This window comes from Mesorhizobium sp. B2-3-12, assembly GCF_006442205.1.
GTDB lineage: Bacteria > Pseudomonadota > Alphaproteobacteria > Rhizobiales > Rhizobiaceae > Mesorhizobium.
Map to the genome: position 1 here is coordinate 111963 of NZ_VFVR01000009.1, position 54367 is coordinate 166329.

Sequence of the window (54367 nt, forward strand, 5' to 3'; positions counted from 1 at the left end):
TGGCCGGTGAGATTGGCCGCCATCAGATTGACGTTGTCCGTCAGGTCCTTCCAGGTGCCGCCAACGCCACGGACTTCTGCCTGGCCGCCGAGCTTGCCCTCGGTGCCGACTTCGCGCGCGACGCGCGTCACCTCCGAGGCGAAGGAATTCAGCTGATCCACCATCGTGTTGATGGTGTTCTTGAGCTCCAGAATCTCGCCTTTCACGTCGACCGTGATCTTCTTGGACAGATCGCCCAGAGCCACCGCGGTGGTGACTTCGGCGATGTTGCGCACCTGGCCGGTCAGGTTGGCGGCCATTGAATTGACGTTGTCGGTCAGATCCTTCCAGGTTCCGGCGACACCCCGCACCTGCGCCTGGCCACCGAGCTTTCCCTCCGTGCCGACCTCGCGCGCCACGCGCGTCACTTCGCCGGCAAAGGAGTTGAGCTGGTCGACCATCGTGTTGATCGTCGATTTCAGCTCCAGAATCTCCCCCTTCACGTCGACGGTGATCTTCTTCGACAGGTCGCCGAGCGCCACGGCGGTGGTCACATCGGCGATATTGCGGACCTGGCCGGTCAAATTGGCGGCCATCAGGTTCACGCTGTCCGTCAAATCCTTCCAGGTGCCACCGACGCCCTCGACGCGGGCTTGGCCGCCGAGCTTCCCCTCGGTCCCGACTTCGCGCGCGACGCGCGTCACCTCGCCGGCAAAGGAATTGAGCTGGTCGACCATGGTGTTGATGGTCGATTTCAGCTCCAGGATCTCGCCCTTGACGTCGACGGTGATCTTCTTTGACAAGTCTCCCGAAGCGACGGCCGTGGTCACCTCCGCGATGTTGCGCACCTGGCTCGTCAGGTTGGTCGCCATCGCGTTCACATTGTCGGTCAGGTCCTTCCAGGTGCCCGCCACACCCTTGACCCGCGCCTGGCCGCCAAGCTTGCCCTCGGTGCCGACCTCGCGCGCCACGCGAGTCACTTCCGAGGTGAACGAGGCGAGCTGCTCGACCATTGTGTTGACGATCTTGCCGATCCGCAGGAATTCGCCACGCAGCGGCCTGCCGTCGATCTCCACCATCATGGTCTGGGACAGATCCCCCTTGGCGACGGCGCCGATGACCCTGGCGACCTCGGCGGTCGGCTGCACCATGTCCTCGATCAGGTCGTTGACCGAACGGACACTGGATTCCCAGCTGCCTTTGGCGTTCCTGACATGGCCGCGCTCGCTGATGCGCCCATCTTTGCCAACCACCCGGCTCAGCCGCGCGAACTCGCGCGTCACCTGATCATTGAGTTCGACAATTTGATTGAACGTGTCCGCGATCTCGCCACTCAACCCATCATAGACGTTTTCGATGCGAACGGAGAAATCGCCGTTTCGAAAGGCTTTGAGAGCGTTGAGGATTTGCCGAGAGTCCAGTTGTTCCTTTGGTAACCGAGATACGGCCAAAAACCCCTCCACGCGAACCCCAAGCCCAGATCAAGCCGAAGCCCCTAACGCGTGGCCGTTTATTTTGTTCCATATAGCTTGCGAGCGCTGAAGATGACGACGCGCTTTGCTGCCATCCCTAAGAGCACGAAGGAGGCCGGTTGGCCCATGGCGGTTCCGGCTCTGTGTACCGCTATGCAACAGCGACCCCTCAATGCCGCTTGAAATACTGCACCTCCCGTTCATGCTTCTCCGCGGCCTCGCGGTTATCGAACGTGCCCAAATTCCGGCGCTTGCCCGTCTTCTCGTCCTTCTTGCGCGAATAAAGCCGGTATTTTCCGTCCTTCAATTTCCTGATCATTTTTCGCTCCCTTGGAAGGACGAAGGGCCCGGTCGGGCCCTTCTCGCTTTCAGTCCTGATGCTCGGGCATTTGTTTCAGCTGGTCCTTGGTCCAGCTGGTCACGGCGTGGATGTCGCCGTCCTCGTCGCGCATGAAATCGAGTTCGCTGGCCAGCACGGCCACCGGCTTGGCGCCGATGCCGAGGAAGCCGCCGACATCGATGACGACCTGGCTGCCGTGCACATGGTCGACCGAGCCGATCTTCTCGTCATCGGGGCCGTAGATGGTGGCGCCTTCGAGCTCGTCCTGGGTCAGTTCGGCGTCGGTCAGCCTGACGTGATTGCTGTGGTCCATGGTTCCGCATCTCCTGTCCTGTGGTTGGGGAAGGAGGAACCTGCGAGCGGGGCAAGGGTTCCGACATTGTCTGGGATCACGGGGGCAGATGACCAGGGATAGCGCTCTACGGCGGCAGGCATACGTCCGGGCTGGCCAGCTCGATGAATCATCTTCTCATCGAGCTGCGCCAACGCATGTTCCGAAAGGCTTACGCGATCAGCGCCCGCGCTTCGCCTTGAGCCCGCGCGCGGCGTCCTCGATCGCGGCGCGGTCGGTGCCCAGGCGGTCGATCAGCTGCTGCGCCTCGTCGCCCGATATGCCGGTGCGCATGGCAATATCCTCGACCGTCAGCACGTCGGTGCTGGCGATCTCGCCTGTCGGGGAGAGCCTTGTTTGCGGCAGCGCGTCGTCCGCCGTCAGCGGCAGGGCGGCCTCCCGGTCGATCTCCATCTCAGCCTGGTGCCAGTGCCGGTCATGGTCGCCATGGCCGCCGCCCTCGCGCTGCCAGATCTCGTAGGCGCGGTCGCGGATCTTGTCGTCGCGGTCGTCGTTCATGTCAGTTCTCCCTTTTGTGAGGGAGGAACGCCGCGCCGGTGCGAACGATCCAAAAAATCTGCGTGATCGTCGGGAGCACGAGATGCGCCCTCAGACGCGCCACGGCGCTACTCGCACTGGCGCCTGGGTCCGCCGGAATAGGGCTGGTAGCTGTTGTCTTCAGGCCGGTAGGAGCGATAGCGGCTGAAGCAGGACTCGACATGGTCGGCGGAGAGCCCCGTCGCGGCGACCAGCGGCGCATCGCCGCCTTGGACATAGCTGACCTCGGTCGAAGGCGGCGCGGCCTGGTCGGCGGCACCGGCGTCGAGATAGGGCGAGACGCATGGGCGCTGCTGGCCGCTATAGGACATGTAGCTGTTGTCGTCCGGATTGTAGGAGCGGTAGCGGTTCGCGCACCATTTGACGTGGGAAGCCGGCAATTCGGCAGACGGCAGCCCGGCCTGCTCGTCACCGGCCGAGGGCGGCACCGCGCCGGTCACGGTCGGGTCCGGGGCTCCTTGCGCCCTGGCGGCGGCATCGGGTGCCGCAGTCTGCAATGCCGGTACGCGTTCCAGCGTCTGCGCCGCCTTGTCCACCGGCCGGGCGCTCCTGGTCCACAATTCCGCGACGCTGGCCGTGGGCCTGATTTCATGCGCGGGCTTGGCGGCTATCAGCCAGGCCGCGAAGACCAGCCCGCTGGCGAAGACCGCAAGGGTCAGCACGAAACCGCCGACCAGTCCCAATACCGCTTTCATGTCACGCTCCTTGAGTCCCCACTAATAGAATGCGGAGCATCAAGGCTGGTTCCAGGCGAGCGAGCGCTAACCGGAGGCAAGGTCGCGGCCGCTTCAAACCGGCAGCCTCACGGCAAACTGGTTCTCGACCGCCAGCAGCGCCGCCACCATCTCCTTGTCGCGCCGGCGCTGCAGCAAATAGCCGGCCAACAGCCAGTCCAGCGAGAACCTGCCCGCACCCGCGGCAGCCAGCACGAACATGCCGCCGGCAATGGCGAAATCCTTTTCGAAATGCAGCAATTCGTTCTGGCTGGCGAAGTTGGTGTGAAACAGCATGGCCGTCGCCAGGCAGAACAGGCCGAGCCCGACGGCGCCGGGTCGCGTCAGCAGGCCTGTCGCGATGGAAAGCCCTGCCCCCAATTGCAGTGCCACGGTGGCGATGAACAGCGGCAGGCCGACGCCAAGAGCCGCCATCGCCTTGGCCGCGGCGTCGAAATGGGCGGCGAGCGTGACGCCTTCATGCAGGAAGATGAGGGCAAGCAGCAGCCGGCCGGCGAGCAGGGCGGCGTCCCTGAGGTACAGTCTGGTGGCGAGGCCGGTGAGCTTCGCGGCACGTTCGTTCAGGGTCATAGTCGGGCTCCAATTTCTTGACACCGTGCAGGCGCCGTCCGGCGCGCGGGGATCGCGCGCGAGAATGTGAGAGGCTTGAAAAGGCCGGAGCCGGCTCGAGGGAGAGCGCCGGCTCCGGCAATGGGCGCCAGCCACGAGCGCCCGAACTTTGGTGACGGGGATGGGTTAGCGCCAAGGCCCCCTCATCCGACCGCTTCGCGGCCACCTTCTCCCCGCCGGGGAGAAGAGGCAGAGGCAGACTCGGTGCCCTCCTCTCCCCTCGGGGAGAGGTCGGATTGCCCCGAATTGCTCTTTGCAATTCGGCCTCGGCAATCCGGGTGAGGGGGAACTTGCGCCCCGCCCTACTGCGTCACCTTGGTGTCGATGGCCTTCTGCAAATCGGCAAGCTCGTCGCAGCCGGCGGGGCACAGTTTTTGCAGCGATGCCAGTTGCTCCCGCGCCTTGGCCATGTCGCCGGTCTCGACATAGAGCTCGCCCAGATATTCGCGGGCGGCCTTGTGGTCGGGTTTCAGCTCCAGCGCCTTGTTGTAGTAGGTCAGCGCGGTAGCGAAATCGCCGGTCTTGCGCAGCGTGAAGCCGAGCAGATTGTAGACGTCGGCCTGCTGGTTGTCCTGCGCGAGATCACGCAAATCCGCCAGCGCGCCCTGATAATCCTTGGCGTCGATCTTGGCCTTGACGGCGCTGAGGTCGGGCGCGTCGGCACCCTCTATGTCGTCGACCGCATAGGCCGGCAGGACCGTGGCGACGGGAATGACGGTCAGCACGGCGATGGCGCCGAGCAGGCCGAACAGGGCGTTTCTGCCCATGAAAAGCTGTTTCATTGTCTGTCTCGCTTGTCTGGATTGGGAGCTGCCGCTCAAATCGATACCGGTGTGAAGCCATAGGCGCTGCCGTCTTTGACAAAGACGCCGGTGCCCGGGAACGGGAAGTGCGAACCGGAAATGCGGATGTTGTCGGCGATCACCCGGTCGATGATCCTGTGGCGCGTGGCGATGGCCGTCGGCCCATCCTGGTCGTAGCTGCCCTGCCATTCCGGATGCGGCGCCAGCAAAGCCGGCACATACATGGTGTCGGCCGAGATCATCAGCTGCTCCTTGCCGGAGTTTGCGAGATACACCGAATGGCCCGGCGTATGGCCGGGTGCGGCGATGATCTGGATGCCGGGCGCGACCTCGGCGCCATCCTCGACCAGCTTCCAGTTCTTCCATTTCGGAAAATTCTCGGCGATCCGCTTGCCCGCCGGCTTGCGGCCTTCGGGCAGCTTCGCCAACCGGCTCGGGTCGGTCCACCAATTGTATTCCGTGGCGTTGACGATCAGCTCGGCATTGGGGAACACCGGCGTGTTGGTGCCCTTTTCCATCAGGCCCCAGACATGGTCGGGGTGGAAATGCGAGATCATGATGGTGTCGATCGCCTTGTAGTCGATGCCGGCGGCGGCCATGTTGGCCGGCAGATGCGTGGCGTTGGCCTGCCACTGGCCGACGCCCGAACCCGCATCCATCATGATCAGCCTGCCGCCCATCTTCAGCACCACGACGGTAAGCGGGATCGGCATGAAGTCGGTGGTCAGGCCCGCCTTGGCGAGCGCGGCCTTGGTGTCGTCGATGGAAACGTCCTTGATGAAGGCCGGGTCGTGCGGCTTCTTCCAGATGCCGTCATAGATGGCGGTCACCTCGATGTCGCCGACCGTGTACCTGTAGAAGCCGACGGCGGGTTCCACCGGCGTCTGCGCGAAAGCGGGGCGGGTGAATTCGAGCTTGCCGGCCAGGCCGAAGGCGGCGGCGGCAGTGGCGGTTCCGAGCAGTGTGCGGCGTGTCATGCTGAACATGGGTATTCTCCCTGTGAGGTTGCGTGGCGGAGAGGTGACGGAGAGCCACGCCACATGGCTCCCCGTCCTAATTGCGGGTGGGGTCCGGACCTCGAGGTGGTCCGGCCCCTGAACTCAGTTGCCCCAGATGCCCTGGCCGGGTTCGTCCGCATCGGATTTCGTCGTTGCCCGCACGCCGTGCCGGGCCATGTCCGGCTTGGCGGTCGAGGCGGTATGAGTGTTGTCGATGGTGGCGGCCGCCGGGTTGACGGTGCGGTCGCCAAAATGGTCGCTACCGGCAAAGGCGGAACTCGAGGCAAGCACCATCGCGGCCACGCTGAGAGCGAGCTTGGTCATTTCAGTAAATCGTTGTTTTGTTTCTTCGCGTCGCGGGCCGGATTGGCCCCGCTGATGACAAGACCCGGCAGGGACGTGCTTTATTCCCGGGCACTCGAAGAATTTTTGAAAAAGAAACCAGGGCGGCGGCGGCGTTACTCGCCACCAGAACTGCCCGCGCTCTTGACTCGCCAGGGCGATTGCCTAGCAATCGGCACCGGGTTGGGATTTCTCGAATGATTGCAAGAGCAGCTTCATTGGCCGCGCTCGCGCTTGTGGCGGCCACGATCGATGCCGCCGGGGGCGACTATCTGCACCCCTCACCGCATCCCGAATGGGACAGCCGCGTCCAGACGATTTATGACGCCGCGACCCGGTCGGTTTCGCGAAAGACGGTAAGCGTCTGGGACCCGAGCCCGGAAAAAGGCCTCGACTTCGTCTGGGAACCGGACCCGAAACTGGCCGATGGCGGCCTCTCCGCCGAAGGACTGCCCTCCGGATCCGGACGGCTGCAATGGCGCATCGGCGGCTCGCCTTCCTACGATCCGTCCGCTGTCTTCGCCACCTATGTCGGCTCGCTCTCTCGGGGCAAACCGTCGGGACATGGCCGGCTGGAACTGCGCACGGGCGAATATCTCGACGGCGACTGGCTGGATGGCGCCCCCGACGGCACCGTCCTGTGGGTGGACGAAGCCGGCAACCGCTATGAGGGCCTGATGCGGCATGGCGTTGCCGACGGCCCGGCCCGCTATGTCTCGACCAATGGCGAAATCTTCACCGGCACGTTTCGCGATGGTGTCCGCGACGGCACGGCAACGACACAACTGCCCGGCGGCACGACCTACCAATCGGTCTGGCAAGGCGGCCGCGAGGTCGGCGGCAAACGCCCGGATCTCTTCGCCGATGCAAGGATGGGCGGCCTGCTGAAAGCCGGAACCAAAGCGGGCCAGGCGGCCGGGTTCTCCATCTCGGCGGCGATCGACGAACGCATCAATTTGGAGTCAGAGGAGGCGCTTCAGTACGAAACAGCCGCGTCAGGCGACAACACACAGTTCTACCCCAGATCAAACTACCTGATGAAATTCTGGAAGAGTGGAACCAATATAGACGTTCAAGACCATGTCCTCAGCATGACGTCCTGGGACCAGGTCTTTGCCTTCGTCAAAGTGGACCTGTCTTCGGAAAACAGCCGGAAAGGCAAGATTGCCAGCATGTCGCTGGAGTTTTCCGAGAGCCAGGCCTTCAACAAGCCGATGCTCTCCCTCTACCCCGACGTCGGCTGCCTTGGGTTCAGTCCGCAATTCGCCATCATAAACCAGGGCTGGGGCAAGGTCCTGGAACCGGAATTTCATTTCGTATTTTCCGACGATAAGGGCAACACCTCCACGCCGTTGGACATAGAAGGCATCGATGATTTCGATTCATCGGGAAATATCGACGTGCTGAACTCGATCCGGCAGGCCGGGGCCGACGTGAATGCCCTGGCGACGCGGCATTTCAAATGCGCATCGATCGAAGGGCTGGAAGCGTGTTCGCAGCAGTTCCTGGCCGCCACCGACCTCGGCGTGATCGGAAAGTCGATATACAGGAACGAAGGCGTGATGCTGACCAATCTGGTCGGCAAGATGAAATACAAGTGGAAAGACCCGGCAAACAAAATTCATACCGAAGAACAGCCCTTCACCGTTCCGGTATCCCTCGCCGCGCTGGAAGTGCCCGAATCCGTCGCTGAATGCGGCTCCGGCATGAGTGGCTCACCCGAGGCGGCGCAGTATCAGGATATCCATCTGCCGCTCAACAGAAAGAATTACAGCATCAGCGTGCCGATGCGGGGCAATCGTGACATTTCGCGCCTTGTCGCCCGGTTCAAGTTTCACGCCGATCGCTCGTCCATCCACAAGTTCCGAGTTAAGGCCACATTCGCGGATGGAAGCGAGCGGCAAAGCAAACCGCTGGAACTGCTTTGGTTCAGGCCTCGCCCGGATAATTTCGAATACTACGACGCTGGTCGCAAATGCGACCCGGGCATCCAGTATAATGTCTGTCACTGACCAGGCTGGCTTCGAACAGCCCTTCATCGCGGGCCGCGATGCCCGCCACTGTTACATGAGATAGCCGCAAACTTGCCGCCCCGCTTCGGCGAAAAAGGCCAGTTACGGCCATGCCCACGGCCGCCTAGACACAATCCAGAAACATAATTCAACAGTTCGGAAAAACTGCTGAAAAGATCGGATGGCATAACCCTCCCTCAACGGCCGGGAATCGGCCGTCGCACAGGCGCACGGGTATGGGCAATGCAACGAGGTTCGAACAGATGGACGGGTGCCCGGCACGGCGCTCGCCGCCGGTCGTGCCGAGGCGATGCGCCCGCCGCGCGCCATGCTCCCGAACATGTGAAGACGGAGCGGCCTGTTCCGTGATAACCGCGCGGCCAAAGAGCGGTCGGTTATCGCCGGTCCCGATCGCGGAAGCTTCCGTTTTGGAAGCTTCGGTCATTCCACCTCCATCAACACGGATCAAATTGCAGCGGCGCCACAGCCGACGATGCCTGCCCGCGGCGGCATGATCGGCGATTTCATTAGGACGAGAAAGTTTTGAAAATGGATCACGGTATCGATATTGCCGAACTGGACAGGGAAACGGCACGATCGGGCGGCGAGCCCGAGGCGCGCGCCGACATCGTCGGTTCGCTTGCAAGAATTGCCTCCACGACGACGGCGCGCGGCCAGGTCCTGACCGGCGCGGACTTCGCGCGGGCGGGCCAGCCGGACGAGCGGCTCGACAAGGTGTTCGAGCAGCTCGCCGAAACATTCGCCACCTTGCCGGCGGTGATCTCCGAGGGCCGCGTCTGGACCTATCGGGAGCTGGACAGCCGCGCCAACCAGTTCGCCCGCCTGCTGGTCAAGCGCGGCGTGCGACCGGGCGACCGCGTCGGGCTCATTCTCGACCGCTCGGCGGAAACCTATGTCGCCCTGCTCGCCGTGGCGAAGGCGGGCGCCGCCTTCGTGCCGCTGGCCACCGCCTTCCCGCAGGAGCGCATGGCGCTCATCATCGAGGACGCCGGCGTCAGCCTGGTCGTCACCATCGCCACCTATGCATCGCGGGCCGGGGAGCTGCCGGTTCCGCATCTGTTGATCGACAGCGCGGCGGGCGAAATATCGGCCCAGTCCGGGGCGCCGCTGAGGACGCACAAGGCGCCGGCCGCCGCTGCGAGCGACGACATCTGCTATATCCTCTATACGTCGGGCACGACCGGCAGGCCCAAGGGCGTGGCCATCCGCCACCAGAGCTTCGTCAACTTCATCCGCGTCGCCGCCGCGTCCTACGGCTACAAGCCGGGCGACCGCGTCTACCAGGGCATGACCATCGCCTTCGACTTTTCCTCCGAGGAGATCTGGGTGCCCTTCATCGCCGGCGCGACCGTCGTGCCGGCACCCGGCCAGATGCCGCTGGTCGGCGAGGAGCTCGCCGATTTCCTGCGCCATCACGAGATCACCTGCATGGCCTGCAGCCCGACGCTTCTGTCGTCCATCACTTCAGATGTGCCCAGCCTGCGCACGCTGCTGGTCGGCGGCGAAGCCTGTCCGCACAATCTGGTGGTACGCTGGTCGAAGCCCGGCCGGCAGATCCTCAACACCTATGGCCCGACCGAGGCGACCGTCACGGCAACCATGGGTGCGCTGACGCCCGACCGGCCGGTGACGATCGGCGCGCCGCTGCCCACCTATTCGATCGCCATTCTCGATCCCGTGTCGCCACAGCTGGCCGACCCCGGTGAACTGGGCGAGATCGGCATCGCCGGCATCGGCCTCGCCGTCGGCTATCTCAACCGGCCGGACCTCACCGAACAGAAATTCATCGCCGATTTCCTCGGCCTGCCGAACAACCCGTCGAAGCGCATCTACCGCACCGGCGACCTTGGCCGGATCAACGATGCCGGCGAGATCGAATATGCCGGGCGCATCGACACACAGGTGAAGATCCGCGGCTATCGCATTGAACTGGGCGAGATCGAGGCCGTGCTGCTCGACCAGCCGGAGATCGCGCAGGCCGCCGTCACCACCTGGGAGATCGAGCCCGGCCGCGTCGAGCTCGTTGCCTATTACGCGCCCAAGGCCGGCCAGCCGGCGCTCTCGCGCGCCGACCTTGCCCAGACGATGAAGCGGCGGCTGCCGGACTACATGGTGCCCTCCTATCTGGAGGAACTGCCTGTCATCCCGATGACGGTCTCCAACAAGGTCGACCTTCGCCAGCTGCCCAAGCCGACCAGCGTCCGGCTCTCGGCCGACCGCGCCATGGTTGCGCCCGCCAATGACGACGAGCGTTTCCTGGCCGAGGCGCTATGCGCCGTGCTGAAGTTCGACGACGTGTCGGTCGAGGACAATTTCTTCGACGATCTCGGCGCCAACTCGCTGCTGATGGCGCATTTCTGCGCCCGCGTGCGCACCCGCAAGGAATGGGCGACGACGTCCATGCGCGACATCTATCTCTATCCCACCGTGGCGCGCCTGGCCAAGCACCTTAGCGTATCGGAAGAGATGACGACGGCGATCAATGAGCCCGTTCTCACCCGCCGGGCCTCCAACCTCGTCTACTGGACCTGCGGCGCGGCGCAGCTCTTGTTCTACGCGCTCTACAGTTATGTGGCGCTGTGGGCGATCAATGGCGGCCTCAACTGGGTCTATGACGCGCTCGACGAGCCGCTGCAGCTCTACATCAGGTGCGTGGTGCTCTCGGGCGGCGTGTTCTTCGGCATGTCGGGCTTTGCCGTCGTCGCCAAATGGGTGCTTGTCGGCCGCTGGAAGGCGGAAGCGTTCCCGATCTGGGGGCTGCGCTACTATCGCTTCTGGGTGGTCAAGACCTTGATCCGCTCCGCGCCGGTCGTCCTGTTCCGGGGCAGCCCGCTCTACAGCCTGTACCTGCAGCTGCTTGGCACCAGGATCGGCAAGAACGTGGTCATCGAATCCCGCGCCGTGCCCGTGTGCACGGACCTGATTTCGATCGGCGACCGAACCATCCTGCGCAAGGAATCGCTGATCCTCGGCTATCGCGCCCAGGCGGGCTATATCCACACCGGGCCGTTGACAATCGGCAGCGATGCCTTCGTCGGCGTCGGCTCCACGCTCGACATCGACACCGCGATCGGCGATGGCGGCCAGCTCGGCCATTCCTCCTCGCTGCAGCGTGAACAAAGCATCCCGGACGGCGAACACTGGCATGGATCGCCGGCGGTGCCGACCACGGCGGACTATTGCAAGGTGCGCAATGTCAACCCTCCCCGTATCAGGCGCTTCCTCTACGAGGCCGTGCAGCTGATCGGGCTGTTTGCCATCGTCACCCCGCTGCCGCTCCTGTTCCACAGCTATTGGGAGAATGTCGGCGACGACTATCAGGAGACGATCGGCATTGTGGCGATCGGCACGACGGTCACGCTTCTCGGCTATATCGCCCTGGCCTTCCTCGCCGCCACGGTGGTGCCGCGCCTGTTCAGCCTGATCCTGAAGCCCGGCCGCACCTACACGCTTTACGGCTTCCGCTACTGGCTACAGACGGTTGCCGAATTCTCGAGCAATTCGCGCGTGCTGGGGCTGCTGTTCGGCGACAGCTCGGCCATCGTCCATTATATGAGCGCGATCGGCTGGAACCTCAACAAGGTGGTGCAGACCGGCTCCAATTTCGGCTCCAACCAGCAGCATGAAAACCCGCTTCTGTGCGAAATCGGCACCGAGACCATGGTGTCGGACGGGCTGTTCATGATCAACATGCACAAATCCGCTTCCGCGTTCCGACTGGAACCGACCCGGATCGGCGAGCGCAACTATCTCGGCAACAACATCTACTATCCGCCGGATGGGCGCACGGGCGACAACGTCCTGCTCGGCACCAAGGTGATGGTCCCGATCGACGGGCCCTTGCGCGAGAATGTCGGCCTTCTCGGCTCGCCGTCCTTCGAGATCCCGCGCATGGTGGCCCGCGACAAGGAACTCATCGCCGGCATCAACGAGGACGACCGGCAAAAGCGCATCCCGGCCAAGAACCGGCACAATCTGGTGACGATCCTGCTGTTCGTGGCGACGCAATGGGTCATGCTGTTCGTCACGCTGGCGATCTGGGACCGGGCGCTGAACTACTACACCGAATGGGCCGAGATCGCGCTCTTCGTGGCGGTGCTTTTGACCTCGGCGATCACCATTCCGTTCTACATCTTCGTCGAGCGGGCAAGCCTTGGCTTTCGCAAGCTGAAGCCGCGGATGACGACAATCTACGACGTCACCTTCTGGCGCCACGAACGCCACTGGAAGCTCGCGGACTCGCCCATCGTGCGCCTGTTCGCCGGCACGCCGTTCCGGCCGATGATCCTGCGCATGCTGGGCGTCAAGGTGGGCAGCAGGGTCTATGACGGCGGCGCCAATTTGACCGAGCGTTCGCTGGTCGAGATCGGCGACGACGTCACGCTCAACGAGGGATCGGTGATCCAGGCCCATTCGCTGGAAGAAGGCGCGTTCAAGTCCGACTTCATCCGCATCGGCGATGGCTGCACGCTCGGGCCGTCCGCCTTCGTCCATTACGGCGTCGTGATGGGCAAGGGATCGATGGTCGATGCCGATTCCTTCGTGATGAAGGGCGAGGAGCTGGAGCCCAACTCCATCTGGCGCGGCAACCCGGCCAAGCTGCATCGTTTCGTCGAGCCGGTCAGCGAGGCCGCCGGGGCAACGGCGTCTTGACGGACCGCGCGCCCGGCAGCGTGGACATCCATATCGTCCCGGTGACCAAGGCCAATCGCGCCTTGGTCACGGCCCTGCGACTGGCTCCGGAGCAGGTGGATTTCGTCGCTGGGAATGCGGACTCGCTTCGCGAAGCCAGATCCGACCCGGACGCGCGGCCCCGCGCCGTGATGGCCGGAGACCAGATCGTCGGCTTCCTCATGTACGACGCCCCGAAGGACGATGACGAGGCCCGCATCTACCGCTTCATGATCGACCGCGCCTGGCAAGGCCGGGGCTATGGCAAGGCCGCGCTGCGGGCGGTGCTGGAGGAAATCCAGGGGCTCGGCCACGTCAGGCACGTGTCGATCTGCTACGAAACGCGGAACGAGGCGGCACGGCAGCTCTATCGCGGCGCCGGTTTCGTCGAGGAAGGGCTCGACGAGGACGGCGAAATGATCGCCGATCTCATCCTTGCGGCCGCCGCTCGATGACGCCATCAGCCGGTCCGTCTTTCCCAGATTTGCCGGAGGAAATCGCCTTGGCGCGCGCCGTCGCTGCCATGGCTCCAGCCGGAGTGCGCACGGGATGCCGGCTCATCCGCGAAGGCGACGAGGCCTATCTGTTGCCGGCGGAGGCGGGCTCCATCCCCGCCCGCCAGCCGGCCATGCGGCGGGCCAGCGGCGCGGCGCGATTGCTCGCGCACCGGCTGCTGGCGGATGCCGGCTTCGACGGTTTCGCCCTCTTGCGCACGCCCTCTGGCGCACCTGCCTGGCCGGACGGGATAACCGGCTCGCTCGCGCATGACGACGACATGGCCGTGGTGGCGGTCGCGCCTGTCGGCCACATCGTCTCCCTCGGCATCGATGTCGAGCCGGCGCTGCCCCTGCCCGACGAGATTTCCGCCCTTGTTGCCATGCCCGCCGACCGGACGGGTACCGCCGACCGGCAGCTTGCCGGCCGCATCCTCTTCGCCGCCAAGGAAGCGGTCTACAAGGCCGCCTATCCGCTGGACCGCCAGGTGCTGGGCTATGAAGACATCGCGGTAAACCTCGAGACCGGCCACGCGACGACGAGCACGGGCCGCGAAGTCAGCCTCATCTACTGCGTCGCCCCGCGTGTGGTCGTGTTGGCGTTTGTCGACGGTGACGGGGTTTAGGGTCGGCTCGACTATCCCTGCTCCACGCCTGAAGCCAGCAATCTCCGGCGTTGGCGCCGCCCCTCACTGTCCTGCCGGACATCTCTCCCCGTAAACGGGGCGAGAGGGCTGGCTGCAACGCCGGCGTCTTCTTGCAACGCTGGAGATTGGCGAAATCGCTCCCCGTCACTATACGGGGAGAGGATGCCGGCAGGCAGGTGAGGGGCGGCGCGGACGCTGCGCCATTATGACCAGTTGCCATGACGCTAGCAGGGGTAACATCCCAGCGTCATGAGCCTTCAGCCGGATTCTTCGAGGGCTGTTCTTCCCGAACGTCCACGATCTCCCGGTAGTCCCTCACCTCCCCATCCAGCCCGCGTATCCGCCAGCTCTGATCGTCCTGTCCCTCGATAGGACATGGTCCGAGCAGCACCTTCCCTCCCCCCTCCGGCAGGTCGATGACGTAGACCGGATTGCAGATCCCCGACAGACGCGCGCGCAACGCTTCCACCAGCGCCTGGCCTTCGGCGATCGTGGTGCGCCGGTGGGCCATGCCGCGCGCGAGATCGCCATGGTGCAGGTAATAGGGTTTTATCCCGAGCCGGTACATCAGCTCGCGGCAGAGCTCCTCCAGCACCTCGACCGTATCGTTGACGCCCTTCAGCAGAACGCTCTGGTTGAGCAGTACGAAGCCGGCTTGTCGCAAGGTGCGGCACGCCGCTTCCGTGGCGTCGGTGATCTCGCGGGCGTGGTTGAAGTGGGTCACCACCGTCACCATCGGCCGGCCCTGCAGGGCTTCCACCAGCCCTGGCGTGATGCGCGAAGGCAGCGCCACCGGCACGCGGGTGTGGATGCGCAACAGCCGCACATGGGCAATAGTCTCGATGCGGGCGCGGATTTCGGAGAGTGCGTTATCCGGCAGCGACAGCGGATCGCCGCCGGTAAGGATCACCTCGCGGATTTCGGGGTGGCCCGCTATATAGGCCAGCGCCGGCTCCAGCGCCTCGCGCGTATAGCCACGGCCGATCGAGGTCAGCGATTCCTTGCGGAAACAGAACCGGCAATAGACCGCGCATTGATAGGTCGGGAACAACAGCACCCGGTCGGCATGACGATGCGTCAGGCGCGGCACCGGGCTGAATTCATGGTCGGCGATCGGATCGCCAAGCTCGCCCTCGGCCTCTTCCAGTTCTTGCGGCGACGGGATCACCTGCGCCCGGATCGGGTCGGCGGGATCGTTCCAGTCGATCAGGTCGAGATAGGTTTTCGGCGCGCGCACCTTGTGCAGCGTGGCGGCGGCTTGCGCGGCTTCGCGTTCGGCCGGCGACAGCGGCAGGGAAGCGAGGTCGCGCACATGGCGCACGCCGGCGCGGACATCGTCCTGCCAGGCGGTGTCGGGGGCGGTCGCGCGGGTGGCGTCTTTGAGATCGGTCATCGGGGTCTCGGGTTTTTGCCGCGGACCTATCGGCCGGATGGGCTGTCGGGTCAACCACTGGGCAAGCCAACCACGCCCGCCGCACTCTACGGCGCCCCCTCTGAGGGGGGAGATCGGATGTTGCGACGGCCTTCGCCAATCTCCAAAGTTAAATAGGGAATGCCGGCGCCCAAACTGCCAATCTCCCCACTTGAGGGGGAGATGTCCGGCAGGACAGAGGGGGGCGCCGTAGAGCGCCGCCCTTGCCTTCACACCCTCCGCCCACCCGCGCCGGCCATCGCCGCAAGAGCGCTTTCAATCGTCTCGAACCTCAGCTCCGGATAAAGCACGCCCGCCTCCGGCGTGGCGGTCTCCAGAGCCGTCTCGCCACGGATCCAGAATGCCCGCAGCAGTCCCAGCCCCGGAACCGCCGCGATCAGCGCCTCCAACTCCTCGGCGCTCATCTGCTTGACGCGCGGCGAGCGACCGCTCACCTTGCGCCAAAGTTCGATCATCGCGCTTTGCGTGATCCTGTTTCGCGCAATACGGATTTCGCTGCGCACCGCATTGGGGTCCTCCAGCGCGCGCATCGTGACAGCCGCGATATCCTTCTCGCTGACAAACGTCGCCGGCACATTGCCTTCGCCATAGAGCGTCACCTCGTCGGGCGGCAGTGGCGACGAGCCGAAACGCGTCAGGTCGCCAAGCGTCGCCACCCAGGTCGAGAAGAAGCCGTTGGTGTAGATCACCGTATAGGGCAGATCGGCCTGCCTGACGGCGTCGAAGACGGCCCGCTTGATGTCGAGCGGTTCGATCGAGCCGGGTGCGGCGGCGGCAAAGTCGAGGCCGAAACCGGCGGACGGCACATAACGCGAGACGCCGGCATCCCTGACCGCGCGCACCAGCGTCATCTCGCTGGCCGAACCGACATGCACCGAACTGATGACGCGGTCGACCGAGCCGAGCGCGCGCACAAGGCTGCCATAGTCGTCGAGATCGCCAAGATGGATGGTGGCGCCCAATTCCTTGAGCGGGCGCACCCGCTCCTCATTGGCCGCCGTTGCCGGCCGCATTAGCACATGAAGGCTGTCGCCATTGCGCACGCTGGCCTTCGCCATCTCGCTGCCCAGAAGTCCCGTCGCGCCGATGATCAGGGTGCTGGTCATATCGCCCTCCCATTGCCCAAAATTCCGTTGGCAAGAATGGAACCGTCCCAGTCGCGTTCGAGGCCGATGTCATGCAAACGGCGGTCGGAGAGCCTGGAAACCTGGCGCAGTGTGCGGCGGCGCTCGAAGGCTGCCGCGCTCCTCATGGCAAGGCCGTTCATCGCGCTGCCGATGGGTCGAAGGGTCAAGGTCATTGTCCGTCTCCTATTTCATTGGGCGCAAGCCTGCCGACGTCGCCCACCGGGCGAGCATGACGATTGCTCACACTTCTCTGGTCAGTTCAGCGCATCGATGAACCGAAAGTCCGGCATGGATGCTTGCTACGCCAGAATATTGGGTGGTTTCGGACTGGACGACAAACGACTCTTTGTGCAGGATTTGTGAGCAACACTCACAGGTCGAACCATGCCTCGCAGATTGCCGCCCCTCACCGCTCTGCCCGCCTTCGACGCGGCCGCCAGACATTTGAGCTTCTCCAAGGCCGCCGAAGAACTCAACCTCACCCACGGCGCGGTCAGCCGCGCCATCCGCAACATCGAGGACAGGCTGGGCATCCAGCTCTTCGATCGCGGCACACGCTCCGTGCGCCTGACCGCTGTCGGCGCGGCCTATGCGGTCGAGGTCGGCAAGGCGCTCGACCAGATCGCCGCCGCCACCATCGCCGCCACACCCGACCGCTCGACCCGCATCCTCAGCGTCAGCACGTCGGACGGTTTCGCCGGCCGCTGGCTGGTGCCGAGACTGCATCGCTTCCATCGCGCCAATCCCGACGTCGACGTGCGGCTGGCGACTTCGGGCGTGCTGGCCGACTTCGTCAGCGACGGCATCGACATATCCATCCGCTACGGGCGCGGTGGCTATACCGGGGTGACAGCGGAATTCCTCGCCGACGAGGAGGTCTTCCCCGTCTGCAGCCCGGAACTGCTGCAAGGCGAGCACCCGCTGCGGCAGCCCGGGGATCTGCGGCATCACAAGCTGATCCACGACGCCTTCCGCATCGACTGGGCGACATGGCTCGAACAGGCCGGCGCCGAAGGCATCGACCCCAAACGCGGCGTGCGTTTCGATTCCGCCACTTTCGCCGTCGAGGCGGCCGTGCATGGCGAAGGCGTGCTGCTCGGCCGCAGCGCGCTGGTCTCGGCCGACCTCGCTTCCGGGCGGCTGGTGCGGCCCTTCGACCTCGCGCTGAAATCAGCCGCCAGCTACTATGTCGTCTATCCGGAAGGCGCGTTGCGCCAGAAAAAAATCAAGGCGTTCCGCGACTGGCTGTTCGCCGAGATCGCGACCGATTGGGTCGGCGTGTCCAGGAGCCAGGCGCCCGAAGCCAGCTGAGCGCATCCGGTTCCATCGATTGAACAGGCGTCGGCGACGGACGAGACAGGTGGACAGCCCAAAGCTGCCCACCCGGCCCCCGCCGCTCATGCATGTCGCCCCAAAAGGGGGCATCGGTATTTTCGGAAGCCGCCATGCATTGACGGCGCCAGATTGGACGCTGGCGCTCGCGGCGACCAGTCGTCATATGACGGTAGCGTGCGTCACGAGGCCGGCTTCGGCCTACTCCCTGGCGCGAAAAGCTTCCGGCACGATGAACACCTCGTCGGCACGGCCATAGCCGCCGTCTGCGATTTCCTCCACCAGCACCATCGTGGTGGGCCGCACGCCTTCGCCGAAAAAGTCGACGAACATGGCTGTCGTGCGGTGGATGAGGTCTTCCTTCTGCGCCTTGGAGAGAGCGGCCTGCGGCATCTTGAAATTGGCGAATGGCATGGTCTTTTCCTGTTTCTGGAGGTTGGATTTCTGGGAGTTGGTTTCAGGTTTTGGGATGGAACGGGTCGGCGGTCGGCGGCGGCCGCCTCCTCAGATCACGCCGCCATTGGCGCGGATGATTTGCCCGTTGATCCAGCCACTGTCCGGCCCGGCCAGGAACGAGACCACGCCGGCAATGTCGTCGGGCTGGCCGAGCCTGCCGAGCGGGACCATTTTTCCGATGGCCTCGATCTGCGCCGCGCTCTTGCCATCCGTGAACAACGCCGTTTCGACCGGCCCGGGCGCCACGGCGTTGACGGTGATCCCGCGCGCGCCAAGCTCCTTGGCCAGGATGTGCGTCATCGCCTCGACCGCCGCCTTGGTGGCGGCATAGACGCCGTAGCCCGGCTGGTAGAGGCCGACGACGCTGCTCGAGAAATTGACGATGCGGCCGCCGTCGCGCAGCCGCCGCGCGCCTTCGCGCATGCCACGGAAGACGCCGCCGAGATTGATCGCGATTTGGGTGTCGAAGAAGGCGTCGTCGGCCTGCGCGATCGGCGAAAGCTTCATGATGCCGGCATTGTTGACGAGGATATCGATGCCGCCGAAGGCCCTTTCGCCGGCGTCGAAAAGGCTGGCGATCCCGACCGGATCGGCGATGTCGGCCCGCACGGCGATCGCCTTGCCGCCATCGGCTTCGATGGCGCGCACCACGTCCTCGGCCTCCGCCTGTCCCCGCGCATAGTTGACGACGACGGCGATGCCGTCACGCGCAAGCCGCCGCGCGATCGCAGCGCCGATGCCCTTGGAGGCGCCGGTCACGATCGCCGTTCTGGCTTGATCCGTATTTCGTTGGCCTGAAGTCATGGAAGTCTCTCCTTATCGTTGGCGAGACGGATATAGGCCAGTGCACTTTCCGGATAATCGGCCCTCAATTGACATCACCATTCGGGAAATGCGAACAAACCGCATGGATCGGGTTGACACGATGCGGCTCTTCGTCCGCGTGCTGGAGCGGCGCAGCTTCACCGCCGCCGCCGCCGATCTCGGCCTGCCGCGCTCGACCGCGACGGAAGCCATCCGACGACTGGAAGAGCATCTCGGTGCGCGGCTGCTGGAGCGCACGACGCGGCAGGTGAACGCCACCCAGGACGGCGAGGCCTATTACCGGCGCTGCCTGTCGATCCTGGCCGAGATCGAGGATGCCGAGGCTGCCTTCCGCGACGCCGAACCGTTCGGCCTGCTGCGCATCGATGCCAGCACGCTGCTCACCCGCACCTTCCTGCTGCCGCGCCTGCCGGAATTCCTCGAAAATTATCCCCGCATCGACCTGCAGATCGGCCAGAGCGACCGGCTGGTCGATCTCGTGCGCGAGGGCGTCGACTGCGTCATCCGCGTCGGCGAACCGCCCGACAGCGGCATGATCATGCGCCGCCTTGGCATGATCCGCGAGATGACTTGCGCCAGCCCCGCCTATCTCGCGCGCCACGGCACGCCAGCCTCCCCCGACGCGCTGGAGGGCCATCAGGCGATCGGCTTCGTCTCCTCGCGCACCGGCGAGGTGCTGCCCTTCGAATTCACCGTCGCCGGCAGGACGCGCGAGGTCAGGCTGCCCGGCCGCGTCGCCGCCAACAATTCCGACACTGCCGCCGATCTCGCGCGGCTCGGCCTCGGCCTCATCCAGGCGCCGCGCTATCGCTTCGAGAAGGATTTGGCCGAGGGCGCGCTGGTCGAGGTGTTGGCCGAGTATCCGCCTTCGCCGACGCCGCTGTCGGCGCTCTACCCGCAGAACCGCCAGCTCTCGCCGCGCCTGCGCGTCTTCCTCGACTGGGCGGCGCGCATCTTCGCCGAGGCGAACCTGTAAAAACCGGAGGCGTCGTTGCCCATCGGCGCGATCTGATGGCATTGTCGCCGCGACAGCGCGCCATGGGGAGAGATAGCGCACCGCCAGGGAGGATTTCCATGACCACGACACAAGGCGGCTTGCCGCGCTATGAGGACGCTGTTTCGGGCTTCCGCATCGAGGATGAGATCGCCAGGCTCGACGGCGACCCGTCGACCGGCATCAACGCCTATGTCGAATGCTGCGGCCGCCACACCGGCCAGAACCGGTTGGCGCTACGGGCGATCTCCGCGAGTGGCGAGCTCAACGAATTCAGCTTCGAGTATCTCGACGCTATGTCCGGCCGCGTCGGCAATCTGCTGAAGGAGTTGGGCGTCGGTCCGGGCGATGTCGTGGCCGCCATGCTTCCGCGCATCCCAGCGTTGGTGGCGCTGATCCTCGGCGCCTGGCGCGTCGGCGCCGTCTACCAGCCGCTGTTCACCGCCTTCGGCCCGAAGGCCATCGAGCATCGCCTCGGCTATAGCGGTGCAAAATTGGTGGTGACCAATCCGGCCAATCGCGCCAAGCTCGACGAGGTCGCCAACCCTGCGCGAACCGCCACCATCCTCGACGCGGGCGAGACGTTGCCTGCGGGCGACATCGATTTCCGCGCCGCCCTTGCCGCTGCTTCGCCGGCCTGCGAGCCGGTGATGCGCCGGGGCGAGGACCTGTTCATGATGATGTCGACCTCAGGCACCACAGGCCTGCCCAAGGGCGTGCCGGTGCCGCTCAGCGCTCTGCTGGCCTTCGGCGCCTATATGCGCGATGCGATCGGGCTGCGCCCTGACGATGTCTTCTGGAACATCGCCGATCCCGGTTGGGCCTACGGCCTCTATTACGCCATCACGGGCCCCCTGCTGCTCGGCATCGCCACCACCTTCAATGAGGGCGCCTTCACCGCCAAGAGCACCTATGACGTCATCGAGCGGCTTGGCGTCACCAGCCTTGCCGGCTCGCCCACCGCCTTCCGCCTGCTGCTCGCCGAAGGCCCCGAGGCCGCCGCGCACGCAAAAGGCCGGCTGCGCGTGGTGAGCAGCGCCGGCGAGCCGCTCAACCCGGAGGTGATCCGCTGGTTCGACGCCCATCTCGATGCGCCGATCCACGACCATTACGGCCAGACCGAGAACGGCATGATGGTCAACAACCATCACGGGCTTTCGCATCCTGTCCGCGCGGGCTCGGCCGGATTTGCCATGCCGGGCTACCGGATGGTGGTGCTGGATGAAGCCGGCAGCGAGCTCGGCCCCAACCATCCCGGCATCCTTGCCGTAGACATCGCCAACTCGCCGCTGCGCTGGTTCGGCGGCTACCACCAGGCCGAAACCCCGGCCATTTCAGGTGGCTACTACCGCACCGGCGACACGGTGGAATACGAGCCCGACGGCTCGGTCTCCTTCATCGGCCGCGCCGACGACGTCATCACCTCGTCAGGCTACCGCATCGGCCCCTTCGACGTCGAAAGCGCGCTGATCGAACACCCCGCCGTCACCGAGGCAGCCGTGGTCGGCGTGCCCGACCCGCAACGCACCGAAATCGTCAAGGCCTTCGTCATCCTGGCGCCGGCCTTCAACGGCAGCCCGGAACTCGCCGAGGAACTCGCCCAGCATGTCAGAAAGCGCCTCTCGGCCCACGCCTATCCCCGCGAGATCGACTTCGTGAGCGAGCTGCCGAAGACGCCGAGCGGGAAGATCCAGAGGTTTCTGCTCAGGAAGGCGGAGGTGGAGAAGCGGAAGGGGTGATGGGCGTGACGCCGCTTCTCGGCCCCAACAGTGAGGGCACTTCATGACGAAGCATCGAATCTATTCCACAAGCTTCGCCAGCGTCTATCCGCACTATGTCGCCAAGGCGCAAAGGAAAGGACGCACCAGAGCCGAGGTCGATGAGATCATCCGCTGGCTAACGGGTTACACCGAGAAGGAACTCGACGCCGAACTGGAGAAGAAAACCAGCTTCGAGGATTTCTTTGGTCAGGCCTCTCGACTGAATCCTTTGCGGAATTTGATTACAGGCGTGGTCTGCGGCGTGCGCGTGGAAGACATTGAGGATCCGCTGATGAAGGAAATTCGCTACCTAGATAAGCTGATCGACGAGCTTGCGAAGGGGAAAGCGATGGAGAAGATACTCCGGAAATAAGGCGAGAGGTCGAGCGCGCGATATCATTGACCGAGCGCATGAGCGCACGCGCTGATCGCGCGCCCTCACCCCACCATCTGCAGCGTCCCCTGGCGCCGCACCTCGGCTTCTATCTCCTTCACCAGCGTCTCCAGCGCGGGGTTGCGGGCGTTGCGGGCGCGGCGGATGACGTAGGCTAGGTCAGGAGGCTTGGGGAAATTCTTGTCGGCGATCTCCATGCCGGGCTGCAGATGGCGCTGGCTGAGCAGCGCGACGCCGAGGCCGGAGGTCACGCCGGCGATGATGCCGGCGGCACTCGAACATTCGAACACGATCTCGAACACCGTTCCCTCGTCCTGGCCGAGATCGAGGCCCCAGCGGCGATAGAAGCAGTTCTCGTCGAAGGACAGGAACGGCACCGGGTCGCCTTTCGCCAGGATCAGTTCGGGCGACTTCACCCAATGCAGGCTCTCGCGAAAGAGCAGGACGTCGGTCGGGCGGACCTCGTGCTGGAACACCTGGATGATGGCCGCGTCGAGCGCGCCTTCGCCCAGCAGCTTCTGCAAGGCGAGGCTCATGCGCACTTGCGTGCGCACGCTCACTTCGGGGTAGAGCCGGCGAAACCGGCCAAGGATGCGCGACAGGTCGGTGCAGGTCGTGTCCTCGGTCATCCCCAGCGCGATCTTGCCCTGCAGCGTGCTTTTCGACAGGCTCAGGATCGCCTCGTCATGGATGCCCAGGATGCGCCTTGCATAGCCCAAGAGATCCTGCCCTGAGCTGGTGAACATCGGCGCATTGGCCTTGCGGCTGAGGATTTCGCAGTCGAGGCTCGTCTCCAGCCGCCGGATCTTGTGGCTGACGGCCGACTGCGACAGGCCCAGCATCTCGGCCGCGCGGGTGACGCCGCCATGTTTCTCGATCGCCACCATCGCCCGCAAGGCATCGACATCCAGGCGGCGGCTCATCACTCCAGCCATGACAATCCTCGTTCGAAAAGACGTGCTGGTCCAGTTCCTTAAGCGGAACCGGCTCCAAGGCAAATTCATATGTCAGCTTTCGTGGCTATTTCATGAGTTCATCGAAATTTGTCATGTGCAAAAACAGGCCTGCCGCCATAAATCCTCAGCTCGGATCGGCCACGATCCGCCTAGCGCGGATCGGCGCCGCTGCAACGAAGAGACCGCATGATGCACCCTCTACCCCATCGCCTGGTCTGGCCACTGCTGGCGACCGCGCTGGTCGTCAGCTGGAGTTCCGGCTTTGTCGGCATCCGCTACGCCAGCGAGAACGCTGACGTCATGCTGGTGCTGTTCTGGCGGACCTTGATGTCGGGACTGGTCCTGCTGCCCTTCGCGCTCATGGTCGGGCCGCGCATCGGCGCAGGCGCCCTGGTGCAACAGATGGCGTTCGGCGTGGCGATGATGTTCCTCTATCTCGGCGGCTTCGCGCTTGCCGTCGGCCAGCGCGTGCCGACCGGCCTCGTCGCACTGATCTCCGACCTCGTCCCGCTCGCCATTGCGGCACTGTCGCAGCCCGTTCTCGGCCACCGACTGACATCGAGGCAATGGACCGGAACGGCGCTCGGGGTGGCCGGCGTGCTGATCGTCTCGCTGAACAGCCTCAGCCTCGGCAGCGCGCCCGCCTGGGCCTACATGGTGACCATCGCTTCGATGATGGTTTTCGCGCTCGCGACCGTACTGCAGAAGCGGATGGGGACGATCGACATGCCCATCCACCAAAGCCTGTGCATCCAATGCCTGACAGCGTCGATCTTCTTTGCCGCCTGCGCCGGGTGGAATGGCGGGCTAATGCCGCCGCTCGATGGCCGTTTCGAGTTCGGCATCGCCTGGCTGGTGCTGTTTTCGACCTTCTTCTGCTACGGCGTCTACTATGTCAGCCTGCGCCTCCATAGCGCAGCGCAGGTCAGCAGCGTCATCTATCTCAGCCCGCCGGTGACGATGCTGTGGGCCTGGCTGCTGTTCGGCGAGCCGCTTTCATGGGCGATGGTCCTCGGCCTCGCGGTGACGCTGTTCGGCGTCTGGCTGACATCCTCGCGCGGCACTGCATCCAGGGGCGAGGCAGGTTTGCGGCCGGTCGGGCAACCGGCCGATTGATCGCGATCCGCGCAAACACCACCCCAAAGGAGTGATTCCATGAAGCTGACTGATTTCAAGGCCCTGACCTTCGACTGCTACGGCACGCTGATCGATTGGGAATCCGGCATGATCGAAGCCCTGAAGCCGCTGACCCAGCGGGTTGGCGGCGCCTTGAGCCGCGACGAGGTCCTGCAGGCGCATGCAAGGCATGAATCCAGCCAGCAGAACTGGACGCCGCAAAAACGCTACAGCGACCTTCTGGCTGTCGTCTACAAGCGGCTGGCCGAGGAATGGGGCGTCGTGGCCACGCCGGAAGAGTGCATCGCCTATGGCCAGAGCGTGAAGGACTGGCCGGCCTTTGCCGACACCGCCGCCGCCCTGCAATATCTGAAGCAGCACTACAAGCTCGCCATCCTCTCCAATGTCGACAATACAAGCTTCTCCTTCAGCAACAGGAAGCTCGGCGTCGATTTCGACGCGGTCTACACGGCCGAGGATATCGGCTCCTACAAGCCGTCGCCCCGGAATTTCGACTATATGCTGGAAAAGCTGGCGACGCTCGGAATCAGCGGCAAGGAGGTCCTGCACACGGCCGAAAGCCTGTTCCACGATCATGCCGTCACCAATGGCCTCGGCCTTAAATCATGCTGGATCCAGCGCCGGCACGCCGATCAGGGTTTTGGCGCCACCATGCATCCCGGCGACATGCCGAAGGTGGACTTCCGCTTCGACAGCATGGCCGACCTGGTGGAGGCGCACAGGGCAGAGGTGCGCGCCTGATTGACCATCCGCAGCGGGGACGTCAGTCCTTTTTGTGGGCGCGATCGAGCGGCTTTCCGGCCGAGGCGCCGGAACCCCACAAGGCGCGGCCGAGCAAGCCCCTGCGTTTGCGCGGGGCGAGATCGATATCGCTGACCAGCTTGGCGCCGCCCTTGCGCCGCTCGAGCGTGATCTTGCGGCTGTGAAAAGCCTCCAGCTCGGCCCGGTGCGCCACGCTGACGATGGTGACATCGGGCAATTCATGGATGATGGTCTCCATCATCTTTTCCTGGCTCTTCTCGTCGAGCGCCGCCGTCGCCTCATCCAGCACGATGATGTCGGGCGCGTGCAGGAGGAGCCGCGCGAAGGCCAGCCGCTGCTTCTCGCCGCCCGACAGGGTCTGGTCCCATGGCGCGTCTTCGTCGATCCTGTCGCCGAGATGACCGAGCCCGACCTTGTCGAGGGCAGCCTTGATCTGCGCGACCGTCCAGTCGTCGGCCGCACCGGGATAGGCCGCCGCCCGGCGCAGCGTGCCCGCGGGAATGTAGGGACGCTGCGGCAGCATGAACATGCGCTTTCCCGGGTGGAAATCGACGCTGCCGCCGCCCCACGGCCACAGGCCCGCTATCGCCCGCACCAGCGTGCTCTTGCCCGAGCCGGATTCGCCCGCCACCAGCAGCCGCTCGCCCGGCTGGATCACGACCTCTGTCTCCTTGACCACGGCGGTGCCGTCATCGAGCGACACCGAGAGGTTGTTGAGGCTCAACATCGTATTGTCCTTGGTCTCGCCGCGATTGATGCGGCCGAGCGCGTCGCTCTCTTCGGCGCGTTCGAGCCCGTCGAGCGACATCATCAGCGAGGCGATGCGCCGTGCCGAGGCGTTCCAGTCGGCGAGCCGCGGATAATTGTCGACCAGCCATCCGAACGCCCCCTGCACTATGGCAAAGGCGGACGCCGCCTGCATGACCTGGCCCAGCGACATCGAGCCGTCGAGGAATTTCGGCGCACACAACAGCACCGGCACGACGGGCGCGAACAGGCTCGACCCCTGCGACACCAGCGCCGTGCGCATGTGCTGGCCGGCAAGCTTCGCCCACCGCCCCAGCACGCCGGCGAAGGTCCTGTCGATACCGCTGCGCTCTTCCTCCTCGCCGCCGAGCAAGGCGATGCTCTCGCCGTTTTCGCGCACGCGTGTCAGCGTGTAGCGGAATTCCGCTTCCGCCTGGTTCTTCTGCTCGGAGAGTTCGACGAAATGCCGGCCGATGACCACCATCGAGGTGGAGGTGATGGCGGCATAGATGACCGCGGTGATGACGAGGAAACCTGGAATGGTGACGGTCGAGCCGCCGATCGTCAGCGTCAGCGCGCCGCCGATCGTCCACAGCACGACGATGAAGGTCGATGCCGCCAGGAAGGCGTTGAGGACGCCGGAAACGAAATCGACCGGCGATTCGGTGGCGATCCGCAGATCTTCGGCGATTCGGGCTTCGGGATTCTGGTGATCGCCGCCGACGAGATTGAGCTGGTAGTAGCGGCCGTTGGTGAGCCAGCGGCCGATGACGGACGTGGTGAGCCAGGAGCGCCAGCGGCGTTGGATCGTCATGCGCAGATAGACCTGCGCGACGACCAGACTGGCGCTGCCGAGCACCAGCGGCACGAACACGGCGCTCAGGAAATAGACGTTCGGCGCATTGCGCTGCTCGATGGCGTCGAAGATCGAGCGGTTCCAGACATTGATCCCGTACTGGAAGCCGACATTGACACAGATCAGGATCAGGAGCGCGATCGTGCACGGCCAGGCGAGCTTGTCGCCGCGCCGGCTCCAATAGCCGCGCGCGCTGATCCAGAACCGCTTCAAGAGGTATTTCTTGCGCGCCTGCTCTGCCTGTTCGGGGCTCAGCTGCGGATCGGGTTCGACGGCCTCCGGCGGGGGCGCGTCCTCGCCGACGACCTCTGACGCGGCCTCGACATCAGGTGCCTTCTCCCGGCGGGGCTTCCTGGCACCGTTTGGTTTGGCGCCGCCGACCGGCTTCGGTTTGGATTTGATGTCTGCCACAACCGCCATAACGGCCTGGATATCGGAAGGTTTCATTGTGACGGCTCGCCACCGTGCCAAAGCTGTCCTGGTGCCTCGATATCCGACCGCCTCGGCCCGCCTTCACCGCCGCACAATCGCCACCAAGCCACGCGAAGAGCTTGTAAAAACGGAGGTTCGACGATGCGTCTGGTCTGGACTTTGGCGTTCGCGCTGGCGAGCGGTGCGGCCTGTGCCGCTTCACCGGAGGACGAGTACATCGCCGCGCGCGACAAGGCGATATCAGCCATAGCCGCGATGGAAAGCGCCAACGCTCCCGTCGAAACGCTCGATGCGGCCAATGAAAAGGCCCGCGCCGATCTCGAACAGCGCCTTTCGGCGCTTCTGGGGCCTTTCACGGTCAAGGGTTTTCCGGCGGCCGGCACGATCAACATCGAAAGCCTCAGTTCCTCCGATGTCGGCTTCGGCATGCTGGACGGGCTGCGTCACGGCACCGAGGACGGCCCCAGCATCGTGGCCTCGACACGCGGGCTGGTCGAACGCTGGCTGCAATCGCGCGCCGCCGAGACCGACGCCGATCTCAAACTGCCGACCAGCTTTGACGCAGCGCTGAAGCTCGACGCCTTCTACACCCAGGCCATCGGCAGCGACGCTGCGTTCACCGGCACGCTAGACTTCAAGCTGAAGACGCCCGACGGCGCCGACATGACGATCGCCCGCCTCGGCGGCTGGGCCCAGGATGTCGGCCCGAATTACGACCAGGAAATCGTCGTCACCCTGGTCAAGGGCGACAGCGTCATGATCGCCGAGGCGCCCGCGACGGTCCCCAAGATCGCCGCCTGCGACGCGGTCTGGACCGCCGCAGACGCCGCCGCCCAGAAACTGGTCAAGCAGGCCACCGACGACAGCGAAGACAACACATCCGATGCCGCCGACGCCGCCTGGGCAAAAGGCGACAGCGACTTCCGCGCCTGCATGGCCAAGACCCTGCCCGATACCCCGGTCTTCCCCGCCCTGCTCACCCAGGCGCAGGCGCTCGCCGACAAGATGGCTGGGAAGTAGGGCGCGACGCAGACGCTGCCAATCTCCCCCCTCGTGGGGGAGATTGGCTGTTTCGCCGATTCCGCCCTTGCGGCCTCCGCACTCCATCACGATATTGTCGTCGCGCCGGCACCCGCCGAGTTGCCGACGCAATTGAAAATGGTTGAAGGAAGTCCTGGACGCGCCACGGCGCGGCGGGCGGGTGAAAAGCGTGGGAAACCTGGAATGACGACAGACACAAAAGCGACGGAAACCAAGGCATTCGAGGCGGATGTTTCGCGGCTGCTGCACATGATGGTGCACTCGGTCTACTCCGACAAGGACGTCTTCCTGCGCGAGCTGATTTCCAACGCCGCCGACGCCTGCGAAAAGCTGCGCTTCGAAGCCGTCAGCCGCCCCGAATTGCTGGCCGACGATCCGAAGCCGCGCATTTCGATTTCCGCCGACGCGGACAACAAGCAGATCACCGTCGAGGACAACGGCATCGGCATGAGCCGCGACGACATGACCGAGGCGCTGGGCACCATCGCGCGCTCGGGCACGCGCGCCTTCATCGAGCGCGTCGGCGCCGGCAATGCCAGCGAGGACACGCAGCTTATCGGCCAGTTCGGCGTCGGCTTCTACTCGGCCTTCATGGTCGCGGACCGCGTCGACGTCATCAGCCGCCTGGCGGGAAGCGACGAGGCCTGGCGCTGGTCGTCCGACGGCAAGGGTTCCTATGAGATCGCGCCGGCGCCGCTGGAAGCCGCTCCGAAGCGCGGCACCCGCGTCGTGCTGCATCTGATGGACGACGCCGTGTCCTACACCGGCTCCTACCGGCTCGAGCAGCTGGCCAAGTCGCAGTCGGGGCACGTGCCGGTGCCGATCACGCTCATCGAGAAACCCGGCGCCGAGGCGCGCGACATCGCCGATGGCACGGCCCTCTGGGTCAGGCCGAAGAGCGAGATCAAGCCCGAGGAATACACCGATTTCTATCGCGGCCTCGCCGGCCAGTATGACGAGCCGGCCGCCACCATCCATTTCCGCGCCGAAGGCAGGCAGGAATACTCGGTGCTGGCCTTCGTGCCCGGCTCGCGTCCGTTCGATCTCTTCGACCAGGACCGCAACGGCCGCATCAAGCTCTATGTGCGCCGCGTCTTCATCACCGACGAGGCCGAGCTTCTGCCGCGCTACCTGCGCTTCATGCGCGGGCTGGTCGATTCCGCCGACCTGCCGCTCAACGTCTCGCGCGAGATGATCCAGGAAAGCCCGCTGCTGGCCGCGATCCGCAAGGGCCTGACCAACCGCGTGCTCGGCGATCTCGCCAAGCTGGCGGAGAACGAGGCCGAGGCCTATGCGAAAATCTGGGAGAATTTCGGCGTCGTCCTGAAGGAAGGCCTCTACGAGGACCATGAGCGCCGCGAGCAGCTCTTGAAGCTAGCCCGCTTCCGCTCGACGGCCTCGGGCGAAGGCTGGCGCGGCCTTGCCGACTATGTCGCCGCGATGAAGGAAGGGCAGAAGGCGATCTTCTTCATGGCCGGCGACGACCGCGCCCGGCTCGAAGCCTCGCCGCAGCTCGAAGGGTTCAAGGCGCGCGGCATCGAAGTGCTGCTGCTCACCGACCCGGTCGACAGTTTTTGGACGTCGATGGCGCCGGAGTTCGACGGCAAGCCGTTCAAGTCGGTGACGCAAGGCGTGGCCGAACTCTCCGACATTCCCCTGCTTGACGATGCCAGGAAGCCGGACACGGCGGCGACGCCCGAAGTCGACAGCTTCCTGGCCTTCGTCAAGGCGGTGCTTGGCGACGCCGTGTCGGATGTAAAACCTTCCGACCGGCTGACCGAAAGCGCGGTCTGCCTGGTGGCGCCCGAACACGGACCGGACCGCCAGTTCGAGCGGCTGCTCAATGCCGCCGGACGCCTCGACAAGACGGCCAAGCCGATCCTCGAAATCAACCCCCGCCACGAGCGCGTGCTGGCGCTCGCCGGCCTCGGCGACGACGAGCAGGCCTTCAAGGACGATGCCGCCCACCTTCTCTACGACGAGGCGCGCGTGCTCGACGGCGACAAGCCGGCCGACGCCCGGGCGTTCTCGGAGCGCCTGGCGCGGCTGATCGCGAGGGGAATTTCGAAAGGCTAAGCCGGCGCCGCCCAACAGTCCTTCGATGCTGGCTCAATCGCCAGCTGTAGACATCGGGCTTCCAATCACCCACTCTTGACCCCGGGAACAAAACAGGCGCTTCAAAGAAAGCGCACCGGGTGCTCATGAAACGACGATGGACATTGTATGATCCACGGCTGGCCTGGATGCTGGTCGCGCCGGTGCTCCTGCTGCTGATCTTCTTCCTGGTGCTGCCGATCGCCGTGATGGCCGGCTATACCTTCTTCACCTTCGTCACCGCCGGCGTGGAAACCAGCGCGCTGACCACCGCGAACTGGCACGAATTCCTCACCGACAGCTATTATTCCGGCTTCCTTGTGAAGACGCTGCGGGTCGGCGCGATCACGGCGCTGCTGTGCGGGGTACTCGGCTATTTCCCCGCCTATTTCATCTGGGCCACCACCTTCAAGCACAAATGGCTGCTCTTGCTTTTGCTGATCGTGCCGTTCTGGATCAGCTTCACCATCCGCACCTTCTCCTGGATCAACATCCTGGGCGAACAGGGCGTCATCAACGTCGCGCTGCTCAAAATGGGCATCATCCATGAGCCGCTGCAGATGCTCTACAATGAAGGCGCGGTCATACTGGGCATGCTGCACTTCCTGCTGCCCTACATGATCCTCAACGTCTATGTCAGCCTGGAGAGCATTGATCGCACGTTGATTTCGGCGGCCCGCTCGATGGGCTGCACGAGCGCGCAGGCGTTCCGCGAGGTGACGCTGCCGTTGTCGCTGCCCGGCCTGGCGGCGGGGTTGCTGCTCTGCTTCGTGCTGGCCGCCGGCAGCTATGTGACGCCGCAGCTCCTCGGCTCGGGCCGCGACGCGCTGTTCGGCAATTTGATCTACGACACCATCATGGGCGAGCTGAACTGGCCGATGGGCGCCACGCTGTCGATCGTGCTGTTCGTCGTGCTCGGCTTCTTCGCCGCCGTCTACACGCGCTACATGGGCATGTCGCAGATCGTCAAAGGGCTTGGTGGATGACGGGACTGGGTGGATGACGGGGCTTGGCGGATGAGCGGAACCCGGCGCAAGCAGGAAGGCAGATGGGCCTGGCGGCTGACCGGCTTCGTCACGGTCTGCGTCTACATCTTCATGTTCGCGCCGATCGTGGCGACGGTGATCCTGTCGTTCAACGCCTCGATGTTCGGCGGCTTCCCGATGACCGGCTTCAGCCTGCAATGGTACGGCAAGCTGATGGCCAACGAGGCGGTGCTGGCCGCCTTCCGCACATCCTTGTGGATCGCATTGGTCACCGCCCTCGTCACCACCGCCATCGGCGTCACCACGGCGTTTGCCCTGGTGCGCTTCGAATTTCGCGGCAAGCAGGCGCTGAGCACGCTGGTGATCCTGCCGGCGCTGGTGCCCGAAACCATCCTCGGCGTCGGCCTGCTGGTGCTGATCAAGGCGGTCGACCAGCCAAGGACCATGCTGCTTCTGGTGCTCGGCCATATCCTGCTTGCCATGCCCTATGTCGTGCTGATCGCCCAGGCGCGCATGATCGGCATCCGGCGCGTCTACGAGGAGGCGGCGCTGTCGCTCGGCGCCTCAAGGGTCTCGTCCTTCCGCGAGATCACGCTGCCGCTGCTCATCCCGGCCGTGGTCGGCGGCGCGCTGCTCGCCTTCACCATCTCGTTCGACAACACCTCGGCCAGCCTGTTCTGGCGGCCGGCCGGCGTCGAGACCATGCCCACCCAGATCCTTTCCATGCTCAAGATCTCGATCAGCCCGGAAATCAACGCGCTCGGCACCGTGATGATCCTGGTGACCGTCGGCATCCCGCTGATCGGCGGCCTGATCCTGCAAAGCCTGACGAAACTGAGAAGACGTGGCGAACCAAAGGAGGATACACAATGAAACTCACCACCACGAAGCGGCTGGAACGGCTGCATGACCGATATGCCAATGGCGATTTGAGCCGCCGCACTTTCCTGACGCTGACCGCCGCCGCGGCGGCATCGGCCGGCCTTTCCATGCCATGGATGGGCCGGGCGCTCGCCGCGGTCCAGGAGGTTCGCTTCGACGGTTGGGGCGGCACGGTGCAGGACGCGATCGACAAGTTCGCCTTCCAGCCCTACACGACCAAGACCAAGATCAAGGTGGTCCAGGGCACGTTCGGCGACGAGGACGAGATCATCACCAAGATCAAGACCGCCAAGCCCGGCGACTACCAGGTGATCCATTCCTCGGGCGTCAATTACTACATCAAATATGTGAACGCCGGCCTGACTTCGGAGATCAACGAGGCCAACATTCCCAACATGGCCAATGTGCTGCAGCCGATGATCGAGCCGTTCCGCAAGCTGACGCCAAAGCTTTCGGCCGTGCCCTACGACTACGGCACGACCGGCATCGCCTACAACACCAAGGTGATTTCGCCCGAGGAAGCCAAGGAAAAGGGCGCCGGGCTCCTGCTCGACAAGAAATACGCCGGCAAGGTCGGCGGTTATTCCGACATGACGACGCGCGTCTGGTACGCGGCGCTCGCCACCGGGCAGGACCCCAACAATCTCAAGGACATGGACGCCATCTGGGCCAAGGTGCGCGAGACGCGCGACCTCGCCAAGAAGTTTTGGAGCTCCGGCGCGGAGCTGATGGACCTGCTTTCCAAGGGCGAGATCGTGGTGACCGATGCCTGGTCGGGCCGCGTCGCCGCGCTGCAGGACCAGGGCCATCCGATCGGCTATCTCGATCCGGCCGGCTCCTATGCCTGGATGGAGGACATGCTGATCCTGAAGGGCTCGCCCATGGCCGAGTGCGAGGAACTCATCAACTTCATGCTCGACCCGGCGACCTCGATCGCGGTTGCCGAGGGCCAGAGCTATCCGCCGTCGCTCGACCCCAACAAGGTCAAGCTGACCGAGAAGATCGAGAAGCTGCCGGCATTCGACAAGACGGGCACGATGAAGTCGCTGACCTTCGCCGATCCGACCTACTGGGCGACCAACGAGGACGCCTGGACCAAGCAGTGGAACAGGATCTCCAAAGGTGCCTGACAGCCAGGGCACGACACTCCATCCCCGGCCAGTCCTGGCCGGGGCAGCCGGCGCGAGCGCGGCCGCCGAGGCAGACAGCCCGGCGGTCGAGTTCCGCGACATCGACATCGCCTATGGCAAGTTCGTCGCGGTACGCGATTTCTCGCTGTCGATCCGCAAGGGCAGCTTCGTCACCCTGCTCGGACCCTCGGGCTGCGGCAAGACCACGATCCTGCGCTCCATCGCCGGCCTGGTCGACATTTCGGACGGCCAGATCATGATCGACGGGCGGCGGGTCGATGACATCCCGATCTACAAGCGCAACATCGGGCTGGTCTTCCAGAGCTACGCGCTGTTCCCGCACAAGAACGTGTTCGACAACGTCGCCTTCGGCCTGAAATACCGCAACGTGCCGAAGCCCGAGATCACCCGCAAGGTCGGCAAGGCGCTGGAAATGGTGCGGCTGCCGGGCAGCGAGAAGAAGCTGCCGTCGCAGCTATCTGGCGGGCAGCAGCAGCGCATCGCGCTTGCCCGCGCCATCGTCTTCGAGCCGCAGGTGCTGCTGCTGGACGAGCCGCTATCGGCGCTGGACGCCAACATGCGCGAGGAGATGCGCGTCGAGATCAAGAAGATCCAGAAGGAAACCGGTATCACCGCCATCTTCGTCACCCACGACCAGGAGGAAGCGCTCTCCATGTCGGATCGGATCGTGGTGATGAACGCCGGCGCCGTGGAGCAGATCGGAACCCCACAGGAAGTCTATGACACGCCGGCCACGGCCTTCGTCGCCGACTTCCTCGGCAAGGCCAACATGCTTGCCGGGACCGTGAGCAGGTCCGGCCAGGCGGTGGTGCTTGCCAGCAGCCAGACCATCACGGTGGCCTGTTCAAGGCCGCTTGCCGAAGGCAGCAAGGTCACCGTCGTGGTGCGGCCGCAGAAATTTTCGGTCGGTGCGGCGGTGAGTGCCAACCGTCTGTCCGGCCGCGTCGTCTCGGCCTCCTATCTGGGCGGCAGCGCGATCTACGACATCGACATCGGCGGCAAGACCAACCTCCGCGTCAACGCGCCGATCACTGGCCGCGTGCTTCGCGAAGGCGAGGCGATCGACCTTGGCTTCGACCCCGAGGGCTGCGTTCTGCTTGATGAGGATGGTCGGCGGATTTCCTAGGCGCCGCACTTCACGTCGCGGACTTCATTGAATCATTGCTCCGCCGGGCCTGCGGTTTGGATGCCTGAGATGCGTCGGCGTGATGCCGGTCTGCTGGCGGAACACGCGGCTGAAATGGCCGGCATTGGTGAAGCCGCAGCGGTAGGCGATGTCGCCGATCTGCAGGTCGCTGCCTTCCAGAAGCGCCTTCGCATGATGCACCCTGAGCGCCAGATAGGCGGCCATCGGGCCGATGCCCAGTTCCGATCCGAAGAGCCGTTCGAGCTGGCGCCGCGAGCAGTTCAGGCGGCTTGCGATCTCGGCGACCGACAGCGTCTCCTGGAGGTTGCTCTCCATCAACAGCAAGGCGCGCTTCACCGCCCGGCTCGATGCACCGGGAAACAGGTCGCCCACGGGCTGCACGTCCCTGCTGCTTCTGATCCGGTCGAGGACGAGGATCTTGGCGGCCTTTTCGGCCGCCTTCTGGCCGATGAACTGGGATACAAAGTGGCCCGCAAGGTCGGCGGCACCAGTGCCGCCCGCGCATGTCGAGCGGCCCCGGTCGACGGTAAACAGGCTGTCGGCATGAGCGTTCACCTCCGGGAACCGGCTGCGGAAATCCTTGATGTGGAACCAGCTGACGGCGGCGCTATAGCCATCGAGCAGGCCGTAGCGCGCGAGCACGAAACTGCCCGTGCAGAGCGCCGTCAGCGGCACCCCCTTGCCGGCGGCCCGCAACAGGAACGCCTCCTTCTCGGAACTCAAGGCACGGTTGGTGTCGAGCAGCCCGCCGACCACGACGACATTGTCGAAATCCTCCGGATTGCCGATCCCCCCGGTCGGCAGCAATTCGACGCCGCAACTTGCCCGGATCGGCAGACCGCGTTCGCCGACGATCTCCCAGTCGAACTCTATCCTGCGGCTGCGATCGCCCTCATCGCCCGCCAGCCGCAGCGTGTCGATGAACAGCGACAGCGGCGACAGGGTGAAATCGCGAACGAGGAGAAACGCAAACCGCCTGGCCATTGTTGTTCGAAACCGTCCCTATGCCCTTAACCTGATAGCTCAAACCTGTGGTTCCGTCTTGGCGCTTTCTTGCCCAAGGCGCGGCTCCGTCCCGGCCAGAAGCCGCCGGATGTTGGCACGATGGCGTGCGATCACGTAGAGCCCGCCGGCAATCACCAGCAGCCGGTAGGATAGCGGTTGCTCAAGGCCGCAGACAAGCGCCATCGCTGTCAACGCCGCCAGCATCGAACTGAGGGAAACGAGCCTGGAAACACCCAGCACAAGGCAGAACACCGCCGCCGCACCCACACCGACCGGCCACGACATCGCCAGCAGCACGCCAAGCCCGGTCGCGGCGGATTTGCCGCCGGTGAAATTCAACCAGATCGAGCGGCCATGCCCGAGCAGCACCGCAAGGCCGGCGAGGCAGACGGTCCAGGGCACGAAGCTTTGCGGCTCAAGTCCGGCCGGTGGCGTCAGCAACGGCAATGCATGGAGCCAGCGGATAAGGACGATCGCCGCCACGCCTTTCAGCACATCGACCAGCAGCACCGCCAAAGCAGGCCCCTTGCCCAGGGTTCGCAACACGTTGGTCGCACCGGTCGATCTGGAGCCATGCTCCCGGATATCGATGCCCCCGAGCAGTTTTCCCGCCAGATAGCCCGTGGGAATCGAACCGAAGAGATAGGCGATCGCCAGTCCGGCCACGCTCGCTACCCAGAAGATCATCACGTCCCCCTGTTGCGGATCAATCGCCACTCCCTTATATCGCCACTGTCGGAAAAGGCAGGGTTGGTTTGGTAAGCCCAACTCCCCTTCGCCAGCGAAATCGTTCGCTGAGAAGGGCTCTGGTCTTTGGCTTCGTGCACAAGATCCCCGCGACGAACATCGGACGCTGATGGCGCCCAATCGTTCGTCCGTGTGGTTCTCAAAGCGAGGAACGCTCCGGTCGAACATCGACCAAGGAGCAGTTCATGCAAAACCCCAACCCATATGATGTCGTGATTGCCGGCGCCGGCCCTGTCGGCCTGTTTCTCGCCTGCGAGCTTCGCCTCTCCGGCCTCCGCGTGCTGGTGCTGGAGCAGGCCGAGCATCCCGCCTCGCCTCTCAAGCGGCTGCCTTTCGGCATGCGCGGCCTTTCGGCGCCCACCATCGAGGCTTTCCACCGTCGCGGCTTGCTCGCCGACATCGCCGCGCCGCGACAGGTGGCCGGCGACGTCTCCGCCGCCGCGCACTGGATAAAGCAGCCGCGCCGGCCGGGCGGCCATTTCGCCGGTATCCAGTTCCATCTCGACGCGGTCGACTCTTCGAAATGGCCGTATCGCCTGCCCGGCCCAGCCGGCACCCACACGGCGTCGGACATGGAGGCGATCGAAACCGTGCTGGCGGCGCGGGCGAGCGCGATGGGCGCCGAGATCAGGCGCGGCCTCGGCGTCGAGGGTTTCGACCGGTCGGACGGGGATGTTACCATCCGCGCCGGCGGCGCAATTTTTCGCGCGCGCTGGCTCGTCGGCTGCGATGGCGGCCGCGGCACGGTCCGCAAGGCCGGTCGCTTCGAATTCGTCGGCACCGATCCCGAATTCACCGGCTATTCGGTCGACGTCGAGCTGGCCGATCCCAAACAGCTCGAGCCCGGCCGTCACTACACGGCGACAGGCATGTATACTTATGGCCGGCCGGGCACGATCGCGATGGTCGAGTTCGACGGCGGCGCTTTCCACCGCACCCAGCCGATCACGCCGGAGCATGTGCAGGCGGTGTTGCGCCGCGTCTCCGGCACCGACGTCACGGTGACCGCGCTGCGGCTGGCCACCACCTGGACGGACCGCGCCTACCAGGCGACCGCCTACCGCAAGGGCCGGGTGCTGCTCGCCGGCGACGCCGCGCATATCCATTCCCCCTTGGGCGGCCAAGGCCTCAATCTCGGCCTGGGCGACGCGATGAACCTTGGCTGGAAGCTTGCCGCCACCATCCGTGGCGATGCGCCGGCAGGCCTGCTCGACAGCTATTTCGAGGAGCGTCATCCCGTGGGCGCCGATGTGCTCGACTGGTCGCGCGCGCAGGTCGCGCTGATGCGCCCAAGCCGCGATTCGCGGGCGCTCGCGGCCATCGTCCGCGACCTCATCGACACGCGCGACGGCGCCACCTATTTCGCCGAGCGCGTCTGGGGCGTTGGCCTGCGCTACGATCTCGGCGGCGCCCATCCGCTGGTCGGCCGCAGCGCGCCCGATTTCGAGCTGGCCGACGGGACGAGGCTGGGCGAGCTCATGCGCTCTGGACGCGGCCTGCTGCTGGACTTCGATGGCCGCGCTCCGCTCCAGGCGCTCGGCGGTCGCTGGAGCGGGCGGATCGCCTATATCGCCAGCGATGCCCGAGAGCGGCTCGGCCTGAGCGCCCTGCTCGTGCGCCCCGATGGCTTCGTCGCCTGGGCCGCTGATGGCGAGCCCGACATCGAGGAGGCTACCCAGGCCGCGTCACGATGGTTCGGCGAACCCGAATAGGGGCGTGGAGGAGACCAGGGTCCGCGCGAGATCGACTTTCTTCGACCTCCCCGCGCTGGCTCGCGCCCAAGCCGGCCATCCCAGCTCAGCATGGAGGGACGCCAAATTGATTGTGCCGTAGCGAATTCGACCCGGTGGCAAATGCTATTTGCACAATCCGGCCTACAACTTGACCAATCATGCGGCGTCGTAGTAAAATACAGATGGGTTGGGATGATGACTTGCAACGCGATTTCTTTTCATTCGCTTTGGCTGCGAACGTCTTGCCATGCATATGCGCGGCCAAGTGGCGGGTCGCATGATGAGATGCCTGGTCATCAATTTGGACCGGTCTCCTGGTCGGCTTGCCCATATGACCACCGAGTTTGCACGGATCCAGGTAAAATTTGAGCGTGTTTCCGCCGTTGACGGGATGAAACGGCCGGAGATCGCCGCGATGTCGCGAATCCTGTCACCCACCGAAATTGCCTGCTTTCTGAGCCATAAGGCATGCTGGCACATCATTGCGGAGGGCGACGAAGCCTATGGCGCGGTGTTCGAGGATGACACGGTCTTCACCCCCAAGGCAGGCCCGTTGCTTGCCGACGTCGGCTGGATACCAGCCGACGCAAGCATCATCAAGCTGGAGACGGTCTTCAAAAAGGCCGTGATAGCGATGATGCCGTCGCATGTCGGCTTCAGTTTTTCGGTGGCGAGGCTTTACGGACTGCATCTTGGCGCTGGAGCCTACATCATTTCAAGGAAGGCAGCCCGCGACCTCCTTCAAGCGACTGGAGATTTCAATATTCCAGTCGATCACGTGCTTTTCGACCCCACGCTCGCGACGTCATCATCCGAGACCATCTATCAAATCCTGCCCGCGGCTTGCGCGCAGGGGCTGTTTCTCAAGGACAAATCGATCGAATTGGCGAGCCAGATAGAGCAGGATCGATCGCCGTACCAGATGAAGCGCAATCTCCTTAAAAAGCGCAGAAAAACTCCGTTGACGACCGTCAAGACCGAAGCACGGCGGGTAGGCTTGCAAATCGCCAACATCTGCCGGTTGAGGCTGGAGAAGACGATACCGTTCCACCATCATGGAGCGCGCGTTCGGCGCGGCATGATGGTGATGGAATATCCACACCATCCGGCGCCGCCTAATGCCAATACCAATCTTGATGTACCATCAAATCGATAAGGCCGCCGGAAAGGGTGGCCCGTTCAGCCATTTGACGGTCTCCCCGCGCGCCTTTCGCCATCAGATGAATTGGTTGAAGCGCCTGGGATGGACAGGCCTGTCGATGCGTGACCTGAAACCCTTTCTGGACGGAGAAAGGTCCGGGAGGGTGGTTGGCATCACGTTCGACGATGGCTTTCGCAATGTCCATTCGAACGCGCTTGCGACCCTTCAGAGATGTGGTTTCACCGCAACCAACTACCTGGTCAGCAGGCAGATTGGTGGCTTCAACAAATGGGATGCGGGGCTCGGCATCCCGCACGCCGCCTGCATGTCAAAGGAAGAGATACTGGATTGGGTCCGCTCAGGTCATGAGGTGGGTGCCCACACGTTGGATCACGTTCGCCTCACGGCTGCCGCGCCGGCCGAATCCCGGCGTCAGATCACCGATGTTCGCCACGAGTTGGAAGATCTGATCGGCAATACGGTCGATGCCTTCTGTTACCCCTACGGCGATGTGTCCGAGGAGATCAGGAGCGTGGTTGAGGAGGCCGGCTATGCCAGCGCCACAACCACTCGCGGCGGCAGGGCGCGGTCGGAAGACGACAGGCTGCTTCTCCCACGGATAGCAGTGCGCCCAAACGACGGCATCTACAGAATCCTGCGCAGGTGGCTCACCGGCTGATTGCTGTCGCCGTTATCGCACATCGCCCGAGTGGAATGTGCAAGCTGGCCGGATCAAGGAACTGTTTGGCCCGATTTCGGTTGTCGGCCGTGGTAACGTGGTTCCAGCAAGGCACCTGATGAGCAAAAAGGACACATGACCGACAAGAAGCGCGGTTCACTGCGCAAGATGGTGAGCGGCATCGTTGCGGCAATTGCCGCCGCTCCTGATCGCGCATCGGAGCGCGGCGGTACCACAGCTGCGTCACTCGTTGCCGAATGGCCGCTGCCGCCATCGGCGACGCTTGGGTCCTCCATGCGCCTGAAGGGGATCGAACGCGAAATCAGGGCCAGACTGCCGTGGACGGTGAGGACGTTCGCCAAGGCCGAGACGGGCCGAATCGTCTTGCGCATGGTGAAAGCCGACGCGGATGCGTTCCAGGCCGTCTCGGCAACCATTGCCAGCACACTGGAAGGGATCGAAGCGCTGCCTGTGCTGCCGCGCGAGGCCGAGGACATTCTCACCATCTCCGCCCGCGAGCGTCACAAATGGCTGAAGGACGGTCGCCTGAAAAGCATCGGCACGCGCACCGTGAAGATGCGCGGGCGATCCAAGGCCGTGACCTTCCACGTCTTCGATCCACGGCACATCGAGGACATTCTCGATCGTGACCTGGCGACCGCCTGGCGGGAGGAGGATGCGCGCGAAACCTCCGAAAACAGACGGCGCGGCGCCGGCAAGGCCGCGCTGACGCGAGCCGGCAAGCGGAGCGGCAAGGCCCGCAAGACCAGAAATCCAGGTGGGGATGATGCGCCGAAGCTGGAAGGCTGGGACACATTCGAGGCCGAAGGGCTGCTGCGCTAGGTCAATTCCAGGAAAAGCGTCCAACGGCTTTCAGCCTACGGATATTTCGCCTTGTCCGGGCCGCCCGCCCCCAGGTCACCCTGCAATTCCTTCGGCAGCGGCAGGCTCGAACATTGCAGATGCACGTCGCGGGCGAGCAGCTTTCGCTGCTTCTGCTCGTGCTCCTTGGTGGCCGCTATGATACCCAAACCATAGGGGCCAAGGGCGACGAATTCCCAACCCGGATGCGTTTTTTCGCGGACCGCGTAGTCCGAGGCCGCCGCCCGGGCTTGCTGGCATTGCGGCGTTGCCCATTTCTGGTCCTGCTGCGAAAGCGAGGCTCCATAGTCCACCGGAGAGGTCGCGCATCCAGCCATCGTCGCGGCCAGTGCGGACATTGCAATTGTCATCGCAATTCTCATCCCGAAGCCCCTTGCTGTCGCCGTCCCGCTCTCGGCAGGCTTGCCCGTCGTCGTGCCCGCGCCAATCACGTATCCGCGATGTCTCGTCCAAGCGCTTGCCATAGACCTCGCTCCGTGTCGATCTTCCACGGTCAGAATCGAGCTGCGTGCCCGGAACCAAATGACAGGCGAGACTGTTCAGTTGTGACTTTGACACAGCGCTGACGCGCCTGTCCGGTCGGACAAGCGGCAATTTGAGGAGCTTTTATCATGAAAATTTCATCTGGATTTCGCTCGATAGCGGCTGCCGCCATCGCCACCGCGGGCATCGGCTTTGCCACCGCCGCGCATGCCGATAGCGGCACGATCCGCTTCTCCGTCTACAAGGCGGCCTTCTTCGTCGGCGGCTCCGGAGGCGAAGGGACCTTCACCTTCCATGGTAAAAGCTATCCCATCTCGATCGGCGGCGTCTCGGGCGGCCTCGCCTTCGGCGTCTCCAAGACCTATTTCCGCGGCACCGTGCGCCATATCAGGCGCGCCCGGGACGTGACCGGCGTATATGGCGCGGCCGGCGGCGGCGGCACGCTCGGCAAAGGGGCCCAGGTGATCGTGATGACCAACGACAAGGGCGCCCAGCTCGAGCTCACCGGCAAACAGGTGGGCCTGCAGGTCAACGCTGACCTGAGCGGGATGGCCATCTCACTGAGATAGGCTGCCCGCCGGAGCGCGTCGCCACCGACCATGCGGCGCGCTTCGGCGCACATTCCAAAAGCTGGAATCAGCTCCGCAAGCCCGGCGCTTCCTGTCCGGTGCGCTCGACATATTCGGTGTAGCCGCCGCCATAGGTGTGGACGCCTTCAGGCGTCAGCTCCAGCACGCGATTCGACAGCGCGGCCAAAAAGTGCCGGTCGTGCGAGACGAACAGCATCGTGCCCTCATATTGTGACAGCGCCTCGATCAGCATCTGCTTGGTGGTGATGTCGAGGTGGTTGGTCGGCTCGTCCAGCACCAGCAAATTGGGCGGGTCGAACAGCATCAGCGCCATCACCAGCCGCGCCTTCTCGCCGCCTGACAGCACCCGGCATTTCTTCTCGATCTCGTCGCCGGAAAAGCCGAAACAGCCGGCAAGCGCCCGAAGCGGCGCCTGGCCGGCCTGCGGAAAATTGTCTTCCAGCGTCTGGAACACGGTGCGCTCGCCTTCCAGAAGCTCCATGGCGTGCTGGGCGAAATAGCCCATTTTCACGCTCGGTCCCCGCGCCACCGTGCCGGCATCGGGGTCGGAGGCGCCGGCCACCAGCTTCAACAGCGTCGATTTGCCCGCGCCATTGACGCCCATGATGCACCAGCGCTCGCGGCGGCGGACCTGAAAGTCGAGCCCTTCATAGATGGTGCGGCTGCCATAGGCCTTGTGGACGTTCTTCAGGGTGACGACATCCTCGCCGCAGCGCGGCGCCGGCTGGAACTCGAAATTCACCACCTGGCGGCGCTTGGGCGGCTCGACGCGGTCGATCTTATCGAGCTTCTTCACCCGGCTCTGCACCTGCGCGGCATGGGAGGCCCGCGCCTTGAAGCGTTCGATGAAGGCGATCTCCTTGGCCAGCATCGCCTGCTGGCGCTCGAACTGCGCCTGCTGCTGCTTGTCGGCGATCGCCCGCTGCTGCTGGTAGAATTCGTAATTGCCGGAATAGGCGGTGAGCGAGCCGGCATCGATCTCGACGATCTTGTTGACGATGCGGTTCATGAACTCGCGGTCGTGCGAGGTCATCAGCAGCGCGCCGTCATAGCCTTTCAGGAACTGCTCAAGCCAGATCAGGCTTTCGAGATCGAGATGGTTGGACGGTTCGTCGAGCAGCATGACATCGGGCCGCATGAGAAGAATACGGGCCAGCGCCACGCGCATCTTCCAGCCGCCCGACAGCTTGCCGACATCGCCGTCCATCATCTCCTGCGAAAAGCCGAGACCGTCCAGCACTTCGCGCGCGCGGCCATCCAGCGCATAGCCGTCGAGTTCCTCGAAGCGATGCTGCGCCTCGCCATATTTCTCGATGATCTCGTCCATCCGGTCGGCCTGGTCGGGATCGGCCATCGCGGCCTCTAGCTCCGCCATCTCGGCCGCCACGTCGCTCACCGGTCCGGCGCCGTTCATCACCTCGGCCACCGCGCTGTGGCCCGCCATGTCGCCGACATCCTGGCTGAAATAGCCGATGGTAACGCCGCGATCGACCTGCACCTGGCCCTCATCGGGCTGTTCCTGGCCGGTGATCATGCGAAACAACGTCGTCTTGCCGGCGCCGTTGGGGCCGACAAGGCCAATCTTCTCGCCCTTCTGCAGCGAGGCCGACGCCTCGATGAAGACAAGCTGACGGCCGTTCTGCTTGCCGATGTTTTCCAGTCTGATCATGGGAATTCCAGCCGCGATATCTGCGATGATGAGGATTTGCCCGGCGCCTTACGCGAATGATGGTGCCGGGGGAAGAGGCAGAAGCGCCGCAGCGGTCAATCAGGCATCGTGCAAGGGCGGCGGCGGGTGCCCGCGATAAGACAGGAAGATGGCGCAAACGGTGGCCGATCGCGTCACTTGATCGCCCCAATCGCATATCTATCATCCGCAGGGGCAACCGGGTGGGTTTCATGGGCGCGTCGCTGTCGAGGGTTTCGGCTCTGCTGCTGGTGGTGTTCGTCGCGTTGCTCGCCGGCACATCGGCGGGCCGCGCGGGCCTTGCCATGAGCCAAAGGTGCGACGGCAGTTGCGCCGACACGCTGAAGGCATGGCTGGCGGCGGAACAATCGGCATGGTTTCCGGTGCTTGCAGGCCCGGCCGAGCGCTTCGAGGTGGCAGGCGGCCAGACCGCCTGCCCGGCCAGGCAAGGCGCGCAGCCCATCGTCCACGCGATCGTGCTTGCGCCCTACTACCGCCACTTCATCGAACTGCCAGGCACGCAGAACGACGCCGTGTTGCTCAAGGCGCTGTTCGAGAAGCGCGGCGTCGCGCCTGAGAACCTGCATGTCATGAACGGAGACGCGGTGACGCGCAAAGCCGTGCTCGACGTCATGCGCTCGACCGTTGCCTGCGCGCGTGAGCGCGACCAGGTGGTGGTGAGCTTTTCGGGCGGCGCGGGCTCCTACATGAAATGGGGCACGCACGCGAACGCCGCGGCCTTTCTCGAGCGGCGTTGCTCCAATCCCTCGCTTGCCGCCGAGACGCGGACCGAACTGTGCGCGGATACGGTCAGGGACGCGGTGTCGGAGCGCTTTCTCGAACTCGAGAAAGACTTCAACGAGCATGTGCTGTTCACCTCCGACGCCGTCATTGTCAGCCACGAGTACATGGCCGAGGGCTCGGCCGTGAGCGGCATACGCACCAGCGAGCTGTCGAATTTCGCCATCCAGCTCCAGAACCGCGGCGCCGACGTCATCTTCATTTTCGACACCAACTATGCCGAGGATTTCAAGCTACTCGAACAGAATGAAGCCGCCCGCTACAAGGCGAGGTGGCATTGGCAGCGCGGCGACGCCACTGCCCCCCCGCCCGCCGACGCCATCGAACTGTTCGGCGCGGGCGAAATGGCGGCGCTCTATGCCACGCGAGCGAACGAACTCGGCTATGAAACCAGCCACACCGGCGATGTCGTGCTGGGCGAGCTGACTTTTGCCGTCTCGCAGGCGCTGCGCAGCAACCCCAGCCCGACGATCGAACAGCTTGCCCGCGAGGTCGACCGCACCATGGCCGAGCAAAAGCGGGACCAGATGCCGGTATTCGAGGCGACCAACCCAAACCTGCGCTTCCTGGCGACGCGCGACGAGCCGCAATCCAACCCCGACCGCATCGAGGTGATCAACCCCAAGCTCAGCCGCGGCGCCACGCCGATCCATGATCCGCAAATGGACATCGTGGCGCGCTACAGCGGGCCAGGACCGGCGGGTTTCGCCTCGATCGATGGCGTCAATGTCGAGATCGACGCCAACGGCCAGTTCCGACGCCCGGTCAAGCTCGAAACCCGCGGCGAGCTGCCGATCCGCGTCTATGGCCGCGATGCCTCGCTGCTTGCCGAACGGCGGCTTCTGTTCGGCGAGAGCGAGACCGTGGCCTCGCTGGCGCCGGTCGGCCGACGGCTGGCGCTGGTGATCGCCAACCAGCACTATCTCGATCCCGCCTTCCCGACGCTGCGAACCCCCATCGATGACGGCAAGGCGGTGGCGCGGTTGCTCGCCCAACGCTTCGGCTACACGACGACGCTGACGATGGCGTCGGGGACGCAGCGCAGCCTGCTGCTGGTCGACGCCACCAAGGCCGACATCCAGAAGGTGCTATTTGATCTGCGCAAGTCGCTGACGGCTGAGGACCAGTTGCTGATCTACTACGCCGGGCATGGTCAGACCGATCAGGAGAACACAGCCTATTGGGTGCCGGTCGACGGCGATGCCAGCGAGGATTTCACCTGGGTGCGCGCTTTCGAGATCACCGAGGACCTGCGCAAGCTCGCCTCCGGCTCCGTGCTGCTGATTTCGGACTCCTGCTATGCCGGCGGCCTGTCGCGCGATGCGATGAAGGCGCCCGTGGGCCCGCGCGAGCGCTACCTTGCCAAGTCGACCCGCTTCAAGGCGCGCCAGCTGATCGCCAGCGGCGGCGACGAGCCGGTGCAGGACGGCGGTGGCGGCAATCACTCGCTGTTTACCCGCGCCCTGCTCGAAGGGCTCGCCGAAATGCCCGACAAGGTCTTCACCGCCAACGAGCTGTTCGCCGGCAAGCTCAAGCCGAAGGCCATCGAATATGCCTTCGCGACATCGGCCAACGGCCAGACGCCTGTCTTCTATCGCATGATCCAGGCCGGCGACGAGCCGGAGTCCGAATTCGTCTTCGTCGGCAAGTGAGCCGCCGGCGTCCGTGAGGCGTTCCCTGGCAGCCCTCGCCCCTGCCCGCGCCTCATAAAAATCGGCGGACGGTCGAAATCCGAGCCTGTCGAACGACTTCGGCGCGGTGGCCCGCACGGCCCGACCAGCAACGCCAACAGGACAGGACCATGGCAATGGCCAAGATGCTCGTGATCTACAAAACCCCGGCCGATCCGGCCGCCTTCGACCGGCACTATTTCGAGATTCACATACCGCTGGCCAAGAAGCTTCCCGGCCTGCGGCGCTACGATGTCAGCAGGCGGCCCATCGTCAAGCTTTCGGCGGGCGAGATGCCTTATCTGGTGGGGACATTGTATTTCGACAGCCTCGACGACATCCGAGCCGCATTCGCCAGCAAAGTCGGCGTTGCCTGCGCCGCCGACCGGCGGATATTGGCCCCGGGCGACGACGATTTGACGATGCTGCTCTTCGACGCCGACGAGGTGTGAACCCGGCCTCCAGACACACTCCAGAAACAAGATTCAACATCCGGGAAAAACTGGCGAAAAGATCGTCTGCGATAAGGATCCCGTGGCGGACGGACAGCGGCCGCCAGACAACGCAACGGGATCTTGCCTGCGATGCAACGACGTTCGACCAGATGGATGGGTGCCCTGACAGGCATTTCGCTTGCCATGCTCGCGGTCGCGCAGTCGGGCGCGGAGGCGGCGGTCACCCGGAGCGAATATTGCAGCCGGCTTGGGCTTCAACTCGACGGAGCCATCCGGACCCAGGCCGAACCCGGTGCCAGTGCGAGCCAGATCGCGCAGGCAACGGCGCTGCAGGACAAGGCGAACCGGTTCTGTAGCGAGAGCAAGCAGGCGCAAGGCATCCGCACTTACGCCAACGCCCTGAAACTCCTCGGCGTGACGCCGGTCGACCTCAACCAGTGACGACAATCATCAACCCTGAAGGAAAGCCCATTATGAACAAGCCTCTCCTCTCCGCTCTCGGTCTCGCCATCGCGCTGGGTCTCGCAATGCCGGTTGTCGGCACCGCCAATGCTGCCGCCACGACCACCACCGCGACGACCGCTCCGGCGACGACGACCGCCCCCGCGACCACAACCGCCCCCGCGACCACGCCGGCGGCCGTAGACGCGGCGAAGACGCCGGTCAAGTCGGCCGCGCACAAGCGTCACCGGCACCACAAGAAGCACCACAGGCATGTGCGCAAGCACGCTCACCGGCACGCGGGCAAGAAGCACGGCCACAAGCACGTCGCCAAGAAGCACGTCGCCCGGAAGCACCACCACAAGAAGCACGATCACAAGCACGCCAAGGCAGCTTGAGCTGCTCTGATCTCTCTTTTCTGACTTCCTCCCGGGAAAAGGCCGCCACTCGCAAAAAGCGAGGGCGGCTTTTTCTTGTCCATAAGGCCGGGCTTCGCTTATTTCTCGCCCAGATACTGGAAGACCGCCTGCTTCCACCAGTCGCTTTCCATGGTTTGCAGCAGGGCGACGTCGAGCGGCTTGCGCAGCCGGCTGCCGAGAGGCAGCGCGATGGCATATTGCTGCTGGTCGAAGGTCGCGTCGAGAACCCGCAGGCTCGCGCCATAGTTCTGTCCGACCAGCCAGCCAAGCAGCGGCTTGTCATGGACCAGCGCATCGACCTTGCCGGCGCGCAGCGTGTCCAGGCCCTGCTGGATGGTGTCAAAATCCTGATGGCGGATATGGGTCGAATCCAGATAGGACGCCGTCGAGGAATTCCGCACGGCGCCGACCCTGACCGTGCCGAGGTCGCTTTCGCCCTGCACCATGCCTTCCATCTGCGTCACCGTCAGCACCGATGTGACGCCGGCGGTGAACACCGCGATGGCGATGATCGATCCCATCATCCACAGCGCGGCGAGCACGCGTCCCGGCACGGTTCGCGGGCCGAAATCGCCGGTGCTGGCCTGGGTCGCGGCAATCGTCGACCACCACATGCTGGAAAACAGGCCCTTGGCGACGCCGCCGCCGAAATCGTCATTGTGGCGGCGTTCGAACATCCAGATCAGGACGCCGACCACGACCGAGATGACGACCAGCGCCAGCACCGCCTGCAGGAAACCGAACGAGGTCAGCGCGTGCAAAATCGGCCGCCATGACGGCTGGCTGTTGAGCGGTGTGGCGATGCCGAGCCCGGTCGTGAAAAAGGGCTGCGTGAAATCGATGGCCTTTTCGCGGTCGGCCGTGACCGTGATCGCAGCCATCGCCACATCGAATTTGCCGCTGGCGACCCCATCGATCTGGTCCTGCACGCCAGGCACTTCGACATAGTGGAAGCGAAGGTTGAGCCGCCCGGCTATTTTCTGCCAGAGGTCGATGCTCAATCCGGTCCAGGTGCCGTCCTGCAGCTTGAAGGCGAAGGGCGGCGCGGCCTTGATCCCGACCGGTATGTCCTTCGATGCCAAATCCGCCGGTAAAGACAGCTCGGCGGGTGTCTGTGTCTGGGCGGCCGCGGCGCCCGCCCCGACACACGCGGCGACGGCAACGAGGATCACCGCCATCATCCACGAAGCAGCACTTCTCAACGGTAAAACTCCCGGCGACCCTGCGCCGCGCGATCTGGTCGCGGCACGGAAAGGTAGCCGCCATGCCGCCCTTCGTCCACCCGCCATCTCAGCGGGAGGCGATGCGCGGATGCCAGGCGGGATTGATGCAAAAACAATCAGTTGGCACAATTTCCCGATTCAGATGCTGAACGCCGTTACGCGATACCGAGTGCCGCCCGAACCTCTGGCCCGCTCATGCCGCTGTCAAAGACAGCCGTGCCGGGATCGAAGCGGCGGGCCAGCGCCAATCGGCCGGCCACGACCGGATCGAAGCCGGCATCCACCACCAGCCGGGCCGCGAGGGCCACGGCCTCTTCATCATCGCCGGCGAGCGGGATGCCGATCCTGTCGCCGGCCCGATGCGCCTGCGACCGGAGCGTCGTCCACATCACGGTGCTGAAAGCGCGCACCAGTTTGGCACGCGGCAGCAGCGGCGCCACGGCAAAGGCCACGCCGTCCTTTCGTGCTAGCGCCGCGTCGCCGAAGGCGCCGTCGCGCGGTGGATCCGGCACGGTGGCGTCGAGCAGCACCTTGTCGCCAAGTGCCGCCTCGATCTCGGCCGCGACATCGGGCCATGCCCGGAACGGAATGGCGGCCAGCACGACATCCGCGCCGGCGACCGCATCGACGGCTGGGCTGGCACCGGCCTTGCCGCCGAGTTCCGCCAGCATCGGCCGCAGCCGTTCGGGATGCCTGACGCCGAAGGTCACGTCATGTCCGGCCTGCGCCCACAGCCGCCCGACCGTGCCGCCGATCATGCCCGCGCCGAGAATTCCTATTTTCATCCTTGCCTCCTGTTCAACAGGCGTCGTCACCACGGCAATCCTGCCGTCACCACGGCTATCCTGCCGTCACCACGGCACTCTTTTGCCGTCGCGGAAAAAGCCGCCGGTCGGGCCGTCATCCGGCAAGGTCGCGGCCCAGACGATGCCGGCCGCCCCTTGCGTCACCGGGCGCCCGCCCGGCCCGCCCATGTCGGTGGCGACCCAGCCCGGGCAGATCGCGTTGACGAGCACGCCCGAGCCGCGCAGTTCCGCCGCCAGCACGCGGGTCAGCGCATTGAGCGTCGCCTTCGAGGTCGAATAGGCCGGCGCGCCCGCCCCCATCGAGGCCAGCGAACCGCCTTCGGACGAGACATTGACCAGCCGGCCATGGCCGCCTGCACCAAGCAGCGGCGCAAAGGCGGAAGCCACTCGCCAAGCACCGAAGACATTGGTCTCGAACGCCTCGCGAATGACGGTCCAGTCGGGCCGCGAGGCGCGCGAGCCGGTGTCGTAATGGATGGCGGCATTGTTGATCAGCACGTCGAGCCGGCCGAAGCGGCGTTCGACCTCGTCGGCTGCCCTTGCCGCAGCGTCAGGCGCGGCGACATCGAGCGCGATGGCTTCGACAGCGCCACCGAGCCCCTTGGCCGCCGCCTCGCCCCTGGTAAGATCGCGCACGCCAAGCAGAACGGTGAAGCCGAGTGCCGCGAGTTGCCGGCCGGTTTCGAGCCCGATGCCACGATCGCCGCCGGTGACGAGGGCTACTTTGTCGGTGTTCATGGGAAATGCCTCTTTGTCAGTCATCTCGGGGAAAATGGCATGGGCGGAATTGTTTTATTAGATGGTGGAGATCGCAGTCATCATGCGACAACACGCATGAGTTGATGCGCGGGAATCGGGTGTCGGCGGCCGTCGCCCCATGCGATTGTCGATCCATCACGAGGATCGACCATGCTCACGCTTCAGGATTATCTGCCGTCGCAGAACGGCTGGAAAGTCCGGGTCCTGCTCGGGCTGCTCAAAATCCCTTACAACACGCGCATGGTCTCGATCTTCGAGGGCGAAAGCCATACCGACGCTTTCCTGGCGCTCAATCCGGCAGGCGCTGTTCCCGTGCTTCAGCTCGATGACGGCACCGCCATTGCCGAATCCAATGCGATCCTCACCTACCTCGCCGAAGGCACGCCCCTGCTGCCGCCGGACCGCTTCAGGCGTGCCAAAATCATGCAGTGGCTGTTCTTCGAACAGTACAATGTCGAACCCGTCATCGGCTCGTTGCGCCTCTGGACCTTGACCGGACGGCTCGAGCGCAACCAGGCCATGGTTGCCGGCAAGCGCGAAGCCGGCGCCCGCACGCTCGCCGCCCTGAACCGCAGCCTTGGCGAGACGCCTTTCCTCGCCGGCACCGGCTTCACCATCGCCGACATCGCCGTCTATGCCTACAGCCATCGCGCCGAGGATTGCGGCTTTTCGCTCGCGGACTATCCGGCGTTCCTCACCTGGGCCGAGCGCGTGGCGGACGCCATCGGCCAGGGCTATCCAGTCCATCCCTACAGCATCGACCCGCATTCCGGGGCCTGAAGGATCTACTTCTTCCCCTGCGGATAGATCGTCTCGCCGCGCATCAGCATCGCCACGAAGGTCTCGATCTTCTTCTTGCGGCCAGCCTCGGTCTTCATGTAGTGGGTGCGGAAGGCAAGCGAGAAGCGGTTCTGCGCGCTGAGTTTTTCGAGCATCGCCTTCGCCGCCGGCTCGGCGTCGATCGCCGCCTGCAAATCGCTTGGGATTTCCATCTCCTTGCCGCTGCCATAGGCGCGCGCCCAGCGCCCGTCGGCCTTGGCCGCCTCGACTTGGGCCAGCCCATGCGCGGTCATGCGGCCCTCCTCGACGAGGCGCGCGACATTGTCGACATTGATCTTGCTCCAGATGCTCTTCTTGCCGCGCGGCGTGTAGCGCTGGAGAAAACTGTTCTCGTCCAGCCCCTTGCGCACCGCGTCGATCCAGCCGAAGCACAGCACGACGTCGATCGCTTCCTTTGGCGTGATCGATTTCAGGCCCGACCCCACCTTGTGCACCTTGATCCACACCTCGGTTTCCGTGGCGTGGTGCTGGCCGAGCCAGGTGTAAAAACTGTCCGCGTCGGGGAATTCCCTGACCTTGTCGGGATCGACCTTGACCGGCGCCATCAGTGGGCCTGCCAGTTCGGTGCCGTAGTCGCTGGCGTCACTGTCATCTGCCTCCGGCCTCGTTTCAGCTCCCGGCATCATGGCATGGCCCACTGCCAATTTTCGTCAGCAGCGGAACCCTGCCCTCGCCTGGAACGCACCAACCATCGCCGCGTTGCGACTGGAGTGCAATCCGTGGAGGTCCCGATGGCGATCCAAACCGTTTTCGCCCATGTCAGTTGCTCCGATCTCGAGCCCAGCATCGGCTGGTATGAAAAGCTCTTCGGCAAGCCGCCATTGCGCCGGCCGATGCCCGGCCTCGCCGAATGGCAGTTCACGGAAAGCGCGGAAGTGCAACTGTTCGAGGACAAGGAAAAAGCCGGCACCTCGACGCTGACGCTCGGCGTGCTGCCGCTGGCGCCCGAGCGGCGGAGACTGGTCGATGCAGGCCTCGACCCAGGCCCGATCGAGGAAGCCGACCATTTCTGGATCATGCGCATGCGTGATCCCGACGGGAATCTCGTGGTGCTTGCGAGTGCCAAGCGGGAATAGGGCGGAAAAGCGTGCAATCTTCTAAAGAAGCCCTCTCGTCCAGGCATTCAGAATTCGCTATATGTAGCGCATGGCCAAGACAAGCGCAGCATCATCAAGTCTAACAGTCCGCAACGCGAAGACGGGAAAGTCGGTGGTTGTCCGTGGCGCCGGATCGCTGAAAGGTAGCAAGTTCGCGATCAAGAAGAGCGTAGACCTGACGAAGCCTATCGCCGAGCAAGCCCTCAAGGGCGGTTCTCAAGTTTCGAAACACGCGGCCAAAGGCTGACCCGTGCCGGGCATTCTGCTCGACACACATGTTCTCTATTGGTGGTGAGCGAGACAGAACCGCTTTCGAACGATGCGCTGATAACCATCGGCGAAAACCAAGAGACCGGCACCCTTTATGTCTCGCCTATCACAGCGTGGGAGTTGGCAATCGCCGCGCGAAAGCCTGCCCATAAGAATCCGCCCGATCTTGGCGCCAATTCTCCTGCGCGCTGGTTTTCAGCAGCTGTCGAAGCCACAGCCGCGAAGATCATTCCAATCAAACAGCGGATAGCCATCGAAGCAGCCGCCGTGGTCACTGCGACGGCGCACAAAGACCCTGGTGACTGCTATCTTATCGCCACCGCTCGGGTGCGCAAGATTCCGATCATGACGCGAGACGGCGTGATGCGAGGGCTTGCCGCGCCGGACTATCTGCAAATCCTCGACTGCTGACCTCCCCCTGCCCCTCACCAATCCATCGGCATCTCCGATAGCACCATCGGTTTCTTCCGTTTCCGCTTTCCACACCGACCTGCCAATCCCCTGCCCGTGTCCATCCAGACAAAGGCAGAGCGGATATGAGCACTTCCAACCAAAAGATCCTGATCGTCGGCGGCGGCTCCGGCATGGGGCTGGCGTTGGCCAGACGCTGTGTCGAGGCCGGTGCGGACGTCACCATCGCCGGGCGCGGCGAGGACAGGCTGCGGCGGGCATGCGAGGCGCTGGGCAATCCCGCCGGCCTGGACGTGGCCGTCGTCGACATCACGCGGGAAGATCAGGTCGCCGCGTTGTTCGCAGGGATCGGCGGCCTCGATCACATCGTCAGCACCGCCGCCGACATCGAAGGCGCCTATGGGCTGCTGCCTGAACTCGACCTCAAGGCGGCGCAACGCGTGGTCGACGGCAAGCTCTTCGGCCCGTTGCTGCTCGCCAAGCATGGCGCGCCACGGCTGGCGGCGGCCGGCTCGATGAGCTTCGTCTCCGGCATTGCCGCCTATCGGCCGGCGGCGCGCGGCTCGGTCGTCGCCGCCGTCAATGCGGCGCTCGAAGGGCTGGTGCGGGCGCTGGCGATAGAGCTCGCGCCGATCCGCGTCAACGCCGTCTCGCCCGGCTGGGTCGACACCGAAATCTGGGCGCAGGTTGCCGGCGACAGGAAGGCCGAGACGCTGGCGGCGATGGCCGAGCGCCTGCCCGTCGGCAGGATCGGCCAGCCCGACGATATCGCCGACGCGATTTTGTTCCTGATCGGCAATGGTTTTACGACCGGAACGACGCTGCATGTGGAGGGCGGGCATCGCCTCGCCTAGGCAGAAGCGCCGCCCGCTCAGGAATTGTTTGGAAACAAGACCTTGGCGCGGTTCGCCGATTCAAGACCTGAATCGGCCCCCACCCGTTGGGGCGCCAGCGTTTCGCGCGCGGCGGCGAGAAATTGCCGGAGTGCCGGCGGTTGGACGCGCCGGCGCCGCCAGATCATCGTCAGTGGCGCCGTCCGCATCTCACCGGGCCATGTCAGTTCGGTGAGATCACCACGCGCCAGCGCGTCGCTGACGGCCAGACGTGGAACGAGGCCGAGCCCCGAGCCGGCCGCTACCAGCCGCGCGATGGCGCCAATGCTGCCGACTTCGGCGGCGAGTTCCGGCGCGCCGATGCCCGCTTCGGCAAAGGCGGTGTCGAACATGTGCCGGTAGATGCATCCAGGCTCCGTTGCCACGAAACGCCTTGCCGCAAGCGCGGCCAGGTCGCATGGAGCCAAGTTCTGCCCCGGCGCGGCGACAAGTACGAGCGGTTCGGCCGCTATCATGTGCCTGGCGAAGCGTTGATCGGCGCCGTCGTTCGAAACGTCGCGGCGATCGAAACAGAAGGCGACGTCGATGTCGCCATCCTCGAGCTGGCGCAGCAGCGCGCCGCTATCAGCCACTTTCAACCGCACGGCGATGTCGGGATGGCTCGCCTGGAACCCCGGCAGCCAGGGCGCCAGCCGGACCGAGGCGATCGTTTCCAGCGCGCCGATGGTCAGCGCGCCGCTGGTCTGCTCCGCTGCCGCCTGAACGGCGGCACGCGCCTCGCCATCGAGCCGCAGCAGTTCCTCGGCGATGGGCTTCAGCGCCAGCCCCGCCGGCGTCAGTTCCAGGCCTGACTTCAAGCGCGTGAACAACGCA

At 64.6% G+C, this 54367-nt stretch carries 56 protein-coding genes (2 of these 56 only partly in view); 30 read left to right on the plus strand and 26 right to left on the minus strand.

Features of this window, described 5'->3' with window-relative positions:
* Positions 1–1232, minus strand: the 5' end (the start) of a protein-coding gene (locus FJ948_RS23755) for a HAMP domain-containing protein (protein WP_348643021.1). It extends 4309 nt beyond the left edge of the window; only the first 1232 of its 5541 coding nucleotides appear in the window; its start codon is at positions 1230–1232; its stop codon lies beyond the left edge, outside the window.
* Between FJ948_RS23755 and FJ948_RS31030 the strand changes: the two genes are divergently transcribed.
* Positions 1194–1415, plus strand: coding sequence for a hypothetical protein (locus FJ948_RS31030; protein ID WP_348643022.1), 222 nt, complete (start codon positions 1194–1196; stop codon positions 1413–1415). The two genes, FJ948_RS23755 and FJ948_RS31030, sit on opposite strands and share 39 nt — an antisense overlap.
* Positions 1416–1620: 205 nt before the next feature.
* On the opposite strand, the gene FJ948_RS23760 is transcribed toward FJ948_RS31030, so the two are convergent.
* From FJ948_RS23760 to FJ948_RS23795, 8 genes are all read right to left on the minus strand, one after another.
* Entirely contained in the window at positions 1621–1770 is a 150-nt protein-coding gene (locus FJ948_RS23760; protein WP_140708733.1) for a hypothetical protein, read from the minus strand.
* A 49-nt stretch (positions 1771–1819) separates the two neighbouring features.
* A complete protein-coding gene (locus tag FJ948_RS23765) occupies positions 1820–2104 on the minus strand; it encodes a PRC-barrel domain containing protein (RefSeq protein WP_140708735.1) in 285 nt (94 codons plus the stop codon).
* A gap of 198 nt (positions 2105–2302) precedes the next feature.
* Positions 2303–2641: a DUF2934 domain-containing protein gene (locus FJ948_RS23770; protein ID WP_140708737.1), complete on the minus strand. Its 339-nt coding sequence runs from the start codon at positions 2639–2641 to the stop codon at positions 2303–2305.
* Positions 2642–2748: 107 nt separating this feature from the next.
* Positions 2749–3375 carry a BA14K family protein gene (locus tag FJ948_RS23775; protein ID WP_140708739.1) on the minus strand — a complete coding sequence of 209 codons (627 nt, stop codon included), beginning with the start codon at positions 3373–3375 and terminating at the stop codon, positions 2749–2751.
* Positions 3376–3468: 93 nt separating this feature from the next.
* Positions 3469–3984 carry a DoxX family protein gene (locus FJ948_RS23780; RefSeq protein WP_140708741.1) on the minus strand — a complete coding sequence of 172 codons (516 nt, stop codon included), beginning with the start codon at positions 3982–3984 and terminating at the stop codon, positions 3469–3471.
* A 341-nt stretch (positions 3985–4325) separates the two neighbouring features.
* Complete coding sequence (locus FJ948_RS23785; RefSeq protein ID WP_140708743.1) at positions 4326–4805, minus strand: tetratricopeptide repeat protein; 480 nt, start codon at positions 4803–4805, stop codon at positions 4326–4328.
* A 35-nt stretch (positions 4806–4840) separates the two neighbouring features.
* Positions 4841–5812 carry an MBL fold metallo-hydrolase gene (locus FJ948_RS23790; protein ID WP_140708745.1) on the minus strand — a complete coding sequence of 324 codons (972 nt, stop codon included), beginning with the start codon at positions 5810–5812 and terminating at the stop codon, positions 4841–4843.
* Positions 5813–5926: 114 nt separating this feature from the next.
* Entirely contained in the window at positions 5927–6148 is a 222-nt protein-coding gene (locus FJ948_RS23795) for a DUF680 domain-containing protein (protein ID WP_140708747.1), read from the minus strand.
* Between the two features lie 17 nt (positions 6149–6165).
* Between FJ948_RS23795 and FJ948_RS23800 the strand changes: the two genes are divergently transcribed.
* On the plus strand, positions 6166–8178 hold the full coding sequence (locus tag FJ948_RS23800) for a hypothetical protein (protein WP_140708749.1): 2013 nt from the start codon (positions 6166–6168) through the stop codon (positions 8176–8178).
* Positions 8179–8326: 148 nt separating this feature from the next.
* On the opposite strand, the gene FJ948_RS23805 is transcribed toward FJ948_RS23800, so the two are convergent.
* A complete protein-coding gene (locus FJ948_RS23805; RefSeq protein WP_140708751.1) occupies positions 8327–8623 on the minus strand; it encodes a hypothetical protein in 297 nt (98 codons plus the stop codon).
* Positions 8624–8727: 104 nt separating this feature from the next.
* On the opposite strand from FJ948_RS23805, the gene FJ948_RS23810 reads away from it, so the two are divergent.
* From FJ948_RS23810 to FJ948_RS23820, 3 genes are read left to right on the plus strand one after another with little or no spacing between them, the layout of a single operon-like run.
* Positions 8728–12852 carry a Pls/PosA family non-ribosomal peptide synthetase gene (locus FJ948_RS23810; RefSeq protein WP_181173792.1) on the plus strand — a complete coding sequence of 1375 codons (4125 nt, stop codon included), beginning with the start codon at positions 8728–8730 and terminating at the stop codon, positions 12850–12852.
* Complete coding sequence (locus tag FJ948_RS23815; protein ID WP_140708755.1) at positions 12849–13325, plus strand: GNAT family N-acetyltransferase; 477 nt, start codon at positions 12849–12851, stop codon at positions 13323–13325. Before FJ948_RS23810 ends, FJ948_RS23815 begins: the two co-directional genes overlap by 4 nt.
* A 47-nt stretch (positions 13326–13372) precedes the next feature.
* Positions 13373–13990: a 4'-phosphopantetheinyl transferase superfamily protein gene (locus tag FJ948_RS23820; RefSeq protein ID WP_246677597.1), complete on the plus strand. Its 618-nt coding sequence runs from the start codon at positions 13373–13375 to the stop codon at positions 13988–13990.
* A 268-nt stretch (positions 13991–14258) separates the two neighbouring features.
* Here FJ948_RS23820 and FJ948_RS23825 read toward each other — a convergent pair whose 3' ends face one another.
* From FJ948_RS23825 to FJ948_RS23835, 3 genes are all read right to left on the minus strand, one after another.
* Positions 14259–15404, minus strand: a complete 1146-nt coding sequence (locus tag FJ948_RS23825) for a KamA family radical SAM protein (protein WP_140708759.1) — start codon at positions 15402–15404, stop codon at positions 14259–14261.
* Between the two features lie 248 nt (positions 15405–15652).
* The gene (locus tag FJ948_RS23830; RefSeq protein ID WP_140708761.1) at positions 15653–16549 is read right to left on the minus strand and encodes an NmrA family NAD(P)-binding protein; all 897 of its coding nucleotides are present in this window, start codon (positions 16547–16549) and stop codon (positions 15653–15655) included.
* Positions 16546–16743 (minus strand): DUF1127 domain-containing protein, encoded by a 198-nt coding sequence (locus FJ948_RS23835; RefSeq protein ID WP_140708763.1) that lies wholly within the window; start codon positions 16741–16743, stop codon positions 16546–16548. Before FJ948_RS23835 ends, FJ948_RS23830 begins: the two co-directional genes overlap by 4 nt.
* Positions 16744–16954: 211 nt before the next feature.
* Here FJ948_RS23835 and gcvA point away from each other — a divergent pair, with 211 nt between their 5' ends.
* Positions 16955–17881 (plus strand): transcriptional regulator GcvA, encoded by a 927-nt coding sequence (gene gcvA / locus FJ948_RS23840; RefSeq protein ID WP_140708765.1) that lies wholly within the window; start codon positions 16955–16957, stop codon positions 17879–17881.
* Positions 17882–18103: 222 nt separating this feature from the next.
* Here gcvA and FJ948_RS23845 read toward each other — a convergent pair whose 3' ends face one another.
* Together FJ948_RS23845 and FJ948_RS23850 are read right to left on the minus strand one after the other, a co-directional pair.
* Positions 18104–18316, minus strand: coding sequence for a 4-oxalocrotonate tautomerase family protein (locus FJ948_RS23845; RefSeq protein WP_140708767.1), 213 nt, complete (start codon positions 18314–18316; stop codon positions 18104–18106).
* Between the two features lie 90 nt (positions 18317–18406).
* The gene (locus FJ948_RS23850) at positions 18407–19162 is read right to left on the minus strand and encodes an SDR family oxidoreductase (RefSeq protein WP_140708769.1); all 756 of its coding nucleotides are present in this window, start codon (positions 19160–19162) and stop codon (positions 18407–18409) included.
* A 103-nt stretch (positions 19163–19265) separates the two neighbouring features.
* Here FJ948_RS23850 and FJ948_RS23855 point away from each other — a divergent pair, with 103 nt between their 5' ends.
* The 3 genes from FJ948_RS23855 to FJ948_RS23865 all read left to right on the plus strand — a co-directional run bounded on the left by FJ948_RS23855 (position 19266) and on the right by FJ948_RS23865 (position 22310).
* The gene (locus FJ948_RS23855) at positions 19266–20159 is read left to right on the plus strand and encodes a LysR family transcriptional regulator (RefSeq protein ID WP_140708771.1); all 894 of its coding nucleotides are present in this window, start codon (positions 19266–19268) and stop codon (positions 20157–20159) included.
* A 98-nt stretch (positions 20160–20257) separates the two neighbouring features.
* Positions 20258–21916 (plus strand): acyl-CoA synthetase, encoded by a 1659-nt coding sequence (locus FJ948_RS23860; RefSeq protein ID WP_140708773.1) that lies wholly within the window; start codon positions 20258–20260, stop codon positions 21914–21916.
* A 43-nt stretch (positions 21917–21959) separates the two neighbouring features.
* The gene (locus FJ948_RS23865) at positions 21960–22310 is read left to right on the plus strand and encodes a DUF2200 domain-containing protein (protein WP_140708775.1); all 351 of its coding nucleotides are present in this window, start codon (positions 21960–21962) and stop codon (positions 22308–22310) included.
* A gap of 65 nt (positions 22311–22375) precedes the next feature.
* Here FJ948_RS23865 and FJ948_RS23870 read toward each other — a convergent pair whose 3' ends face one another.
* The gene (locus FJ948_RS23870) at positions 22376–23266 is read right to left on the minus strand and encodes a LysR family transcriptional regulator (protein WP_140708777.1); all 891 of its coding nucleotides are present in this window, start codon (positions 23264–23266) and stop codon (positions 22376–22378) included.
* Positions 23267–23473: 207 nt separating this feature from the next.
* On the opposite strand from FJ948_RS23870, the gene FJ948_RS23875 reads away from it, so the two are divergent.
* The gene (locus FJ948_RS23875) at positions 23474–24403 is read left to right on the plus strand and encodes a DMT family transporter (RefSeq protein WP_140708779.1); all 930 of its coding nucleotides are present in this window, start codon (positions 23474–23476) and stop codon (positions 24401–24403) included.
* Between the two features lie 39 nt (positions 24404–24442).
* Positions 24443–25165 carry a haloacid dehalogenase type II gene (locus tag FJ948_RS23880; protein ID WP_140708781.1) on the plus strand — a complete coding sequence of 241 codons (723 nt, stop codon included), beginning with the start codon at positions 24443–24445 and terminating at the stop codon, positions 25163–25165.
* A gap of 22 nt (positions 25166–25187) precedes the next feature.
* Here the strand turns inward: FJ948_RS23880 and FJ948_RS23885 are convergent, their stop codons facing one another.
* Positions 25188–27200: an ABC transporter ATP-binding protein/permease gene (locus tag FJ948_RS23885; RefSeq protein ID WP_140709092.1), complete on the minus strand. Its 2013-nt coding sequence runs from the start codon at positions 27198–27200 to the stop codon at positions 25188–25190.
* 162 nt (positions 27201–27362) lie between these two features.
* Between FJ948_RS23885 and FJ948_RS23890 the strand changes: the two genes are divergently transcribed.
* The 6 genes from FJ948_RS23890 (at position 27363) to FJ948_RS23915 (ending at position 34501) form a co-directional block, all read left to right on the plus strand.
* Positions 27363–28241: a hypothetical protein gene (locus tag FJ948_RS23890; RefSeq protein ID WP_140708783.1), complete on the plus strand. Its 879-nt coding sequence runs from the start codon at positions 27363–27365 to the stop codon at positions 28239–28241.
* Positions 28242–28445: 204 nt separating this feature from the next.
* Positions 28446–30338 (plus strand): molecular chaperone HtpG, encoded by a 1893-nt coding sequence (gene htpG, locus FJ948_RS23895; protein WP_140708785.1) that lies wholly within the window; start codon positions 28446–28448, stop codon positions 30336–30338.
* Between the two features lie 125 nt (positions 30339–30463).
* A complete protein-coding gene (locus FJ948_RS23900; protein ID WP_140708787.1) occupies positions 30464–31342 on the plus strand; it encodes an ABC transporter permease in 879 nt (292 codons plus the stop codon).
* Positions 31343–31372: 30 nt separating this feature from the next.
* Positions 31373–32215: an ABC transporter permease gene (locus tag FJ948_RS23905; protein ID WP_140708789.1), complete on the plus strand. Its 843-nt coding sequence runs from the start codon at positions 31373–31375 to the stop codon at positions 32213–32215.
* Complete coding sequence (locus tag FJ948_RS23910) at positions 32212–33354, plus strand: ABC transporter substrate-binding protein (RefSeq protein WP_140617953.1); 1143 nt, start codon at positions 32212–32214, stop codon at positions 33352–33354. Before FJ948_RS23905 ends, FJ948_RS23910 begins: the two co-directional genes overlap by 4 nt.
* Positions 33347–34501 (plus strand): ABC transporter ATP-binding protein, encoded by a 1155-nt coding sequence (locus FJ948_RS23915; RefSeq protein WP_140708791.1) that lies wholly within the window; start codon positions 33347–33349, stop codon positions 34499–34501. Before FJ948_RS23910 ends, FJ948_RS23915 begins: the two co-directional genes overlap by 8 nt.
* Positions 34502–34525: 24 nt before the next feature.
* Here the strand turns inward: FJ948_RS23915 and FJ948_RS23920 are convergent, their stop codons facing one another.
* Both FJ948_RS23920 and plsY read right to left on the minus strand, forming a co-directional pair.
* Positions 34526–35506, minus strand: coding sequence for a GlxA family transcriptional regulator (locus tag FJ948_RS23920; RefSeq protein ID WP_140708793.1), 981 nt, complete (start codon positions 35504–35506; stop codon positions 34526–34528).
* A 39-nt stretch (positions 35507–35545) separates the two neighbouring features.
* Positions 35546–36214: a glycerol-3-phosphate 1-O-acyltransferase PlsY gene (gene plsY / locus FJ948_RS23925; RefSeq protein ID WP_140708795.1), complete on the minus strand. Its 669-nt coding sequence runs from the start codon at positions 36212–36214 to the stop codon at positions 35546–35548.
* Between the two features lie 245 nt (positions 36215–36459).
* Here plsY and FJ948_RS23930 point away from each other — a divergent pair, with 245 nt between their 5' ends.
* From FJ948_RS23930 to FJ948_RS23945, 4 genes are all read left to right on the plus strand, one after another.
* On the plus strand, positions 36460–37986 hold the full coding sequence (locus FJ948_RS23930; RefSeq protein ID WP_140708797.1) for an FAD-dependent monooxygenase: 1527 nt from the start codon (positions 36460–36462) through the stop codon (positions 37984–37986).
* 301 nt (positions 37987–38287) lie between these two features.
* Positions 38288–39163, plus strand: coding sequence for a glycosyltransferase family 25 protein (locus FJ948_RS23935; protein WP_140709094.1), 876 nt, complete (start codon positions 38288–38290; stop codon positions 39161–39163).
* A complete protein-coding gene (locus FJ948_RS23940) occupies positions 39126–39827 on the plus strand; it encodes a polysaccharide deacetylase family protein (RefSeq protein WP_140708799.1) in 702 nt (233 codons plus the stop codon). Before FJ948_RS23935 ends, FJ948_RS23940 begins: the two co-directional genes overlap by 38 nt.
* 135 nt (positions 39828–39962) lie before the next feature.
* Entirely contained in the window at positions 39963–40670 is a 708-nt protein-coding gene (locus FJ948_RS23945; RefSeq protein WP_140708801.1) for a hypothetical protein, read from the plus strand.
* Positions 40671–40705: 35 nt separating this feature from the next.
* On the opposite strand, the gene FJ948_RS23950 is transcribed toward FJ948_RS23945, so the two are convergent.
* Positions 40706–41071: a hypothetical protein gene (locus FJ948_RS23950; RefSeq protein WP_140709096.1), complete on the minus strand. Its 366-nt coding sequence runs from the start codon at positions 41069–41071 to the stop codon at positions 40706–40708.
* Between the two features lie 249 nt (positions 41072–41320).
* On the opposite strand from FJ948_RS23950, the gene FJ948_RS23955 reads away from it, so the two are divergent.
* Positions 41321–41761, plus strand: a complete 441-nt coding sequence (locus FJ948_RS23955) for a hypothetical protein (protein ID WP_140708803.1) — start codon at positions 41321–41323, stop codon at positions 41759–41761.
* A gap of 67 nt (positions 41762–41828) precedes the next feature.
* Here the strand turns inward: FJ948_RS23955 and FJ948_RS23960 are convergent, their stop codons facing one another.
* Positions 41829–43451 carry an ABC-F family ATP-binding cassette domain-containing protein gene (locus tag FJ948_RS23960; protein WP_140708804.1) on the minus strand — a complete coding sequence of 541 codons (1623 nt, stop codon included), beginning with the start codon at positions 43449–43451 and terminating at the stop codon, positions 41829–41831.
* Positions 43452–43681: 230 nt separating this feature from the next.
* Between FJ948_RS23960 and FJ948_RS23965 the strand changes: the two genes are divergently transcribed.
* From FJ948_RS23965 to FJ948_RS23980, 4 genes are all read left to right on the plus strand, one after another.
* On the plus strand, positions 43682–45922 hold the full coding sequence (locus tag FJ948_RS23965; protein ID WP_181173793.1) for a caspase family protein: 2241 nt from the start codon (positions 43682–43684) through the stop codon (positions 45920–45922).
* Between the two features lie 155 nt (positions 45923–46077).
* Positions 46078–46392 carry an EthD family reductase gene (locus FJ948_RS23970; protein ID WP_140708808.1) on the plus strand — a complete coding sequence of 105 codons (315 nt, stop codon included), beginning with the start codon at positions 46078–46080 and terminating at the stop codon, positions 46390–46392.
* 156 nt (positions 46393–46548) lie between these two features.
* The gene (locus FJ948_RS23975; protein ID WP_140708810.1) at positions 46549–46836 is read left to right on the plus strand and encodes a hypothetical protein; all 288 of its coding nucleotides are present in this window, start codon (positions 46549–46551) and stop codon (positions 46834–46836) included.
* A gap of 32 nt (positions 46837–46868) precedes the next feature.
* Entirely contained in the window at positions 46869–47234 is a 366-nt protein-coding gene (locus tag FJ948_RS23980) for a hypothetical protein (protein ID WP_140708812.1), read from the plus strand.
* Between the two features lie 98 nt (positions 47235–47332).
* On the opposite strand, the gene FJ948_RS23985 is transcribed toward FJ948_RS23980, so the two are convergent.
* The 3 genes from FJ948_RS23985 to FJ948_RS23995 all read right to left on the minus strand — a co-directional run bounded on the left by FJ948_RS23985 (position 47333) and on the right by FJ948_RS23995 (position 50022).
* Entirely contained in the window at positions 47333–48457 is a 1125-nt protein-coding gene (locus tag FJ948_RS23985) for a transporter substrate-binding domain-containing protein (RefSeq protein WP_246677599.1), read from the minus strand.
* 176 nt (positions 48458–48633) lie between these two features.
* Complete coding sequence (locus tag FJ948_RS23990) at positions 48634–49296, minus strand: NADPH-dependent F420 reductase (RefSeq protein WP_348643024.1); 663 nt, start codon at positions 49294–49296, stop codon at positions 48634–48636.
* A 33-nt stretch (positions 49297–49329) separates the two neighbouring features.
* Positions 49330–50022 (minus strand): SDR family NAD(P)-dependent oxidoreductase, encoded by a 693-nt coding sequence (locus FJ948_RS23995; protein WP_140708816.1) that lies wholly within the window; start codon positions 50020–50022, stop codon positions 49330–49332.
* A gap of 171 nt (positions 50023–50193) precedes the next feature.
* Here FJ948_RS23995 and FJ948_RS24000 point away from each other — a divergent pair, with 171 nt between their 5' ends.
* Positions 50194–50823, plus strand: coding sequence for a glutathione S-transferase family protein (locus tag FJ948_RS24000; RefSeq protein ID WP_140708818.1), 630 nt, complete (start codon positions 50194–50196; stop codon positions 50821–50823).
* A gap of 5 nt (positions 50824–50828) precedes the next feature.
* On the opposite strand, the gene FJ948_RS24005 is transcribed toward FJ948_RS24000, so the two are convergent.
* Complete coding sequence (locus tag FJ948_RS24005) at positions 50829–51428, minus strand: YdeI/OmpD-associated family protein (protein ID WP_140709100.1); 600 nt, start codon at positions 51426–51428, stop codon at positions 50829–50831.
* A gap of 186 nt (positions 51429–51614) precedes the next feature.
* Here FJ948_RS24005 and FJ948_RS24010 point away from each other — a divergent pair, with 186 nt between their 5' ends.
* From FJ948_RS24010 to FJ948_RS24020, 3 genes are all read left to right on the plus strand, one after another.
* A complete protein-coding gene (locus FJ948_RS24010; RefSeq protein WP_140708820.1) occupies positions 51615–51959 on the plus strand; it encodes a VOC family protein in 345 nt (114 codons plus the stop codon).
* A 312-nt stretch (positions 51960–52271) separates the two neighbouring features.
* Positions 52272–52661, plus strand: coding sequence for a PIN domain-containing protein (locus FJ948_RS24015; RefSeq protein ID WP_181173795.1), 390 nt, complete (start codon positions 52272–52274; stop codon positions 52659–52661).
* Positions 52662–52786: 125 nt separating this feature from the next.
* The gene (locus FJ948_RS24020; RefSeq protein WP_140708824.1) at positions 52787–53515 is read left to right on the plus strand and encodes an SDR family oxidoreductase; all 729 of its coding nucleotides are present in this window, start codon (positions 52787–52789) and stop codon (positions 53513–53515) included.
* Between the two features lie 17 nt (positions 53516–53532).
* Here the strand turns inward: FJ948_RS24020 and FJ948_RS24025 are convergent, their stop codons facing one another.
* On the minus strand, positions 53533–54367 hold the 3' portion of the coding sequence (locus tag FJ948_RS24025) for a LysR family transcriptional regulator (RefSeq protein ID WP_140708826.1). Its footprint extends 134 nt past the window's final position; only the last 835 of its 969 coding nucleotides appear in the window; its start codon lies off the right edge, out of view — the gene reads right to left on this strand; the stop codon is at positions 53533–53535.

What these genes read in the sequence shown, in the direction of transcription:
- FJ948_RS23930 (WP_140708797.1), top strand. Translation starts at nt 36,460, where the DNA reads ATGCAAAACCCCAACCCATATGATGTCGTGATTGCCGGCGCCGGCCCT.
- FJ948_RS23845 (WP_140708767.1), bottom strand. Translation starts at nt 18,316, where the DNA reads ATGCCATTCGCCAATTTCAAGATGCCGCAGGCCGCTCTCTCCAAGGCG.
- FJ948_RS23805 (WP_140708751.1), bottom strand. Translation starts at nt 8,623, where the DNA reads ATGACCGAAGCTTCCAAAACGGAAGCTTCCGCGATCGGGACCGGCGAT.
- FJ948_RS23855 (WP_140708771.1), top strand. Translation starts at nt 19,266, where the DNA reads ATGGATCGGGTTGACACGATGCGGCTCTTCGTCCGCGTGCTGGAGCGG.
- FJ948_RS23860 (WP_140708773.1), top strand. Translation starts at nt 20,258, where the DNA reads ATGACCACGACACAAGGCGGCTTGCCGCGCTATGAGGACGCTGTTTCG.
- FJ948_RS24010 (WP_140708820.1), top strand. Translation starts at nt 51,615, where the DNA reads ATGGCGATCCAAACCGTTTTCGCCCATGTCAGTTGCTCCGATCTCGAG.
- FJ948_RS23965 (WP_181173793.1), top strand. Translation starts at nt 43,682, where the DNA reads ATGGGCGCGTCGCTGTCGAGGGTTTCGGCTCTGCTGCTGGTGGTGTTC.
- FJ948_RS23995 (WP_140708816.1), bottom strand. Translation starts at nt 50,022, where the DNA reads ATGAACACCGACAAAGTAGCCCTCGTCACCGGCGGCGATCGTGGCATC.
- FJ948_RS23765 (WP_140708735.1), bottom strand. Translation starts at nt 2,104, where the DNA reads ATGGACCACAGCAATCACGTCAGGCTGACCGACGCCGAACTGACCCAG.
- FJ948_RS23795 (WP_140708747.1), bottom strand. Translation starts at nt 6,148, where the DNA reads ATGACCAAGCTCGCTCTCAGCGTGGCCGCGATGGTGCTTGCCTCGAGT.
- FJ948_RS23970 (WP_140708808.1), top strand. Translation starts at nt 46,078, where the DNA reads ATGGCCAAGATGCTCGTGATCTACAAAACCCCGGCCGATCCGGCCGCC.
- FJ948_RS23935 (WP_140709094.1), top strand. Translation starts at nt 38,288, where the DNA reads ATGAGATGCCTGGTCATCAATTTGGACCGGTCTCCTGGTCGGCTTGCC.
- FJ948_RS23920 (WP_140708793.1), bottom strand. Translation starts at nt 35,506, where the DNA reads ATGGCCAGGCGGTTTGCGTTTCTCCTCGTTCGCGATTTCACCCTGTCG.
- FJ948_RS23955 (WP_140708803.1), top strand. Translation starts at nt 41,321, where the DNA reads ATGAAAATTTCATCTGGATTTCGCTCGATAGCGGCTGCCGCCATCGCC.
- FJ948_RS23850 (WP_140708769.1), bottom strand. Translation starts at nt 19,162, where the DNA reads ATGACTTCAGGCCAACGAAATACGGATCAAGCCAGAACGGCGATCGTG.
- plsY (WP_140708795.1), bottom strand. Translation starts at nt 36,214, where the DNA reads ATGATCTTCTGGGTAGCGAGCGTGGCCGGACTGGCGATCGCCTATCTC.
- htpG (WP_140708785.1), top strand. Translation starts at nt 28,446, where the DNA reads ATGACGACAGACACAAAAGCGACGGAAACCAAGGCATTCGAGGCGGAT.
- FJ948_RS31030 (WP_348643022.1), top strand. Translation starts at nt 1,194, where the DNA reads ATGGCCGCGCTCGCTGATGCGCCCATCTTTGCCAACCACCCGGCTCAG.
- FJ948_RS23780 (WP_140708741.1), bottom strand. Translation starts at nt 3,984, where the DNA reads ATGACCCTGAACGAACGTGCCGCGAAGCTCACCGGCCTCGCCACCAGA.
- FJ948_RS23960 (WP_140708804.1), bottom strand. Translation starts at nt 43,451, where the DNA reads ATGATCAGACTGGAAAACATCGGCAAGCAGAACGGCCGTCAGCTTGTC.
- FJ948_RS24005 (WP_140709100.1), bottom strand. Translation starts at nt 51,428, where the DNA reads ATGGCGCCGGTCAAGGTCGATCCCGACAAGGTCAGGGAATTCCCCGAC.
- FJ948_RS23945 (WP_140708801.1), top strand. Translation starts at nt 39,963, where the DNA reads ATGACCGACAAGAAGCGCGGTTCACTGCGCAAGATGGTGAGCGGCATC.
- FJ948_RS23975 (WP_140708810.1), top strand. Translation starts at nt 46,549, where the DNA reads ATGGGTGCCCTGACAGGCATTTCGCTTGCCATGCTCGCGGTCGCGCAG.
- FJ948_RS23910 (WP_140617953.1), top strand. Translation starts at nt 32,212, where the DNA reads ATGAAACTCACCACCACGAAGCGGCTGGAACGGCTGCATGACCGATAT.
- FJ948_RS23810 (WP_181173792.1), top strand. Translation starts at nt 8,728, where the DNA reads ATGGATCACGGTATCGATATTGCCGAACTGGACAGGGAAACGGCACGA.
- FJ948_RS23775 (WP_140708739.1), bottom strand. Translation starts at nt 3,375, where the DNA reads ATGAAAGCGGTATTGGGACTGGTCGGCGGTTTCGTGCTGACCCTTGCG.
- FJ948_RS23950 (WP_140709096.1), bottom strand. Translation starts at nt 41,071, where the DNA reads ATGAGAATTGCGATGACAATTGCAATGTCCGCACTGGCCGCGACGATG.
- FJ948_RS23835 (WP_140708763.1), bottom strand. Translation starts at nt 16,743, where the DNA reads ATGACCTTGACCCTTCGACCCATCGGCAGCGCGATGAACGGCCTTGCC.
- FJ948_RS23905 (WP_140708789.1), top strand. Translation starts at nt 31,373, where the DNA reads ATGAGCGGAACCCGGCGCAAGCAGGAAGGCAGATGGGCCTGGCGGCTG.
- FJ948_RS23980 (WP_140708812.1), top strand. Translation starts at nt 46,869, where the DNA reads ATGAACAAGCCTCTCCTCTCCGCTCTCGGTCTCGCCATCGCGCTGGGT.
- FJ948_RS23890 (WP_140708783.1), top strand. Translation starts at nt 27,363, where the DNA reads ATGCGTCTGGTCTGGACTTTGGCGTTCGCGCTGGCGAGCGGTGCGGCC.
- FJ948_RS23880 (WP_140708781.1), top strand. Translation starts at nt 24,443, where the DNA reads ATGAAGCTGACTGATTTCAAGGCCCTGACCTTCGACTGCTACGGCACG.
- FJ948_RS23770 (WP_140708737.1), bottom strand. Translation starts at nt 2,641, where the DNA reads ATGAACGACGACCGCGACGACAAGATCCGCGACCGCGCCTACGAGATC.
- FJ948_RS23865 (WP_140708775.1), top strand. Translation starts at nt 21,960, where the DNA reads ATGACGAAGCATCGAATCTATTCCACAAGCTTCGCCAGCGTCTATCCG.
- FJ948_RS23900 (WP_140708787.1), top strand. Translation starts at nt 30,464, where the DNA reads ATGAAACGACGATGGACATTGTATGATCCACGGCTGGCCTGGATGCTG.
- gcvA (WP_140708765.1), top strand. Translation starts at nt 16,955, where the DNA reads ATGCCTCGCAGATTGCCGCCCCTCACCGCTCTGCCCGCCTTCGACGCG.
- FJ948_RS23830 (WP_140708761.1), bottom strand. Translation starts at nt 16,549, where the DNA reads ATGACCAGCACCCTGATCATCGGCGCGACGGGACTTCTGGGCAGCGAG.
- FJ948_RS23825 (WP_140708759.1), bottom strand. Translation starts at nt 15,404, where the DNA reads ATGACCGATCTCAAAGACGCCACCCGCGCGACCGCCCCCGACACCGCC.
- FJ948_RS23940 (WP_140708799.1), top strand. Translation starts at nt 39,126, where the DNA reads ATGCCAATACCAATCTTGATGTACCATCAAATCGATAAGGCCGCCGGA.
- FJ948_RS23785 (WP_140708743.1), bottom strand. Translation starts at nt 4,805, where the DNA reads ATGAAACAGCTTTTCATGGGCAGAAACGCCCTGTTCGGCCTGCTCGGC.
- FJ948_RS23760 (WP_140708733.1), bottom strand. Translation starts at nt 1,770, where the DNA reads ATGATCAGGAAATTGAAGGACGGAAAATACCGGCTTTATTCGCGCAAG.
- FJ948_RS24000 (WP_140708818.1), top strand. Translation starts at nt 50,194, where the DNA reads ATGCTCACGCTTCAGGATTATCTGCCGTCGCAGAACGGCTGGAAAGTC.
- FJ948_RS23790 (WP_140708745.1), bottom strand. Translation starts at nt 5,812, where the DNA reads ATGTTCAGCATGACACGCCGCACACTGCTCGGAACCGCCACTGCCGCC.
- FJ948_RS24020 (WP_140708824.1), top strand. Translation starts at nt 52,787, where the DNA reads ATGAGCACTTCCAACCAAAAGATCCTGATCGTCGGCGGCGGCTCCGGC.
- FJ948_RS23870 (WP_140708777.1), bottom strand. Translation starts at nt 23,266, where the DNA reads ATGGCTGGAGTGATGAGCCGCCGCCTGGATGTCGATGCCTTGCGGGCG.
- FJ948_RS23875 (WP_140708779.1), top strand. Translation starts at nt 23,474, where the DNA reads ATGATGCACCCTCTACCCCATCGCCTGGTCTGGCCACTGCTGGCGACC.